Origin of the sequence: Ensifer adhaerens (assembly GCF_013283195.1) — a bacterium.
In the GTDB taxonomy this organism is placed as follows: Bacteria; Pseudomonadota; Alphaproteobacteria; order Rhizobiales; family Rhizobiaceae; genus Ensifer; species Ensifer adhaerens_G.
The window spans coordinates 229,016-270,351 of record NZ_JABEKT010000004.1; the positions used below are offsets into that span (position 1 = coordinate 229,016).

General features: G+C 62.5%; 37 protein-coding genes (1 of these 37 cut by a window edge). 28 read left to right on the top strand and 9 right to left on the bottom strand.

Annotated elements, in window-relative coordinates; all coding sequences use genetic code 11:
• Positions 1-436 carry the 5' portion of a LysR family transcriptional regulator gene (locus tag LPJGGPFB_RS27570; protein WP_173423121.1) on the bottom strand. It extends 464 nt beyond the left edge of the window, so only the first 436 of its 900 coding nucleotides appear in the window; it begins with the start codon at positions 434-436; its stop codon lies off the left edge, out of view.
• A gap of 109 nt (positions 437-545) precedes the next feature.
• On the opposite strand from LPJGGPFB_RS27570, the gene LPJGGPFB_RS27575 reads away from it, so the two are divergent.
• From LPJGGPFB_RS27575 to LPJGGPFB_RS27590, 4 genes are all read left to right on the top strand, one after another.
• Entirely contained in the window at positions 546-1,256 is a 711-nt protein-coding gene (locus LPJGGPFB_RS27575) for an SDR family oxidoreductase (protein ID WP_173423122.1), read from the top strand.
• A gap of 425 nt (positions 1,257-1,681) precedes the next feature.
• Entirely contained in the window at positions 1,682-2,719 is a 1,038-nt protein-coding gene (locus LPJGGPFB_RS27580; RefSeq protein ID WP_173423123.1) for an isopenicillin N synthase family dioxygenase, read from the top strand.
• 48 nt (positions 2,720-2,767) lie between these two features.
• On the top strand, positions 2,768-4,129 hold the full coding sequence (locus LPJGGPFB_RS27585; protein WP_173423124.1) for an O-acetylhomoserine aminocarboxypropyltransferase/cysteine synthase family protein: 1,362 nt from the start codon (positions 2,768-2,770) through the stop codon (positions 4,127-4,129).
• 225 nt (positions 4,130-4,354) lie between these two features.
• Positions 4,355-5,383, top strand: a complete 1,029-nt coding sequence (locus LPJGGPFB_RS27590; protein WP_173423125.1) for an NADP-dependent oxidoreductase — start codon at positions 4,355-4,357, stop codon at positions 5,381-5,383.
• Positions 5,384-5,421: 38 nt separating this feature from the next.
• On the opposite strand, the gene LPJGGPFB_RS27595 is transcribed toward LPJGGPFB_RS27590, so the two are convergent.
• Together LPJGGPFB_RS27595 and LPJGGPFB_RS27600 are read right to left on the bottom strand one after the other, a co-directional pair.
• The gene (locus tag LPJGGPFB_RS27595) at positions 5,422-7,194 is read right to left on the bottom strand and encodes a tetratricopeptide repeat protein (RefSeq protein WP_173423126.1); all 1,773 of its coding nucleotides are present in this window, start codon (positions 7,192-7,194) and stop codon (positions 5,422-5,424) included.
• Positions 7,195-7,413: 219 nt separating this feature from the next.
• A complete protein-coding gene (locus tag LPJGGPFB_RS27600; protein ID WP_173423127.1) occupies positions 7,414-7,689 on the bottom strand; it encodes a hypothetical protein in 276 nt (91 codons plus the stop codon).
• A gap of 592 nt (positions 7,690-8,281) precedes the next feature.
• Here LPJGGPFB_RS27600 and LPJGGPFB_RS27605 point away from each other — a divergent pair.
• Entirely contained in the window at positions 8,282-8,962 is a 681-nt protein-coding gene (locus tag LPJGGPFB_RS27605; protein ID WP_173423128.1) for a PQ-loop repeat-containing protein, read from the top strand.
• Positions 8,963-9,022: 60 nt separating this feature from the next.
• Here the strand turns inward: LPJGGPFB_RS27605 and LPJGGPFB_RS27610 are convergent, their stop codons facing one another.
• Together LPJGGPFB_RS27610 and LPJGGPFB_RS27615 are read right to left on the bottom strand one after the other, a co-directional pair.
• Complete coding sequence (locus LPJGGPFB_RS27610) at positions 9,023-9,985, bottom strand: HAD family hydrolase (RefSeq protein ID WP_234903127.1); 963 nt, start codon at positions 9,983-9,985, stop codon at positions 9,023-9,025.
• A gap of 147 nt (positions 9,986-10,132) precedes the next feature.
• Complete coding sequence (locus tag LPJGGPFB_RS27615) at positions 10,133-11,062, bottom strand: formylglycine-generating enzyme family protein (protein ID WP_210264623.1); 930 nt, start codon at positions 11,060-11,062, stop codon at positions 10,133-10,135.
• Between the two features lie 295 nt (positions 11,063-11,357).
• Here LPJGGPFB_RS27615 and LPJGGPFB_RS27620 point away from each other — a divergent pair, with 295 nt between their 5' ends.
• From LPJGGPFB_RS27620 to LPJGGPFB_RS27665, 10 genes are all read left to right on the top strand, one after another.
• Positions 11,358-12,329, top strand: a complete 972-nt coding sequence (locus tag LPJGGPFB_RS27620; RefSeq protein WP_173423130.1) for an AAA family ATPase — start codon at positions 11,358-11,360, stop codon at positions 12,327-12,329.
• Positions 12,330-12,346: 17 nt separating this feature from the next.
• Positions 12,347-13,342, top strand: coding sequence for a DUF58 domain-containing protein (locus tag LPJGGPFB_RS27625; RefSeq protein WP_173423131.1), 996 nt, complete (start codon positions 12,347-12,349; stop codon positions 13,340-13,342).
• A 2-nt stretch (positions 13,343-13,344) separates the two neighbouring features.
• Positions 13,345-13,872, top strand: coding sequence for a DUF4381 domain-containing protein (locus LPJGGPFB_RS27630; RefSeq protein ID WP_173423132.1), 528 nt, complete (start codon positions 13,345-13,347; stop codon positions 13,870-13,872).
• Positions 13,859-14,863, top strand: coding sequence for a vWA domain-containing protein (locus tag LPJGGPFB_RS27635; RefSeq protein WP_173423133.1), 1,005 nt, complete (start codon positions 13,859-13,861; stop codon positions 14,861-14,863). Before LPJGGPFB_RS27630 ends, LPJGGPFB_RS27635 begins: the two co-directional genes overlap by 14 nt.
• Entirely contained in the window at positions 14,860-16,431 is a 1,572-nt protein-coding gene (locus tag LPJGGPFB_RS27640; protein WP_173423134.1) for a vWA domain-containing protein, read from the top strand. Before LPJGGPFB_RS27635 ends, LPJGGPFB_RS27640 begins: the two co-directional genes overlap by 4 nt.
• The gene (locus tag LPJGGPFB_RS27645; RefSeq protein WP_173423135.1) at positions 16,428-17,789 is read left to right on the top strand and encodes a BatD family protein; all 1,362 of its coding nucleotides are present in this window, start codon (positions 16,428-16,430) and stop codon (positions 17,787-17,789) included. Before LPJGGPFB_RS27640 ends, LPJGGPFB_RS27645 begins: the two co-directional genes overlap by 4 nt.
• A 254-nt stretch (positions 17,790-18,043) precedes the next feature.
• On the top strand, positions 18,044-19,591 hold the full coding sequence (locus LPJGGPFB_RS27650) for an arylsulfatase (RefSeq protein ID WP_234903128.1): 1,548 nt from the start codon (positions 18,044-18,046) through the stop codon (positions 19,589-19,591).
• 138 nt (positions 19,592-19,729) lie between these two features.
• Positions 19,730-22,225, top strand: a complete 2,496-nt coding sequence (locus LPJGGPFB_RS27655; RefSeq protein ID WP_173423137.1) for a spermine/spermidine synthase domain-containing protein — start codon at positions 19,730-19,732, stop codon at positions 22,223-22,225.
• 233 nt (positions 22,226-22,458) lie between these two features.
• Positions 22,459-22,995: an L-2-amino-thiazoline-4-carboxylic acid hydrolase gene (locus tag LPJGGPFB_RS27660; protein ID WP_173423138.1), complete on the top strand. Its 537-nt coding sequence runs from the start codon at positions 22,459-22,461 to the stop codon at positions 22,993-22,995.
• A complete protein-coding gene (locus LPJGGPFB_RS27665) occupies positions 22,992-24,251 on the top strand; it encodes a M20 family metallo-hydrolase (RefSeq protein ID WP_173423139.1) in 1,260 nt (419 codons plus the stop codon). Before LPJGGPFB_RS27660 ends, LPJGGPFB_RS27665 begins: the two co-directional genes overlap by 4 nt.
• Before the next feature lie 229 nt (positions 24,252-24,480).
• Here LPJGGPFB_RS27665 and LPJGGPFB_RS27670 read toward each other — a convergent pair whose 3' ends face one another.
• The 3 genes from LPJGGPFB_RS27670 to LPJGGPFB_RS27680 all read right to left on the bottom strand — a co-directional run bounded on the left by LPJGGPFB_RS27670 (position 24,481) and on the right by LPJGGPFB_RS27680 (position 26,784).
• Complete coding sequence (locus tag LPJGGPFB_RS27670; RefSeq protein ID WP_173423140.1) at positions 24,481-25,161, bottom strand: isochorismatase family protein; 681 nt, start codon at positions 25,159-25,161, stop codon at positions 24,481-24,483.
• Positions 25,162-25,188: 27 nt separating this feature from the next.
• Complete coding sequence (gene ycaC / locus LPJGGPFB_RS27675) at positions 25,189-25,815, bottom strand: isochorismate family cysteine hydrolase YcaC (protein WP_173423141.1); 627 nt, start codon at positions 25,813-25,815, stop codon at positions 25,189-25,191.
• Positions 25,816-25,908: 93 nt separating this feature from the next.
• Positions 25,909-26,784 (bottom strand): pirin family protein, encoded by an 876-nt coding sequence (locus tag LPJGGPFB_RS27680; protein WP_173423142.1) that lies wholly within the window; start codon positions 26,782-26,784, stop codon positions 25,909-25,911.
• Between the two features lie 125 nt (positions 26,785-26,909).
• Here LPJGGPFB_RS27680 and LPJGGPFB_RS27685 point away from each other — a divergent pair, with 125 nt between their 5' ends.
• Positions 26,910-27,830, top strand: coding sequence for a LysR family transcriptional regulator (locus tag LPJGGPFB_RS27685; protein WP_173423143.1), 921 nt, complete (start codon positions 26,910-26,912; stop codon positions 27,828-27,830).
• Positions 27,831-27,848: 18 nt separating this feature from the next.
• Here the strand turns inward: LPJGGPFB_RS27685 and LPJGGPFB_RS27690 are convergent, their stop codons facing one another.
• Positions 27,849-29,078, bottom strand: coding sequence for an ROK family transcriptional regulator (locus tag LPJGGPFB_RS27690; protein WP_173423144.1), 1,230 nt, complete (start codon positions 29,076-29,078; stop codon positions 27,849-27,851).
• 231 nt (positions 29,079-29,309) lie between these two features.
• Here LPJGGPFB_RS27690 and LPJGGPFB_RS27695 point away from each other — a divergent pair, with 231 nt between their 5' ends.
• The 12 genes from LPJGGPFB_RS27695 to LPJGGPFB_RS27750 all read left to right on the top strand — a co-directional run.
• Positions 29,310-30,548 carry an extracellular solute-binding protein gene (locus LPJGGPFB_RS27695; protein WP_173423145.1) on the top strand — a complete coding sequence of 413 codons (1,239 nt, stop codon included), beginning with the start codon at positions 29,310-29,312 and terminating at the stop codon, positions 30,546-30,548.
• Between the two features lie 107 nt (positions 30,549-30,655).
• Entirely contained in the window at positions 30,656-31,537 is an 882-nt protein-coding gene (locus LPJGGPFB_RS27700) for a carbohydrate ABC transporter permease (RefSeq protein ID WP_173423146.1), read from the top strand.
• Positions 31,537-32,382 (top strand): carbohydrate ABC transporter permease, encoded by an 846-nt coding sequence (locus LPJGGPFB_RS27705; protein ID WP_173423147.1) that lies wholly within the window; start codon positions 31,537-31,539, stop codon positions 32,380-32,382. The genes LPJGGPFB_RS27700 and LPJGGPFB_RS27705 overlap by 1 nt, the downstream gene beginning before the upstream one ends.
• Positions 32,379-33,404 (top strand): SIS domain-containing protein, encoded by a 1,026-nt coding sequence (locus tag LPJGGPFB_RS27710; RefSeq protein WP_173423148.1) that lies wholly within the window; start codon positions 32,379-32,381, stop codon positions 33,402-33,404. Before LPJGGPFB_RS27705 ends, LPJGGPFB_RS27710 begins: the two co-directional genes overlap by 4 nt.
• A 3-nt stretch (positions 33,405-33,407) precedes the next feature.
• On the top strand, positions 33,408-34,343 hold the full coding sequence (locus LPJGGPFB_RS27715) for a PfkB family carbohydrate kinase (protein WP_173423149.1): 936 nt from the start codon (positions 33,408-33,410) through the stop codon (positions 34,341-34,343).
• Positions 34,340-35,464: an ABC transporter ATP-binding protein gene (locus LPJGGPFB_RS27720; RefSeq protein WP_173423150.1), complete on the top strand. Its 1,125-nt coding sequence runs from the start codon at positions 34,340-34,342 to the stop codon at positions 35,462-35,464. The genes LPJGGPFB_RS27715 and LPJGGPFB_RS27720 overlap by 4 nt, the downstream gene beginning before the upstream one ends.
• Before the next feature lie 34 nt (positions 35,465-35,498).
• A complete protein-coding gene (locus LPJGGPFB_RS27725; RefSeq protein ID WP_173423151.1) occupies positions 35,499-35,729 on the top strand; it encodes a hypothetical protein in 231 nt (76 codons plus the stop codon).
• 296 nt (positions 35,730-36,025) lie between these two features.
• On the top strand, positions 36,026-37,084 hold the full coding sequence (locus tag LPJGGPFB_RS27730) for a D-TA family PLP-dependent enzyme (protein WP_173423152.1): 1,059 nt from the start codon (positions 36,026-36,028) through the stop codon (positions 37,082-37,084).
• Positions 37,085-37,391: 307 nt separating this feature from the next.
• Positions 37,392-38,429, top strand: coding sequence for a sulfate ABC transporter substrate-binding protein (locus tag LPJGGPFB_RS27735; protein WP_412728350.1), 1,038 nt, complete (start codon positions 37,392-37,394; stop codon positions 38,427-38,429).
• Positions 38,430-38,621: 192 nt separating this feature from the next.
• The gene (cysT, locus tag LPJGGPFB_RS27740) at positions 38,622-39,482 is read left to right on the top strand and encodes a sulfate ABC transporter permease subunit CysT (RefSeq protein ID WP_234903105.1); all 861 of its coding nucleotides are present in this window, start codon (positions 38,622-38,624) and stop codon (positions 39,480-39,482) included.
• Positions 39,472-40,344 carry a sulfate ABC transporter permease subunit CysW gene (gene cysW, locus LPJGGPFB_RS27745; RefSeq protein WP_173423154.1) on the top strand — a complete coding sequence of 291 codons (873 nt, stop codon included), beginning with the start codon at positions 39,472-39,474 and terminating at the stop codon, positions 40,342-40,344. The genes cysT and cysW overlap by 11 nt, the downstream gene beginning before the upstream one ends.
• A 15-nt stretch (positions 40,345-40,359) precedes the next feature.
• A partial coding sequence (locus LPJGGPFB_RS27750) for a sulfate/molybdate ABC transporter ATP-binding protein (RefSeq protein ID WP_173423155.1) occupies positions 40,360-41,336 on the top strand: 977 nt, incomplete at its 3' end.

The window sequence follows — 41,336 nt, forward strand, 5'->3', positions numbered from 1 at the left end:
CGCAGAGGTCGATGTTCTCTTCGACCAGATCAACAAGCCGATTGGTGAAGGCAATATCGAGTTCGAGTTTCGGATGGTCGGCGGCCAAGCCGATCAGGCATGGCCCGGCAATCCGCCTGCCGAGCAATTCCGGCAAACTCACCTTGAGGCGGCCGGCGGGTTCATCCATGCGCGAGGCAAGCGCGGACTCGACCGCGGCCAGTTCCGCCACGGCGCGTTCGCAACCATCGAGGAACACTCTGCCTTCCTCGGTAAGTGCGAGATGGCGTGTGCTGCGCTGAAACAGACGCACGCCCAGCTGGCTCTCAAGCCGGGCAACAGCCTTGCCCACCGTCGATGTGGAAAGGCCAAGCCGCTCGGCAGCTTCGGAAAAACTGGAAGACCGCGAGGCCTGCATGAAGGCTCGGATCGCACTGAGATGATCGCCGGGAAGCATGACACACTCCAGAACTCCATTCGCAGTTACTGCGAAAACTGTTCTCATAAGCGATTTTCATTCGCGGATATAGTGCGCCCATTCATTGACATCCTAGGGATCCGACAGAATGAGAAAGCACAGAGTAGCAATCATCGGCGGCAGCTCCGGCATCGGCCTGCGCGTTGCCGAGCGCGCGATCGACCTTGGCGCGGACGTGGTTATCGGCGGGCGCGACGCGGAAAAGCTGCAGCGTGCGGCAAGCAAGCTCGGTCCGGCCAGCCGCGCGCTGACGGTCGACAATGTCGATCAGGACTCCTTGCGCAGCTTCTTCGAGCAGGCAGGTCCGATTAACCACCTGTTCACGCCAGGCGCATCCTACTCGCGCGGACGGATCGACAAGGCGTCCGACGAGGTCGCCGAAAGCTCCTTCCGATCGAAGTTCTGGGGGCAGTATTATGCGGTAAAGCATGCGCTGCCGTACCTGGATACCAACGGCTCCATTACCCTGATGGCGGGCGCCTACAGCGTCAGGCCGGCGGCAGAAGGTGCCGCCTATGGCGCCTGCAATGCCGCGATCGAAGGCCTGGGGCGAGCGCTCGCCGTCGAACTGGCGCCGATCCGCGTGAACGTCATTTCGCCCGGCACGATCGACAGCGACCTGTGGCGCCGTCAGCCGGACGCCATCCGGGAGGCTTCCTTCTCCAGCTATGGCGAGGCTGCGCTGCTCAAGCGGGTCGGCACCACCGATGAGGTGGCGCACACTGTCATCTACCTCATGGAGAACGGCTTCATGAACGGCTCGACGCTTTACCCCGACGGGGGCTTTGCCTTGCGTTGAGCCCAACCGCGGTGATTGACCGCTCCCATCACGTCAACACCATTCCCGTCGTATCGGGAATGGGCAAGGCCGCGGCGCCGTATCGTTCGATCAAGAGCGGCTGCTTTCCGTTGCTTTTGTGGGTCCGAGACACCTGAAGTCAGCCGCTCAATGTCTGTCGCTTGCAACGCGTTGTTGTCCAGCGCCGGCGGCAAATCTCTCGGCAAAACCCCAAAGGTTGAAAATTCTCGCAGCTCAATCGTTGTCCGGACGGCTCTTGCGCCAACGTCGCTATATTTAGTCTATAATTTCAATAGAGAATATTGAAAGGTCGCAAACAACAGGTAGGCTTCTCATACCATTTGCGGCCAGTCACAACAGCAGTGTGCAGACACACCCAGATGAAGACGGCAGCGCCGCAGCACAGACAGTGAAGGAGCCTTCCATTGACCAACGCCAACTCATCCCTTCCGATTCTCGATTTGCAACGCTTTGCGGCGGGCCATCCCGAGCGGGCGGCGGCGCTTGACGAATTGCGCAGCGTCGCCCGCTCGGTGGGCTTCTTCTATCTGGAGGGGCACGGGATTGCGCAGGAGCAGATCGATGGTGTTCTCGATCTCTCGCGTCGCTTCTTCGCTCTGCCGGAACAGGACAAGCTGGCGATCGAAATGCGCAAGTCGTCGCATTTTCGCGGCTACAATCGCGCCGGCCTCGAATACACCCGGGGCACGCAGGATTGGCGCGAACAGGTCGATTTCGGGCCCGAGCGCGAACGCATCGAGCTTAACGCTGGCGATGCGCCGTGGAAACGGTTGGTCGGTCCCAACCAGTTTCCTGACGCCCTGCCCGACCTGAAGCCGGCGATCCTCGCCTGGATCGAGGCAGTCACCCGCCTTGGCATCCGCCTGATCGAGGTTTTCGCCGAGGCGCTCGGTCAGCGCGCCGACGTATTCGAGCCGATTTACCGCGACGGCCCCAATCAGTTGTTGAAGATCATCCGCTATCCTGGCCGAGACAAGACGGAAAGCGACCAGGGGGTCGGCGCCCACAAGGACGGCGGTTTCGTCACCATCCTGCTTCAGGATGAAGTCGGCGGCCTGCAAGTCGACGACGGCAAGGGCGGCTGGATCGATGCGCCGCCGAAGCGCGGCACCTTCGTCATCAATGTCGGCGAGCTTCTGGAGCTGGCATCGAACGGCTACCTGCTTGCCAATGTTCATCGCGTGGTCACGCCGCCCGCCGGTGGTGATCGCCGCTCGGTCGCCTTCTTCCTCGGCGCCAACCTCGCTTCCACCATTCCAGTTCTCGACCTGCCACCCGAGCTTGGCGCAGAAGTTCGCGGTGTGACGCAGGACCCGCTCAACCCCCTGTTCCATGAAGTCGGGCGCAACGTCCTGAAATCACGCCTGAGATCACACCCCGACGTCGCTGCGGCCCACCACGCCGATCTGGTCGAACAGCTGAAGGTGCCGGTGCCAGCCTGAACAATGCAACTACAACTGCAACCGCTCAACCGCTGAAGGAAGCAATCCATGACGATCCATCAAAAGCCTGAGGAACCTGCAGTCGAAGTCAAGGCGCCGAACGGCCTGCGCGATACGTCGCGGCCGCTTCAGCCCGAAACACTGGCGCTTCATGGCGGCAGCTATCGTTTCGATCCGGTCACCGGCGCGGTCGCCGTGCCGATCTATCAGACGACCTCCTACCAGTTGCCTGGGACAGACGGCGCCGACAAACTGTTTGCCCTCGAGGCCGCCGGCCATCTCTACACGCGCGTCTCCAACCCGACGCAGGATGCATTCGAGCAGCGCCTTGCCGAAATCGAAGGCGGTGCGGCGGCACTGGCGCTCGGGTCCGGCCAAGCGGCGTCGGCCTACGCCGTCCTCAACCTTGCCAGATCAGGAGACAACATCGTTAGCGCCGCCGGCCTCTATGGCGGCACCTGGGCGCTCTTCGCCTCGACGCTACAAAGTTTCGGCATCGAAGTACGCTTCGTCGACGCGTCCGATCCCGAGGCGTTTGCCACGGCGACCGATGACAAGACGCGGGCCTACTACGCGGAATCCCTTCCCAATCCGAGCCTCGAGGTCTTCCCGGTCGGCGAGGTCGCCGAGATCGGCCGCCGGTTCGGTATTCCGCTTGTCATCGATAACACGGCAGCACCGTTGACCATTCGGCCGTTCGATCATGGTGCTGCGATCGTCGTCTATTCCACCACGAAGTATATCGGCGGACACGGCACCTCGATTGGCGGCGCCATCATCGATAGCGGCACCTTTCCCTGGCACGACCATGCCGCGCGCCATCCCAATCTGCACGAACCGGACGCGAGCTATCAGGGAAAGACCTGGCTGGAGAAGGCCGCCACGATCGACTTTCATCCCTATATCCTGCGCGCCCGTGCCGTGCTGCTGCGCGACCTTGGTGCTGCCATCAGCCCGCAGAATGTCTTCCAGTTCATCCAGGGGCTGGAAACCTTGCCGCTACGCATCCGCCAGCACAGCGAAAACGCCATCAAGGTCGCCGACTTCCTGCGCTCGCATCCCAAGGTGGCGCGGGTCATTTTTCCGAAGTTTCAGGAAGGCGTCGCCAAGGCGCGGGGCGAAAGATACCTGCGCAATGGCCACTTCGGCGCGTTGGTCGGTTTCGAGCTGAAAGACGGACGCGAGGCTGGTCGTTGCTTTATCGACGGGCTGCAGCTGCTCTACCATGTCGCCAATATCGGTGACGCGCGGTCGCTCGCGATCCATCCGGCAACGACGACCCACTCGCAGCTCTCCGAGGCAGACCAACTGAGAACCGGCGTCACGCCTGGCTATGTCAGGCTATCGATCGGCATCGAGCATCCCGATGACATCATCGCCGACCTGAAACAGGCCATTGACGCCGCCTGAGCCGGCGACGTCCACAATCTGCTCTTTGGCCCAACCGTCAGCAACGGTTGGGCTTTTGGCATACTCGCTGACCGGCTCAGGACTTGCGCAGATCGAGGATGCGCCCGAGGGTCAGAAGTCGCGGCTTGCCGTCTTGCACAGCGCCCGCGAAGGTAGGCCCGAACAGAAACATCATACCTGCTGCGCTGCCACGGTCGGGCTGCGCCAGTGGTGGAAGGAAACGCCATGACGTTCGAAAATACCCAGGTCCTTCTTGCTTCCCGCCCAGACGGCAAGCCAAAACCGGATGATTTCGAGATCGGCCATTCCGCGATACCGGAACCTGCCGCAGGCCAGATCCTGCTGAAGATCCTCTATCTATCGCTTGACCCCTATATGCGCGGGCGTATGAATGCCGGGAAATCCTACGCAAAGCCCGTCGAGATCGGCAGCGTCATGGAAGGCGGAACGGTGGCCCGCGTCGTACGGTCACGCCATCCGGATTTCGCCGAGGGCGATTTCGTGCTGTCGCATTCCGGTTGGCAAAGCTACGCGCTCTCCGATGGTGTGGGCCTGCGCAAACTCGACCCGCAGGCAGCACCCCTTACAACCGCGCTCGGCGTCTTGGGCATGCCGGGCTTTACCGCCTATTCCGGCCTTTTGACGATCGGCAAGCCGAAGGCGGGCGAAACGGTGGTGGTTGCCGCAGCAAGCGGCGCCGTGGGATCGGCCGTTGGCCAGATTGCCCGCATCAAGGGCGCGCGTGCCGTCGGGATTGCCGGAGGTGCTTCGAAGTGTGCGTTCGTTCGCGACGAACTCGGCTTTGACGCGGTCATCGATCACCGCGCAGCCGATTTCGCCGAGCAACTGGCAACAGCCTGCCCCGGCGGCATCGACGTCTATTTCGAGAATGTCGGCGGGCATGTCTGGGATGCGGTGTTTCCGCTGCTGAATGATTTCGCCCGCGTTCCCGTCTGCGGCTTGATCGCGCAGTACAACAGCCGCCCTGGCGAACAGACGGGTGGCGACCGCCTTCCCACCGTCATGCGCGACGTTCTGAGCAAGAGCCTGTCGATACGCGGCTTCATCCAAAGGGAGTTCGTCGACCAGCGCCCCGACTTCTATCGCGAAATGGCCGCATGGATTTCCGCGGGCAAGGTTCGCTATCAGGAAGATATCGTCGACGGTCTCGAAAACGCGCCGACCGCTTTCATCGGCCTGCTGGAAGGCCGCAACTTCGGCAAGCTCGTCATCCGCGTTGCCGACGAGGCGTGAAAGCCGGAGCGGCGGCACGCGGTGCCGCCGCTCGACGCCTAAGGATTTCCGACAATTCCAAGGCTGGCCTTGCCGAGGCCGTCTTCAATAGACGCGGCCAGTTCCGGTGCATAACTCCTCATAGCCGGCTCAGTCGTCAGCGAGATTTGCTGCGGACCTTCCGCCGAACGCATTTCGTCAAGAGCGCTGGTCGCCTCCTGCGTCAACCCGAGCTGACCGGCGACAGCCAGTCGCAGCAGATTGACGGCCCGGTCCGACGAGTTTGCAAGCTGGCGCACGCGAAGCAGGGCCTCTTCGTAACGGCGCCCTCGATAGGCATCGAGGGCCAGCGTCAAAGCCGCGTCGTGATGCGTATACTCTCCATTTTCCTCTGCCAGTCGCGCCAGCCTCAGGCCTTCGGACCAATGGCCGGAGATGTACTGCAACAGACCCATTCTGGCTGGGATAGCCTCATCCAGCGGATTGAGTGCGCTGGCGCGCTGTCCCGACAGAAAGGCAGCTTCCCGGTCACCGGCAGCAAAACGCGCCATCATCTGCGCAACGTAGCTCTGGCTCGCCTGGGGAGCAAGCGCGACAGCTCTGTCGGCAAGCTTCAGTGCTCTGTTGCCAACGGTCGGCGAGGCGCCTGCCTCGCCCGTCGCCACCAGGACCATGGCCAGGCTGGCCGATACATCGGGATCATTTGCCTTGTAGGCGAGCGAGCGCTCCAGGCAAGCGAGCGCATTCGCGAAATTTTCAGCATCAGCCCGCGCCAGCGCCAGATCGGCCTGCAACACGCAACCATATCCCAGCGACGGCGCTGCTATCTGGCGTGCGGTCTCCAGACTGGTGACCACACCGTCTTCACCCGCAAGCGCGCGCGCAAGTCGCACCAGAAGGGCTTGCTGGACTTCCTCGACGTTCCCGCCATCTTCGAGCGTCAGTTTCGAGGCGCCGGAGCGCAAGGCCTCGTTGCTCTGCGGGTCTACCACCTGCCAGGCAAGCTCGTGAGCATCGTTTGCCATGTTGTAGCTGATCGACAGTTTATACTCCTTGCTGCCGGCAAGGCGGACAGCGGATCTGGGCGCAACCCAGCCGGTCACCGATGCGACGTCGATGCCCTCAGGCGGCTCCTGCGCCAGCGTCCGCACCGACGAGAACTGCGACAGCGCGTGGACCAGATAGCCCCCGACCCTGCGCCGCTCTTCGCTGCCTTTCAATTTTTGCGGTTCAACATCGACGATGATGGTCGGTTTTTCCGACAGGATCGGCTTCCAGGGAAATTGATCGGCCGTCGAAACATAAAAGGCAAAAGCAAGCGCCAAAACCCCTGCGCCGGCAAGGGCAACGTTCGCCATGGATAGGCGACGACCGACAACAGCCGTCAAAGACAATTGCTCGGGCGGCTCCGGCACATAAGAGGACATCGGCGGCGGAGCGAGCAGAACCTGCGGCGGTTTGCCGTCAGACCGGACAAAGAGCGGCACGTAGTTGCCCTTAGGCAGCTCGATACGCAGCGTGGCTTCATCGCCAAGCGCTTCATAGTATTGTGCCAATGCAGCGCGAAGTCGCGACGCCTCGACCCGAACGATGGGGTCCGTTGCCGGATCGAACGAACTCGGCCGGGCAAAGACGTCGATCGCGATCGTATAGGCCTTCACCGACGCTGACCGCCCGGCGAAGAACTCTTCAACCAGGTATCGCAACAGTTTGCGGTGGCGCTCGGTGCCGTGAAAGCGCGGATCGCTTAGCATGCGATCGAGTTCGGCTCTGGCCGAGCGTTCGGCAACAGGGCAATAAGCCGCTCGGTCCGCGTCTTCTCCTGTTTTCATACCGCGCCCCCATCTACCTACAACCCGAAAGAGAGTGCCAATGCGAGGTGAACTCTAGATCACACACCGGGCAGCGGGAAGTGAAATATTGACCCGTCACAAAACATTTTCAAAGAAACGCCGCAGGTTCAAAATGAAACAGTGTCCGGACTTGAAAACCACTGAGTTCTCAGGGGAAAACCGATAGAACAGGGCGATGCCATACGAATGAATAACTAATCACATTGGATTAGATTTGTTATCTGCATTGGCAAGACAGATGGAAATCACTTCCTCTTCGATCTCTAGGCAGATCAGTTCGTACTCCGACACCATCGAAGTATCCTGCGGATCACGCCGGCGCTGGCGATCAAGCATGGCATCCGCCTCGTCATAGGCCTCGCAAAGACTGGCGAGCGGCATGTTCTTGGCAGTCAGAAGCTGCAACTGGCCGCGCAGCGCCGGAAGCTTGAGCATCAGCTTCAAAAGTCCCCGTTGTTTGGCTTCGTTGGGCATTGTGCTCTACCCGATTGAACGATGATCGATGCTTCATGCCACACCTACGCGCGAAGACCTCCTTCACGCGCATCTTGCACAGATCGAGCGGTGTCACCGCCACTCTGATTGCCAGCGTCTCGTTGAGATTTGCCTATCTGACGGATACAGTCTCGGGACAGGCAGATGACCAACTTCCGCCTGCACCTCTCCTGCGCTGCAGATTTGCAGGAACCTGGTCCGTGCGGAAGTACGTAACAGTTACATTGGTGCCGACCGCTTGACGCAGGCTGCATAAAGGCGCGGAACCACGCCGCTGGCACGCATCGGATCATGCATCGCTGACCGGGCCAGAGGATTTTCGCCGCGGCCGCTTTTTCATGAACCGCCAACGCGCGACAGACCGCAGCCGGTGCTGCTTGCCCGGCTTGGGCGATGCGCTACAGTTGGCGTTGCCAGGCGTTACGCTTGGGCTGCTGCGATCTTCGGCCTTCAATCGCTGCCGATTGTAACTGTTACGTACTTCAACGCGGAATGCTGCTTCGCTTAGAATACCTGCGGCGACATCCGGCGACGGACCCTATCGCGTGTTGAGCACAACGGAGAGAATTCCATGCGATCCTTGGACAAGATTTCTCGTGAACGACGTATTGTGACGTCCCTTTCCGCCGGGATTGCCGCGACCGTTATGACGCTGTTGAGCACAGAGCTTGCGGCAAGCGACGACAAACTGAGCGGCCTGCCGTCGCTTGTCCTTGGCGGACAGACGGCGACAGCGCAGACGTTCCAATTCGAGACCCCGTTCAACAATCTCGTCAATGCGGGGCCACTCTCAATTGTGCTCGAAAAGACAACTCTCGACGAGGTCAAGACCGCGTTCGGAGGCAACATTCGCAGCCGCTCTGTGGAGGGCCTGTCGATCGGCTGGCTGTGCTACGAGCTTGCGACCGGTAACCTGCCTCGGCGCATCTGGTTCGTCGCAAACGGCCGAGACGCCGCAACGCCCGCCGAAAAGCCGGTGACGTTCATCTCCACCGAAGAAGTGGCCGGCGACACCGATAAATGCGACACCCCAACCGTGGAGCTCGCCCCCCTGCTTCTACCGGTTCCGACCTTGAAGGACGGCACCGAAGCCTTGGAAAAACGCTTCGGCGCAGCGCCGCAGCAAGGGATGGCGCGCTACGCCCACGAACACCAGGATGAACAGAACACCACGGTTATGCAGTCGCTCGTTTACAGACTGAAAGACGGCCATATCGATGGCATCGCCTTCACACAGGTTACATCGAAATAGCAGCCATATCGGCATCACTCGCCACTATGCCGGCGGCGAGTGATGTGGCCGCGACGTTGTCTATTTCTCGAAAGCGTAAATCCTGTTCCAGTCGTCCTTCATGTCGACGAGCAGCCACTTTCGCTGCTCGGCCTCGGTCATCGCCTTGTCGAGCTTGCCGATATGCGACTGGCGATCATAGGCCCATTCGCGCTCGCCGTCGGTGTGATGCACGATCATCCCGAAGCTCGGCCCGGAACCAGATGTAACCCACCGCAGCATTTCGTAGTCGCCGTCGGAATTGCCGGCTGCAAAGATCGGCCGCTTGCCAATGAACTTGTTGATTCCCACCGGCTTGCCGGGACCGTCATCAACGAAGTCCACCTTCGGCTCGCGCATCAGCACGGGTGTGTCGCCCTGCAGTTCGTACTTGGTGGTTATGGTGCTGCCGACGACCTGCTCCGGAGGAATCCCATACATCTGCTCGGTCATCGTGCGCATGAACTCGACGCCGCCGCCGGAGACGATATAGGTCTTGAAATCGTTTGCCCTGAGATACTCCAGCAGCTCATTCATCGGCAGGAAGGTAATCTCGTTGTAGGGCCGGTCGAAGCGCGGATGCTTCGCGCTCGCAAACCAATCCTTGACGATCTTCGCGAACTCGTCGGAGGTCATGCCCGCATGCGTCGCCATCGCGAGTTCGACAATGCCCTTCTCGCCCGACGCAACGACACCAGCCATATCGCCCTTGAGCAGCGATGCGAACGGCTCCTTGTCCTTCCATTCCGGATGGTCCGGGGCCATGGCCTTGACACGGTCATTGATGAACATGCCCTGGAAGTACATCGGCTGCTCGCTCCAGAGCGTGCCGTCATTGTCGAAGACTGCGATGCGGTCCGCCTTGGCGACAAAATCCGGACCACCTTCGCTCGTCACCCGCGTCACGAAGTCAATGATGGCCGATTTCGCCTCGCCGTCTTTCCAGGAGGGAAGGTCGGCCGGAGGCGCATCGGCGGCCAGGGCAAGCGCAGGCGCCGCCAGCATCAGGGCGAGCGAAGCGGCCGCAGCCATAAAGGTCCGCCGCCGCCAGCCTTTCGCTCGTGAATTCCCTGCAATCGGCGCGCGCCGTCCTGCTATCATGGTCATCGGGTACCCTCCTCAGCTGAAACAAGACTGCCTTGGCAAAGACGCTCAGACCCGCCGGATGCAGCGGAAGCCGATATGGGTCGTTGCTGCATTCTCTTCGTGTGCATGGCGAGCTGCCGGGCGGTAGCGACGGCAATAGTTTGGAGCGCAGAGGTGGGACCCGCCCTTTACCACCCGCCGCGCGATCAGGATTTCCGGCTGCCTCGGATCGAAGCTCGCCTCGAGTCCGCCACCGCGCGGATTGGAGGGGATGCAACAGCTTTTTTGCGCAGGTGCCGGATGATTGGTCGACCAGTAGTCGCTCGTCCATTCCCAGACATTGCCGATCATGTCGTAGAGGCCATAGCCGTTAGGAGGAAAGCTGGCGACCGGAGAGGTACGCTCGAAACCATCAGGACGCAAATTCTCCGTCGGGAACGTGCCGTGCCAGGTGTTGGCCATGAAGCGGCCATCCGGCACGAGTTCATCGCCCCAGGCAAATTCCGCCCCCTCCAGGCCTCCCTTGGCGGCAAATTCCCACTCGGCCTCCGTCGGCAGATCCTTGCCTGCCCACGTGGCATAGGCCATGGCGTCGACATAGGAGATGTGCACGACGGGATGGTCGAGCTTGCCGCGGATATTGCTTTGCCGGCCGTAGGGCCGTCGCCAATCGGCGCCGAACTTGAAGTCCCACCATTGCGAGGAATCCCGGCTGACGACCCGTTTGGGTGGATCGAAAATGACCGAACCCGCCCGCATCATTTCCGGTTTGGCACCTGGATAGTCCTTGGGATCGGGCGCCTTCTCGGCAACCGTGACATAGCCGGTTGCGTCCACGAAGGCCGCGAATTGCCGGTTGGTGACCGGCGTTACATCGATCCAGAAACCGTCGACCTTGACCGGATGGGCCGGCGCCTCTTCGGGGTAATGATTGTCAGATCCCATGATGAAGGTGCCACCCTCGATCCAGATGGGCTCGCGCGCGCTGATCGCCATCGGCGTTTCGTCAGGGACCTGCCTTGCCGATAAGACTTGCATAGGACCAAATACTCCCTTCGAGGATGTCCCGATTATCCTAGTCGCCTCAAGCCTAAACGCAAATCTTGCGCATCCAAAGTACGTAACAGTTACGACGAAACAGAAAATGTGGGCCGAAGCGTTTCTCCTCGGCCACGCAGGGCGCAACGCCGCAATCGTCTCCTTCGTTACTGTTACATTCTTTCCATTGGGCCACATGTAACCTTAATCTGCGTTGGCAGTTCACAGGGGCCGGCGGGAAGGGCTAGATCTCATGGGTACACGTGACGACATCGAACTTCTCGGCAAGCGCATCGGCCAAGCCATTGTCGGCCAGGAGGGCATGATCGAGCGCCTGCTGCTCGGTCTCCTGAGCAATGGCCATCTGCTCGTCGAGGGCCTGCCGGGGCTTGCCAAGACGCGGGCGATCAAGAGCATGGCGAAAAACCTCGACGCGCAACTGTCCCGCATCCAGTTCACGCCGGATCTTCTCCCCTCCGACATCACCGGCTCGGAAGTCTATTTCACCGAAGGCGGCAAGGGCGAATTCCGCTTTCAGCAGGGGCCGGTCTTTGCCAACCTCATCCTGGCCGACGAGGTAAACCGCGCGCCGGCGAAAGTGCAGTCCGCCCTGTTGGAGGCGATGGAGGAGCGGCAAGTCACGGTCGGCGGTGCCAGCCACGAACTGCCCGGCCTCTTCATGGTCATGGCGACACAGAACCCGATCGAGCAGGAAGGCACGTATCCCCTGCCTGAGGCGCAGCTCGATCGTTTCCTGATGCACATCCAGGTCGATTATCCCGACGCCAAGTCGGAGGCCGAGATCATGCGGCTGGTGCGATCGGAAGAAACGGCCGTCACCTCGAAAGCGAGGTCGGACGAAAAGCTGGCTCAGGATGCGGTGTTTTCGGCGCGCAAGGAGATCTCAGCGATAACCGTTTCGAGTGCGATCGAGGATTACATCGTCGCTCTCGTCATGGCGACGCGCTACCCGGACAAGCTCGACAAGGATCTCTCCAAATGGATCCAGGTGGGCATCAGCCCGCGTGGCGTCATCGGCCTCGACAAGGTCTCGCGCGCCCATGCATGGCTGAAGGGCCGAGATTTCGTCACGCCGGATGACGTGCAGGCAACCGTGCACGATGTTTTTCGCCATCGCCTTGTCCTTTCCTATGAAGCCCACGCCGGCGGCACGACAGCCAACCAGGTCATCGACCGGATAGTGCAGCAGGTTGCTGTCGCCTGAGAGATGGAGAAGGTTCGATGGCAATATCCCTTTCCGCATTCGCAAGGTCGAAGGGCATCTCCCGTCCCGGGAAGGCGGAGGCATCAGGCGCCTACACCTCCGTCGACGAACTGGTCGCGCTTGAGGCAATCGCCTGCGACCTGACCTTCCTTCGCAAGGCGCCGGTGCGACGATTGATGGCCGGACGTCATGAATCGCGCATGCGTGGCCGTGGGCTATCCTTCGAGGAACTTCGGGAATACTTGCCCGGCGACGACGTTCGCACCATCGACTGGCGGGTGACGGCACGGACAGGAAAGCCGGTCGTGCGGGTCTATGACGAGGAGAAGGATCGACCGGCACTGGTGATCGTCGACCAGCGCATGAACATGTTCTTCGGCAGCCGGCGTGCGATGAAGTCGGTGGCGGCAGCGGAAGTGGCGGCACTCTGCGCCTGGCGCATCACGGCGCTCGGCGACCGGGTCGGCGGCTTCGTGTTCGGTGACGAGAGCGTCGATGAGGTCCGCCCCCACCGCAGCCGCGAAGCCGTCATCCGTTTTGCCGACGTCATCGTGCGCCACAACACCGCACTTACCGCCGCCTCCCAGGTTGCAAGGGGCGACGAGCAATTGGATCTGGTGCTTTCAACCGTCGCCAATATTGCCAAACACGATCATCTGATCATCGTCATCAGCGATTTCGACGGGCACGGCCTGGAAACGCGCGACATGCTGCTGAAGCTGTCTGCTCATAACGACGTGATCGCCATCCTGATCTACGATCCCTTCATGCTCGAGCTGCCGCGCAAGGGCGACATCGTCGTCAGCGGCGGTGCTCAGCAGGCCGAACTTCAGTTCGGCCGTGGAAACGTCCGCGAAGCGATCGACAGCTTTGCCCGCAAGCGCGGACGGGCGCTGAAGGCATGGCAGGAGGATTTGGGCCTGCCGATGCTGCCCATCTCCTCGGCGGAAGAGATTGCACCGCAATTGCGCACGATGCTCGGCCAGCTCGCCTGGCGTCAGCGGAGGCGGTAGCGATGGAAGGCACCACGCCAGCGGTCGATCCCGGGCTTGCTGCCGCGCTCCGCGGCCTCGCCGACATCGCCTTGCCGCCTGATGTCTCGATGCTGCCGCAGACCTGGGCGTGGGCCGTACTAGCCGTTCTCGCTCTCTTGGCGATCGCCTTTGCGCTCTGGCGCTGGTACCGCTACCGTCAGCTCAATCGTTACCGTCGCGAGGCGCTTGGCGCGCTGCGCGAGATCGAAGGGCGTATCGGCGCTGCTCAAACACGGGGACATGCGCTCGCTGCACTGCCCGCCCTTCTCAAGCGCACGGCGCTCGCCGTCTGGCCGCGTGAGACGGTTGCCAATCTGAGCGGCAGCGGCTGGATCGGCTTCCTCGACGCCCATTCCGGTGGCCCGGTCTTTCCGGCAGCGGCAGCGCATTTCTTCGAAGAGGCGGAGTACCGCGGGCCGGCAGCGTTGGCATCTGTCCCGGAAGCCGAAGCGAAGGCCCACATCGCGGCGGCACGCCATTGGATCGAGGCGCATCATGTACGTCCTTGATCATCCGTGGCTGCTCGTGCTGCTGCCGCTTCCCGTCGTCATCTGGTGGCTGCTGCCTGCCTATCGCGAACAATCGTCGGCGATCCGCTTTCCCTTCTTCAAGGACATCACCGCGGCAGCCGGCATCGGGGCGACCGAGGGCTCGGTGGTGCCGAAGACCAATCTCGGGCAAAAGCTGATTGCGCCGACCTGCTGGATCCTGGTCGTCCTGGCGCTGGCCCGGCCGCAATACATCGAGCCGCCGATCGAAAAGACCGAACCGCAGCGCGACCTGATGCTGGCGATCGACCTCTCGCAATCGATGGACACCCGCGACTTTCACGATCCAGCCGGCAATCTCCAGGCCCGCGTCGACGCCGTACACAAGGTCGTTGCCGATTTCATCGACAAGCGCCCGGAGGACCGCCTCGGCCTCATCGCCTTTGGCGATGCGCCCTACCCCCTCGTGCCGTTTACACTCGACCACAAGACGGTCCAGGCGATGCTTGCCGATAGCCTGCCGGGCATGGCCGGCCCGCGCACTGCGATCGGCGATGCGATCGGCCTCGCCATCAAGATGTTCGACCAGAGCACGGCGCCGGATAAGGTCATGATCCTTCTGACCGACGGCAACGACACGGCAAGCAAGATGCCGCCTGACAAGGCCGCCGGCATCGCTGCCGATAAGCATATCGTCATCCACACGGTGGGTATCGGCGATCCCAATGCACAAGGAGAGCAGAAACTCGACACGTCGGTGCTGCAGCAGATCGCAACAGCGACGAACGGTCGATATTTCTTCGGCCGGGATCAGGCGTCGCTCGAGAAGATCTACGTGCTTCTCGACCAGCTGACGCCGGCCAACCAGAAGACCCTGTCCTGGCGTCCGCGTATCGAACTTTTCCACTATCCACTCGGTGCGGCGCTGATTGTCCTCCTCCTCTATCACTCCGCGATGTGGCTCCTCTCGGCGCGGACGGCCCGGCAGCGCGAGCGGGAGGCGGACGCATGATCGCCGATTTCCATTTCCTGCGCCCCCTCTGGTTGCTCGCACTGCTGGCTGCGCCCCTGCTTGTGGTCCTGATCGGCCGGCGCACCGACGTGCGCTCGCAATGGAAGGGCATGATCGCGCCGCATCTTCTCGACCATCTGCTGATCGAGAAGGGTGGGAAGCACCGGTTCCACCCCGTCCACTTGACTGCAGCCCTGATCGCGATTGCAGCGATCGCTGCCGCCGGACCGACATGGCAGCGTGAGAAACCGCCCTTTGTCGAAGACACTGCACCGCTGGCGATCGCCATCGATCTCACCGAAACGATGAACGCCACCGATATCTCGCCAACCCGGCTTGAGCGCGCCAAGCTCAAGGTGCAGGACATCCTTTCAATGCGAAAGGGCGCACACACCGCGCTCTTTGCCTATGCCGGCACGGCCCACATGGTCTTGCCGCTCACCGACGATGCCAATCTGATCCGGACCTATCTCGCCGCCCTGTCGCCCGGCATCATGCCGGTTTCCGGCCGGGACACCGGCAAGGCGCTGCAAGTGGTGGAAGCCGCGCTTTCCAGCGAGGCCGTTCCAGGCACGATCCTGTTCATGACGGATGGCGTCGAGCGCACGGCGTTCGACGCCTTTGCGCAGTACAAAGGGCGCAATGACCTGATGGTGCTCGGCATCGGCACCGCCGACGGCGGCCCGGTGAAGACGGCCGGCGGCCAGTTTCTGACGGATGCGACGGGCGCGCGGGTTCGCGCCAAACTCGACGTCGATGCGCTGAAAGCCTTGCAATCGGCTTCGAAGACGCAGGTGGCAACCGTCACGCCCGACGATAGCGACGTACGCTGGATCGTCAGGCGGATCCAGACCAGCTTTGCACAGAAGACGGCGGAGGGTCTGACACGCTGGTACGATGCCGGCTGGTGGCTGACCATTCCAATCACGTTCCTGGCCGCGCTCTGGTTCCGTCGCGGTTGGACGGTACGCTGGGCGGTCTATCTGGTTGCCATCGGCACGGTGCTTTCGGGAGCAAAAGCCGAAGCGGCCGATCGCAGCTTTGCCGATCTCTGGTTCACCCCGGATCAGCAGGGACAACGCGCCATCGCGCGCGGCGATTTCCAGGGTGCAGCCGGCGATTTTGCCGATCCGGCCTGGCAGGGCGTGGCGCTCTACCGCACCGGTCGTTACCAGGACGCCATCGATGCCTTCGCGCAAGCCGATACGGCCGAAAGCTACTACAATCAGGGCAACGCCCTGATGCACCTCGACAAGGCCGAAGAGGCGATTGCCGCCTACCAGCAGGCGCTGAAACGCCGCCCGGACTGGGCCGAAGCCAAACAGAATCTGACGGTCGCCGAAAAACGCAAGGCCGACAAGGACAAGCAGGATCAGGACGCCCAACAGGAGGCCGCCGGCCTCGACCCGGACCAGGTCCAGTTCGACGACAAGGGCAAGAAGGGCAAGGAAGGAACCGTCGCGGGCGCGCCACAGACCGCCGAGATGTGGATGCGCAACATCCAGGTTTCGCCAGCCGACCTGCTCGCGCGGAAATTCGCGATCGAAGCGAAGGATGCGCAACCATGACCCTTTGCATCTGGCGCCCGCTTCTCTGGCTCGTCGCCCTCTGGCTATCACTCGCCAACGTCGCCTTGGCCGCCGACCCCTTCGCGCGTGCCACGCTCGCCACCAAGGGAACGATTTATACCGGCCAGCAAATCGAAGTCGACGTCGACGTCTTCGCTCCCAATTACTTTCTGTCGCCGCCGCAGTTTCCGCTGTTCGACCTGCCCGGCACTGTTGTCACGATGCCCGACGATCGAGGCCTGAACCTCAACGAGACCATCAACGGCGTTGCCTTTTCCGGGATCCGCAAAACCTACATCATTACCCCGCAGGCAGCCGGCGACTACGTATTGCCGCCGGTCGATATCCCATTCGGCTACGCCGCCGTTCCGGGCGAAACAGCACAAGGCCAGGTGAAAATGCCGATGCTGCGGTTCACCGTCACGGTCGTACCGGGAGGTGCTGACGGTCGGTTGACTGTCACCTCCGCCAAGGTGACCATGACCCAGACCTTCGATCGCGACCCGGCAAGCCTCAACGCCGGTGATGCCCTGGTCCGCACCATCATCGTCAACGCGCAAGGGCTCGCAGCGATGATGATCCCGGAGCCGTCCTTCGATGCGCCTGAAGGCGCGCAGGTCTATGTCCACAATCCCGTTCTTTCCGAGGACAGATCCGACCGGGGCGAGTTCCGCGGCGGCATTCGCAAGGATACGGCCACCTATGTTTTTGCGAAAGCCGGTGAGTACACGATCCCTGCCATCCCCTTGCAGTGGTTTGATCCGGCAGTCGGCAAAGCCCAATCGGTCGACGCGCCTGCGGCCAAGGTGTCGGTTGCGGCAGCGCCCGCCAACGCGACAGGTCTTGCCCCACCATCTCCATCGCCGGAGGAAGCGCCCTTCGACTGGTTGTGGTGGATTGCCGCTGGCCTTGCCGTGGCGACATTTGCGCTCGTGATCCAAATTGCCGCCGTTTTGGCCGGTCGCGTCCAGGCATGGTTAGACGAAGTCCAGGCGGACCGAGCGCAGTCCGAACCCACGGCCTTCCGCCGCGTCGACGAGGGATGCCGTAGCGGCGACGCCCAACGTTTTGAAGCGGCGATCGACGCATGGTCGCGCAAGACGGGGAATGTGCCGTTGACGGAGTGGCTCGAACGCTTCGCCGACCCCGGGACGAACGCAGCCTTCGCCGACCACCAGCAGTCGCTTTATCGCTCCACGCAAGCGGCTCAGAAGCCCGATCTCCTGCCACTCAGAGCCGGTCTCACCAAGGCGAGGCGTCGCTGGCTCGAGCAAACCTCCGACATCGAGCCGGCGTCAGACAATGGCCTGCCCGATCTCAATCCGGTGTTCGAAACAGACGTGCTGAACACGCGCTAACGCTTGGCCACCGGGACGTTACGGCCCGATGCAGGCTTTCGTAACCGTTACGTACTTGCCGGTTGCACGCCGTTCAACCCACAGTTCAGCGGTACGATCCAAGACTTTGCCTGCCAGACCCAACGCAATCCGTCGTGGCCTCAGGGAGACATGAGATGCCCATTGATTTGAAGAGTGCCTTCGGCCTGCTGGCTGCTTCGGCGGTCCACAGGTCCATCAAGCCGAAAGCGCTTGCGCTTGCCGGCACCGTGCTGATGACGACGATCTCGGCGTCGTCCCTGCCGGCCTTCGCCCAGGATACAGCCAAGCCCAATATTCTCGTTATTTTCGGGGACGACATCGGCCAGACCAACATCAGCGCCTATTCCTTCGGCGTGATGGGCTACAAGACCCCGAACATCGACCGCCTCGCTAGCGAAGGCGTGCTGTTCACCGACTATTACGCCGAGAACAGCTGCACGGCGGGCCGCTCCACCTTCATCACCGGCCAGTCGGTACTGCGCACCGGCATGTCAAAGGTCGGTGTTCCCGGCGCGCCCGTCGGAATTCAGGATCGCGATGTCACGATTGCCCAGGCGTTGAAGCCGCTTGGCTACGCGACCGGACAGTTCGGCAAGAACCACCTTGGCGACAAGGACGAGTACCTGCCGACCGCCCACGGCTTCGACGAATTCTTCGGTAATCTTTACCATCTGAACGCGGAGGAAGAGCCGGAGCGGCCCTATTGGCCGAAGGATCCGAACGATCCCTTCGTCAAGGCGGCCACTCCGCGCGGTGTGCTGCATTCATTTGCCGATGGTAAGATCGAAGACACCGGTGCGCTCAACACGAAGCGCATGGAAACGATCGACGACGAAACCACGGCGGCGGCCATTGGCTTCATGGAAAAGCAGGTCAAGGAAGGCAAACCCTTCTTCACCTGGATGAACACGACACGCATGCACCTGTTTACGCACATACGGCCTGAATACCAGGGTCAGAGCGGCATGCCCGGCAACGACTATGCGGACGGCATGGTCGAACATGACAACGACGTCGGCAAACTCCTGAAAGCCATCGACGACCTGAAGATCGCCGACAACACCATCGTCGTCTACGCCACGGACAACGGCCCCAATCAGTTCTCGTGGCCGGACGCGGCAACCACGCCGTTCCGCAGTGAGAAAGATACCAACTGGGAAGGCGCTTTCCGCGTTCCCGCCATGATCCGCTGGCCGGGCAAGATCAAGCCTGGCGTCTCCAATGAGATGGTCTCCGGCCTCGACTGGTTCCCGACGCTGCTCGCAGCTGCCGGCGACAAAGACATCAAGGACCGGTTGCTGAAAGGCACGAAGCTCGGCGACAAGGACTTCAAGGTCCATCTCGACGGCTACAACCAGCTTCCCTACCTCACCGGCGAGCAACCGAAGGGATCCCGCAACGAGTTCTACTACTTCAATGACGACGCCAAGCTTGTTGCGATGCGCTTTGACAACTGGAAAGCCGTCTTCTGCGAAATGCGCAAGCCTGGCGGCTTCGATGTCTGGCAAGATCCGTTCACCTGCCTGCGCGTGCCGAAGATATTCAACCTGCGCATGGATCCCTACGAGCGCGCAGACATCGTCTCCGATCAATACAACGACTGGAGGACAAAGAACGTTTATCTTGCCGGGATTGCGACCATGAAGGCAGCTACTTTCCTGGAGACCTTCATCGAGTATCCGCCGAGCCAGAAGCCGGCAAGCTTCTCGGTCGATCAGGTCGAGGAGGGCGTGCATGCCAAAATCGACGAGATCATGAAAAAGGTCCCGGCGGCCCAGTAAGCTGATAAGGGCGGCGCGTCTCGGACGCGCCGCCTATTCCTTTTCCGCATTCAGCATCTATGGTGAGCCGGATTGACCGTAAAGAGTTCCGCACCCGTGTGCCCGGTCGATGTCGACGGGTCCAACGAGAGACAGAGTATGCAGCACCGGGCCTATGCCTTCAGCCCCGCCATGGCCGGCTTCATGCTCTTTTTGTCCGGTGCGGCCGCGCTGATCTTTCAGGTTCTCTGGATCAAGCAGCTCTCGCTCGTCACCGGTGTCGACATCCATGCGGTGAGCGCCGGCGTCAGCGCCTTCTTTCTCGGCCTTGCCCTTGGCAGCTTTATTCTCGGACGTTTCGGTGATCGCGCCACCCGTCCCTTGCGCGTCTATGCCCTGCTTGAAATCGGCGTCGCCCTGCTCGGCGTTGGGGTTACTTTTGGGCTTTCGCGGATCGCCCCACTCTTCGTCTCGATCGAGACGAACCTGCCCGTTGTCGCGTGGACAATGCTGATCCTGATTGTTGCCGCACCGGCTTTTCTGATGGGCGGAACGCTTCCCGTCCTCCTTCGCGCCCTCGAAACAGCGCCCGGCGGGGTTGGAGCCAAGGGTGGGCGTCTCTACGCGGCCAACACACTTGGCGCCATCACCGGCTGCCTTGCGGTCTCCTTCGTTATCGTTCCAGCGCTCGGGGTGCAGGCAACCGGCCTTGCCGCGGCCGCTCTCGGGCTTTCCGCCGCAGCGCTCGCGCTCTCTCGCAGCGCGGTGTCCGCGATCGCTGCACCGGCGGCATTGCCGGCATCCTCCACTGGCGAGGGCGGCTCGCGCCTCGCCCTTGCTCTCTACGCGCTCGCCGGCGGCGTGGCGCTCGGCTACGAGGTCGCCTGGTCGCAGGCAATCGTGCAATTCATCTCGACCCGCTCCTTCGCCTTCTCGGTCGTGCTTGCCACCTATCTGGCCGGCCTCGCGCTCGGTGCAGCGCTGTTTGCACGCCGAACCGATCGGCTTGCCGATCCCTGGACCACATTCGGCCTGCTCATTACCGCGGCGGGCCTCGTCGCACTTTTTGAGTTGGCCGTGCTCGGCACGTGGCTCACGGTTTGGCAGACAAACGCCGAAGCGGCGGTTGCAGCCGTCACAGGCAGCATATTTGCCGGCATGAGCGTCCGCTTCGTCGTGGCCGCACTTGCCATCGTTTTCGTGCCGACACTGATCCTCGGCGCCGCTTTTCCGGTGGCGTTGCGCCTTTCCGTCAACCCTGCCCATATCGGGCGCGATACCGGCCGTGTGCTCGCCTTCAATACGCTCGGCGGTATCGCCGGAACGCTTGCCACCGGTTTTCTGCTGATCCCGACGCTCGGTATCATCCGCAGCTTTGCCATCCTGGCGGTCATTGCCGCGGCGATCGGCCTTGTTGCGATTAGCAGAGGTAAGAGCAGCCTGCGTGCCGGCCCTCGACTTGCCGTGCCGGTGCTCGGTGCCCTCACTCTCTTGCTCGCCATCTTCGTGCCGCCGGACAGGCTCGCCGCTCTGCTGACGAAATCACGCGGCGACGGCACGATCGTTTCCTACGAAGAAGGCCTCGGCGCCACCGTCGCGGTCATCGAGCAGGGGCAAGCCGACCGCCGCTTCCGGCGGCTCTATATCCAGGGTGTCTCCAATACCGGCGATGCCATGCCGTCGCTGCGCTACATGCGGCTACAGGCCTTGTTGCCGCTCCTCATCCACAAGGGCGAACCGAAGTCAGCGCTGGTAATCGGTCTTGGAACCGGCATCACCGCCGGATCGCTGCTGGCCTATCCCGGTCTGGAACGCCGCGTGGCAGCCGAACTCTTGCCTTCGGTCGCCCGCGCGTCTGCTCTGTTTGCGGGCAACCTTGGCGCTGCCGGAGATACGCGGCTGGAGATCCGCCTGCGCGACGGACGGCGCGAACTGCTGCGTAGCGAGGAGCGCTACGACCTCATCACTTTGGAGCCACCGCCGCCGTCCGCAGCCGGCGTCGTCAATCTCTATTCGTCCGACTTCTACCGTCTGGCGCGCGCGCGTCTGGCCGAGAACGGCATGGTGGCGCAATGGCTACCTATCGCCACCCAGAATGACGAGGACACCCGCTCCCTCGTCAGAAGCTTCCTCGACACTTTCCCTGAAGTCACGCTCTGGTCGACCGAGCTGCACGAGATGCTGCTGGTCGGGTCGCTCCAGCCGCAGGAACTCGATGCCACGCGAATTGCCGACCGGATGAAGGAGCGCCCAATTGCCTCAGCACTTGGCGAGGTCGGCATTTCCAGCCCGGCCGATCTGCTGGCGACCTGGATGATGGATCGCTCGGGACTTGAACGCTACGCAGGCAGCGCCCTTCCGGTGACGGACGATCAGCCGCGCATCGAATATGCGGGATGGGTGCGGCCCGACGAGTTGCAGCGCACGCTTCCGTCGCTGATCGCTCTCAGAACCGAGCTTCCGCTCCTTGCGGCCGACCCCGCAACGAAAACGGCGATTGCCGAAGCGCACAACAGGCTTCTGCTTTTCTATCAGGCCTCTCTCAATGCCTATGCCGGCTATCGCGCGGAATGGGCGCGCGACATGGAGGTGCTGATGCGGGTCGAACCGGCCAACCCGTATTACAGGTGGTTCGTTCCAAGCAGTCCGCGGTAACGGAGTTGATTGCTGTCGTTGACGTCCCGCTCTGTCTTCCGAGCGACCCGCTCAAGCCGCGCGGACAACCGCAGCCGACCAAGAATAATTCCGCCGTAAAGGCAGCCTGGCGCGAAATATTTGCGCAACGGCCCTTATGAATGGCACCTGATTGCAACCCGGCATCTACGATCACGGTGTATCCTGTCGCCATTCAATCCAACCATCTGTTGGGCAGGGAGGCAGGAAATCTCATGACGGACCAGGACAATTCAGCAGCCGCCGCGACATCGCGGGCGGCGATGGAAGGTGAGCTGGGCATTCTGGCGCGGCGGCGCATAGAGGCCGGCATCATTGCACCGATCTATGAGGCGATGCGCGAAGAGATCGGCGAGGAACGCGCCCAGTCGATCCTCGACAAGGCTGTCAGCCGCGCCGCCATCGAGGCCGGCAAGGCGTTTGCGGCCAAGACCCCCGGCGGCACCAATCTACGGACGTTCCAGGAGCTGCAGGATCTCTGGACGCAGGACGATGCGTTGACGATCGAGGTGACGAAGGCGACCGACGACGAGTTCCACTACAACGTCAAGCGCTGTCGATACGCGGAGACCTATCGCGAGATGGGGCTCGGCCATATCGGACACCTGCTTTCCTGCAACCGTGACGGCGTTTTTTGCACCGGCTACGATCCGCGCATCACGCTGGAGCGCACGCAGACAGTGATGCAAGGCGCGTCCCATTGCGACTTCCGCTACCGCCTGAATGCTGAAGCGGCGGGAGAAGAGAAATGACCGCCACGGGGCAAGCGCGCAAACCCCTGGCTACCGGCACCAACATGCCTGCGATCAACGGCGACCGGCTATGGGCCGATATCGTTGCCACGGCGGGCTTCGGCGGCACCGACAAGGGCGGCGTGACCCGGCTGACACTGACGGAGGAAGACCGGCAAGTCCGCAACTGGTTTATCGCCGAATGCCGCTCCCTTGGCTGCACGATCGAAGTCGACCGGATCGGCAATATCTTCGCCACCTATCCCGGCGAAGACCCGTCACTGCCGCCGATCGCCGTTGGAAGTCACCTCGATACCCAGCCGCAGGGCGGCAGGTTCGACGGGATCCTCGGCGTGCTCGCAGGGGTGGAGCTGATCCGCACGCTGAAGGAGACAGCGACCGTGCCGCGGCACGACCTGACCGTCGTCAACTGGACGAACGAGGAAGGCTCGCGCTTCTCGCCGGCGATGATGGGTTCCGGCGTCTTTTCCGGCGCATCGCGCCTGGAAGCAATCGAGGCTGTGATCGACCGCGATGGAAAGACGGTTTTGGCGGCGCTCGAAACCATCGGCTATCGCGGTGAAACCGCTGTCGGTCATGTCGGCTTTGCCGCCTATGTAGAGCTCCACATCGAGCAAGGCCCGCTCCTGGAAGCGGCAGCGACCGAGATCGGTATCGTCACCGGCGTCCAAGGCGTGCGCTGGTTCGATGTGACGATCAGCGGGACGGAAGCCCATGCCGGCAGCACACCGATGGCGCAACGTGACGACGCGCTGGTCGCAGCCTCCGAGATCGTGCTGGCCGTGCGCGATATCGCGCGCCGTCACGCACCCGGCGTCGGCACCACAGGGTTTGCCGCAGTCGGCCCCAATTCGCGCAATGTCGTGCCGGGCTCGGTGCAGTTGCAGATCGACATGCGCCACCCCTCCAAAGCAGGGCTAGACCAGATGCAGGCCGCGCTTGAGCAGGCGATCGGGGCGATCAACGCCAGGATCGCCCTCAGTCACATCTGGTCGAAGCAACCGGTCGTGTTCGATCCCGGCATTGTCGATGCCGTGCGTGCCAGCGCAGCCGCACTCGGTTACTCCGCAACCGAGGTCGTCTCCGGCGCCGGTCACGATGCCGCCCATATCGCCGGCAGGTGCCCGACCGCCATGATCTTCGTGCCCTCGAAGGACGGGCTGTCGCACAACGAAGCGGAGTATTCCTCGCCAGAGGAATGCGCCCGCGGTGCCGACGTGCTGCTGCAGACGGTGCTACAGATCGATCTGAAATAACGAAAAGCGTCGCCGGCGGTATGTTCCGCCGGCGACGTTGGTTTCAATGCTCGTTTCCGCGCTCTCAGCGCTTGGTGTTACGCAGGCCGCTAGAGCGTTTCCGATTTAGACGGAAACACAGAAACGCTCTATGTCTCTGTTCTTACGCATTTCCTGACGGAAAACCGCTCCGCACTTTTCCTGGAAATGCTTTATCCCATAGCCACCACGCCTTGCGCCACATGCCGGCTCAGCCGCGGGCCGAGTCCAGTTGCTCGTTATCCTTCTCGACTTGCTGCGCCTTCAGATAGCTTTCGATCAGCAGCTGATATTCCGGGAAGATCTTGGTGTAGATCTCGGCCCATTGCTGCGCGTCGTCGCGGTGCCAGGTGCGCTGCAGTTCGGAGGCGACAGCAGCCGTGTCCATCGGGATAACACCCGCCTGGACGACGCGGGCAAGGGTGATCTCCTGTGCCATCTTCGAATAGGTGCCGGACGCATCGACGACGGCGAAAACCTTGTAGCCCTCGTGCGCGGCGCTGATCGCCGGGAACGCCATGCAGACGCTAGTGATCGTGCCGGCAATGATCAGCGTCTTGCGGGCGGTCGCCTTGACGGCCGCAACGAAGTCCGGGTTGTCCCAGGCGTTGATCTCGCCGCGACGGGCGACATATCTCGCATGCGGCGCATTGGCGTGGATTTCCGGGATCAGCGGGCCGTTCGGGCCTTGCGGCACCGACGCCGTGGTGATCACAGGCATTTTCGCCAGCGTCGCCATGCTGGCGAGCGCTGCCGCATGAGCGCGAAGCTTCGGCATCGGCATGTCGTTGACGGTCTGGAACAGGCCGCTCTGATGGTCGATCAGAAGCATGACCGCATCGTCCGGGTCGATGACCGGGCGGGCGCCGTTGAAGTTTGCGACATTCGTCATGGGCTTTTCTCCTAGGGTGGCCCGCGGTTAGCGGGAAGCCTTGGTGGTGGTGTAGCTGTTGATCAGGTTGCGGTAGTCGGGGATATGGTTCGAGAACAGCGTTCCAAGCCCCTCGACGTCGTTGCGCCAATCGCGGTGCAGTTCGCAGGCGACACCGAACCAGGTCATCAGCTGGGCGCCGGCCTGCGACATGCGATCCCAGGCAGAATGGCGGGTGATGTCGTTGAACGTGCCGGAGGCATCGGTCACGACGAAAACATCGAAGCCTTCCTCGATAGCGGACAGCGCCGGGAATGCGACGCAAACCTCGGTGACGACGCCGGCAATGATCAGTTGCTTCTTGCCAGTGGCCCTGATCGCCTTGACGAAGTCTTCATTGTCCCAGGCATTGATTTGGCCGGGGCGCGGAATGAAGGGAGCATCGGGAAACATTTCCTTCAGCTCCGGCACGATCGGACCGTTCGGCCCGTCCTCGAAACTGGTCGTCAGAATCGTCGGCAGCTTGAAGTATTTCGCGAGATCGGCGAGCGCCAGAACATTGTTCTTGAACTTGTCCGGGTCGATATCCCTGACCAGCGAGAGCAGGCCCGCCTGGTGGTCAACAAGCAGGACCGCAGCCTGATCCTTGTCGAGACGCTTGTATGTTTTTGCCATGGTGAAGGCTCCTTCATCTTCCGTCATGTCCGCGTGCTCGGGCCGTCGATCGGCCGTCATGCGCTCGGCGCGGGGTTCCGAGCACCCGAGAGCTCAAAGTGCCGGTTCGGGGACGGCGCCGAAGCGGCCGTTCTGGAAGTCGGCGAAGGCCTGGCGGATTTCGTCGGCGGTGTTCATCACGAACGGCCCATGCATGACCACCGGCTCGTCGATCGGCTCAGCACTCAGGACAAGCACCGTCGCATCGGAGCTCGCGTCGAGTGTGATGGCGCCGCCTTCACGGCTCATGAGGCCGAACTGGGCTTCGCCGATCAGGTCGCTGCAATTGACGAGCACGGTTCCGCGCAACACCGCCAGCCCGACCGAATGGCCTTGAGGCAGCTCAAGGGCCAGCGAACCGCCCTGATTGAGGCGAAGATCCCAGAGATTGATCGGCGTAAACGTCTGCGCCGGTCCGTTGCGACCGTCGAACGTACCGGCGATCACCCTGAGCGTGCCGGCACCTTCCGGCAGCGTCACTGCGGGAATGTCAGCGTTGAGCAGGGTTTGGTATCGCGGCCTTGCGGACTTGGCCCGCGCCGGGATGTTGACCCAGAGCTGAACCATTTCCAGAGTGCCGCCCTGCCTGGTGAAAGCGTCGGAGTGGTATTCTTCATGCATGATACCGCCAGCTGCTGTCATCCATTGCACGTCGCCCGGGCCGATATGGCCACCATTGCCGGCAGAGTCGCGGTGATCCACTTCGCCACGGTAGACGACGGTCACCGTTTCGAAGCCTCGATGCGGGTGCACGCCGACGCCGCGACGGTGCGTTGCCGGCGCAAACTCCGCCGGGCCTGCATAGTCAAGCAGCAGGAACGGGCTTGCATGCTCGCCGACGCTGTCATGGGACAAAAGCGAGCGCACAGGAAAGCCATCGCCGACCCAGTGCGATCGGGCGTTTCCGAAGATGCCGAGTATCTTGCGCATGTCTGTTTCTCCTTGTGCACCGCGTGACAAGCGATGGCGTTGGGAGGAACATATTCTTGTGACAAATCTGGCGGTAGGCAGCTAAAACGGGCTACAGTGTCCTAAAGACAGGACAATAATTCACCATGCAGGACTTGAACGATCTTAAACTTTTCGTCGATGTCGTCGAGCAGAACGGCTTTGCGGCGGCAGCCCGCAAGCTCGATATGCCGCGCTCGCGGCTCAGCCGTCGCATCGGACTGCTGGAAGAGCGGCTCGGCGTCCGTCTCGTCCAGCGCTCGACGCGCCACTTCGTCGTTACGGATATCGGCAAGGAATACTACCGCCACTGCGTCGCCATGCTGGTGGAAGCCGAAGCGGCGCAAGAGGTGATCGACCGCACGCGTTCCGAGCCACAGGGCGTCGTTCATGTCAGTTGCCCCTCCTCAGTGCTCTATTTCCAGGTCGGCGAGATGATCGCCCGCTTCATGGCCGGCTGCCCGAAGGTCGAGGTGGTGCTGGAGAGCACCAACAGGCAGGTGGATGTGCTGCGGGAAGGCATAGACATTGCCATCCGCGTCCGCTTCCCGCCGCTGGAAGAGAGCGATCTGGTGATCAAGCGACTGGCCGAGAGCGCGCAGCGCCTGGTCGCCAGCCCCCGGCTGCTCCGTCCCGACGCACGGCCCTTGACGCCCGCCGATCTCGCCACCCTTCCGAGCCTGGCATGGAATTCAAACCGGCAGGAGCATGAGTGGTGCCTGGACGGACCCGATGGCGCCAGCGCCATCGTGCGCCACAACCCGCGGCTTGTCACCGAAGACATGGTGGCCCTGCGCCTCGCCGCACTGAAAGGCGTCGGTGTCACACAATTGCCGACCATGGTCGTCAGGCAGGATCTGAAGGATGGAACGCTGGTCGACGTGCTGCCGCAGTGGGCGCCCCGGGCCGGCATCATTCATGCCGCCTTTCCGTCCCGGCGTGGGCTGCTCCCCTCGGTCAGGGCCCTGCTCGACTTTCTTGCCGTCGAATATGCCGAGCTTGCGCGTCTGGACGAACCCAGAACGTGATGCCGCAGCAGTCCTGTATCAGGAAGCGTCGACCGTGCGCGTCTTCAGGATCGCCGAAAAGCGCGGATCGAAGGTACGGCTGATCGGCTCGGCGGCAGCGCCGATGGCGACTGCCCAGGGATCGGTGAATCCGACTTGCAGCCGCGGCAGTCGGCGGTCGCGACGATCGGCGAGCGATGGAAGAAGTGGTTGCATCGCATTGGTGATCAACTGCGCCAAGCCCGGCGGCAGCCCGCCGCACAGGATCACGGTCTGTGGATCGAAGATGGTTTCCAGCGCCTGCACCGCCGCGCGCAATTCGTAGACGGCCGCATCCAGCCAACCTGGCAACCGGATATCCCCGCCTGCGACGGCCGCATCGATGCGGGCATAGAGCTCCGGGTCGGCGGGATCGAACTCGAGCAGCTTGCAGAGAGACGCAATCGAGGCGCGGTATTCGAGCGGTGTGCGCTCATGCTCGGCAGCCCCCCGCGGCCGGCTGAGGATCATGCCGATCTCGCCGCCGTTGCCGTTGGCGCCCCGATAAAGCTCGCCGTTGAGGATCAGCCCGGCGCCAAGACCGTAGCCGAGATAGATACAGATGGCGTGATCGACACCGTGCGCTGCGCCGACCAGACGCTCGGCCGTGGCGGCCGCCGCCGAATCGTTCTGCAAGGCAACATCGAGGCAGGTGCCGGCGGCAAGCGTTTCAAGCAGCGGGTAATTCTGCCAGGCCGCCATCATCCAGGGATCGTCGCCGTCCGCCTCAACCCCGAACGGACCCGGCATCGCCGCACCAAGTCCGACAAGGCGTTGCTCCGATTGCGGCGCGACCGACGCCAGATCACGCCGGGTCTTTTCGATGAGATCGAGAATGGTCTTGACACCGGTCGCCGGCCCGCCCGCCGGAAGGTTGGCCTCTGCGCGCGCCAGAACGGTACCCTCGAGATCCACCGCGATGGTGCGCGTGACGTGCCGGTCGATCTGCAGGCCGATGGCAAAGGCGCCCTCGGCAACCAGGCGATAGGGCGTCGACGGCTGTCCCCGGCCATTGCGGACCGCTGTCAGCGACTGGACCAGCCCGTCGCATTCCAGATCCTCGATGATGTTGGAAACCGTCTGCTTCGTCAGCGCGGTCGCACGGGCAAGGTCGGCGCGGGATAGTTGCCCGTTCAGCCGCAATGCGTCGATCATGACGCGCCGGTTGTGGGCGCTCGTCCCTTCCTGGTTGGTGCCGCTCTTTGCCCGGATCGGTCGCAAATCATTCATCCCGAAAACCCCACTTGACACCGTTAGAATATTGAACAAGAAATAAGTCAAGACAATTGACTTAATTGGGAGCCGCAAAGAGCTCCGGGGGAACGAAGGCTACGACCAGAGGTCGTCACCAGCGCTCCGATAGATATGTCGACGGCCGCCCGCAAGCGGGCGGATTTCTCATATCCGGCTCACCGGGGAGGTGTGCCGGCAAACTGAAACGCTCAGTTATTGGAGGCAGGAATGTTGAAATCCATTAAAACCACGTTGCTCAGCGCAACCTTGCTCGGCTTGTCCTTTGCCGGCCACGCCTATGCCGAAACCACGCTCAATGCGCTGTTCATGGCGCAGGCGGCCTATAGCGAAGCCGACGTGCGCGCCATGACCGAGGCCTTCACCAAGGCCAATCCGGATGTGAAGGTCAATCTTGAATTCGCCCCCTACGAGGGCCTGCACGACAAGACCGTGCTGGCGCAGGGCTCTGGCGGCGGCTATGACGTCGTGCTCTTCGACGTAATCTGGCCGGCCGAATACGCCTCCAACAAGGTGCTGGTCGATGTCTCCGACCGCATCACCGACGAGATGAAATCCGGCGTCCTGCCGGGCGCCTGGACGACGGTCGAATATGACGCCAAGCGCTACGGCATGCCGTGGATCCTCGACACCAAATACCTGTTCTACAACAAGGAAATCCTTGAGAAGGCCGGCATCAAGGCGCCGCCGAGGACCTGGGACGAACTGACCGAACAGGCCAAGATCATCAAGGACAAGGGACTGGCCGCAACGCCGATCGCCTGGAGCTGGTCGCAGGCCGAGGCCGCGATCTGCGACTACACCACGCTCGTCAGCGCCTATGGCGGCAAGTTCATCGACGGCGGCAAACCTGCCTTCACGTCGGGTGGCGGTCTCGACGCGCTCAACTACATGGTGACGAGCTATTCTTCGGGGCTCACCAATCCGAACTCGAAGGAGTTCCTGGAAGAAGACGTTCGCAAGGTCTTCCAGAACGGTGAAGCCGCCTTCGCGCTCAACTGGACCTACATGTATAACCTCGCCAACGACCCCAAGGAAAGCAAGGTCGCCGGCAAGGTCGGCGTCGTGCCGGCACCGGGTGTCGCGGGCAAGAGCGAGGTTTCGGCCGTCAACGGCTCGATGGGCCTTGGCATCACCTCGACCAGCAAGCATCCGGACGAAGCGTGGAAGTACATCGTCCATATGACCTCGCAGCCGACGCAGAATGCCTATGCGAAGCTGAGCCTGCCGATCTGGGCGTCCTCCTATGAAGACGCCAACGTCACCAAGGGCCAGGAAGAGCTGATCGCCGCTGCGAAGCTCGGCCTTGCCGCCATGTATCCGCGCCCGACGACGCCGAAGTACCAGGAGCTTTCGACAGCCCTGCAACAGGCGATCCAGGAAGCGCTGCTTGGCCAGGCCTCCGCCGAGGATGCGCTGAAGACCGCCGCCGAAAACAGCGGCCTCTGACCCCTTCGGTCTTCGACTTCCCGGGTGGCTCTGCCGCCCGGGACTTGCCGGGACGATTTGTTCGGCAATAGCATCATGGCCAAGATGGCCGAAAAGGTTTCCAACCCATGTCCGGTACCTGGATAACGACGCGCGCGTGGCTTTTGATGCTGCCGCTGCTCATAGTCATGATCGCCGTCATCGGCTGGCCGCTGCTCGACACTGTCAGGCTTTCATTCACCGACGCGAAGCTCGTCGGCACCGAAGGCACATTCGTCGGCATCGACAACTATGCCAAGGTGCTCGGCGGCTCAAATTTCCAGCGCGCCCTGGTCACCACCACCTGGTTCGCGGTGATCTCGGTAACGGCCGAAATGGTGATCGGCGTGCTGGCGGCTCTGTTGCTCAATCAGCAATTTCGCGGCCGCACGGCGCTGCGCGCCTTGATGATCCTGCCCTGGGCGCTGCCGACCGTCGTCAATGCCACTCTATGGCGGCTGATCTACAACCCGGAATATGGTGCATTGAACGCCGCCCTGACCCAGATCGGACTGATCGACAGCTATCGTTCCTGGCTCGGGGAGCCCGGGTCGGCGCTGACCGCGCTCATCGTCGCCGATTGCTGGAAGAACTTTCCGCTTGTCGCCCTGATCGCGCTTGCCGCCCTTCAGGGCGTGCCGCGCGACATCACGGCCGCCTCGCTCGTCGATGGCGCCGGGCCGATAAACCGCTTCCGCTATGTCATCATGCCCTATCTCGCAGGTCCGCTGCTGGTGGCACTGGTGCTGCGCACGATCGAGGCCTTCAAGGTGTTCGACCTTGTCTGGGTGATGACGCGCGGCGGTCCGGCCAATAGCACGCGCACGCTGTCGATCCTCGTCTATCAGGAAGCCTTCTCGTTTCAGCGCGCGGGATCCGGCGCCTCCCTCGCACTGATCGTCACCCTCCTGGTCACGGTGCTCGCGGTCGCTTATGCCGCCCTCGTGCGCAAAGCTGCAGGAGCCACCTGATGGAACGCCAGGCCCCGCTCTTTACCGCCTTCATCTACGCCTCGGCCCTTTTGCTGGCGGCCGTCATCCTTGCGCCCGTCCTATGGCTCTTCATCATGAGCATCTCGTCTGCCGCCGACCTCTCAGCAAAGCCGCTCAACTGGTGGCCCGATGAGATCGACCTGTCGCGCTACGGCGTGCTGCTGAGCACGCTCGAAAACAGCGCGGGTGCGGCCTTCGTCGCCTCGCTCCTCAACAGCCTGAAGGTTGCCGGCATGGCGACGCTTGCCGCCATTGCCGTTGCCATTCCCTCGGCCTGGGCCGTGTCGCGGACGCCTGCGGTCTCCTGGTCGCTCTACGCGGTGATTGCCACCTACATGCTGCCGCCGGTGGCGCTGGCCGTGCCGCTCTATATGGGGCTTGCCACTCTCGGCCTTTTGAACTCGGTCTTCGGTCTGGCGCTCGTCTATCTCACCATCCTTGCACCGTTTACCACCTGGCTGCTGAAATCCGGCTTCGATGCCATCCCGAAGGAAATCGAGAGCGCTGCGATGATCGACGGCGCACGGCTCGACCAGATCCTGAGGATCATCACCCTGCCGCTCGCAGCCCCCGTCATGGCAACATCGGCGCTCTTTGCCTTCCTGCTTGCCTGGGACGAATTCTTCTACGCGCTGCTGTTCACATCGGACCTGCGCGCCAAGACGCTCACGGTCGCCATCGCCGATCTCGCCGGCGGCCGTGTTTCCGACTACGGACTGATCGCAACAGCCGGCGTGCTTGCCGCCCTGCCCCCGGTGCTGATCGGTCTCGTCATGCAGAAAGCCTTGATCTCAGGGCTCACCAGCGGCGGCGTCAAGGGATGACCATGAGCGATACAACCAACCGCCCAGCCGGGCTCATTGCAATCGATCTTGAAATGGCACGCCAGGCCGCTGACGCGGTCGCATCGTTCCATGCCGCCGAGGCGCTTGCCGGCAGGATCGCCGCATCGCTCAAATCGACCGGCAAGCTGTTGTTGCTCGGCATGGGCGGCTCGCATGCCGTCGGCCGCGCGCTCGAACCGCTCTACCGTGCGCACGGCATTGATGCGATCGCACTGCCGTTGTCCGAGCAATTGGGACAGCCGCTGGCGATTGAGGGCAAGACGATCCTCGTCACCTCGCAGTCGGGGGAAAGTGCGGAGGTATTGCGCTGGTTTGCGGAAACGAACGGAGCCACGAGCGACACCTTCGGCCTGACCCTTGAAGGCAGCTCGTTCCTGGCCCGCAGCGCGCCCTCCCTGGTCGGCGTCGGCGGCACGGAAAAGGCATTCGCTGCGACACGCAGTCTGACGATCAGCTTTGCTTTGCACCTTTCAGTCCTGGCCGCCCTCGGCGACGACGCTGCCGCAGCCTTGCAGGCAATCGAAGCGCCGCAAGCGCCCGACGCGGCAGCGGCGCTCGCAGCCCTTGCCGGCGTCCGCGCCGTCGTGACGTCAGGCCGCCAACTTCAGGGATTGGCCGAAGCAATCGGCCTCGGCCTGACCGAGTTGTCGCGACTGCCCTGCTTCTCGCTCGAAGGCGGGCAACTGCGGCACGGGCCGATGGAGATGCTCGGCCCGTCAGTCGGCGTCGTCCTGTTTCGCGCCGCGGATGCAACTGCCGGCCTCGTCAGCGCCATGGCGGTTTCGGCAGCAGAAGCCGGCGCGCCGGTCATCGTCTTCGATGCCTCCGGCGAGACACCGATCCCCGGCGTGACCACGCTTTCCTTCGAAAAGGCCGCCGGCATGGCAGCGATCTTTGCGATGCTGCCGGTGGCGCAATCCTTCATGATCGCCTTTGCGCAGGCACGCGTCACTGACGCCGGAACGCCGGTGCGGTCGACCAAGATTACCCGGAGTGAATGAAGCATGCGTCCTCTTGTCGTCATCGGCAACGTCAACGTCGATCTCATCCTCGGGCCGGCCGCTCCCTGGCCGAAGGCGGGTACAGAAATCATCGTCGACCATGACGAACTGCGCGTCGGCGGCTGTGCCGGCAACAGCGCGCTTGCTTGGGATTCGCTCGGCGTCGACTATGCGATTGCCGCAAACATCGGCAACGACCAGTTCGGCACCTGGCTAAAGGACGCCTTTGCCGAGCGCGCCAGCGGCTGGCCGGTCGAAAACGTCGGTACGACCCTGTCGGTCGGCATCACCCATCCGGACGGCGAACGCACCTTTTTCACCACCCGCGGGCACCTGCCGCTCTTCAGTTTCGACGAAGTCCGCGCCATGCTCGATGGCGAGCGCCTGCGTGGCGGCCTTGCGCTGCTTGCCGGTTCGTTCCTGACCGATGCGCTGACCGCTGCCTATGACGATGTCTTCGACTGGGCCGAGGCGCACGATATCGCCGTCGCGCTCGACACCGGCTGGCCGCTCGACGGCTGGACGGACACAAACTGTGCCGCGACGATCGGCTGGCTGAAACGCTGCCGGCTTGCGCTCTTCAACGAGGTCGAGACGACGACGCTGACCGGCATTGCCGATCCAGCGGACGCCGCCCGCGCACTGAAGACACATATGCCCGAAGACGCGATCGTCGTCGTCAAGCGCGGGCCAAACGGGGCATTGGCGCTTGGCTCGACCGGAGACATCGTCTCGGTCGCCGCGCCCTCGGTCAAAGTGATCGACACGATCGGCGCAGGCGACGTGTTCAACGCCGGCTTTCTTGCAGCCCTTGCCGCCGGTATGCCGCTCAAGGACTGCCTTCGCACCGGCGTCACCATAGCTTCCGAGGCGATCTCGACGCTGCCGCGCGCTTATGGAAACCCCTTATCCGCCTTTCTTCAGGAGACGACCGCATGAGCGCGCTTGAGATCCGCAACATTCACAAGCGCTACGGCGAAGTCGAGACGCTGAAAGGCATCGACATTGCGCTGGAAAGCGGCGAATTCCTAGTGCTGCTCGGCTCGTCGGGCTGCGGCAAGTCGACCCTGCTCAACATCATCGCCGGCCTTGCCGAGCCGACCGGTGGCGACATCCGTATCGGCACCCGCTCGATCGTCGGGGTACACCCCAAGGATCGCGACATCGCCATGGTGTTCCAATCCTACGCGCTCTACCCGAACATGAGCGTCGCCCGCAACATCGGCTTCGGCCTCGAAATGCGCAAAGTTCCGGCGGCCGATCGGGAAAAGGCCGTCACTGAGACCGCAAAACTGCTGCAGATCGAAAACCTGCTTCAGCGCAAGCCAAGCCAGCTCTCCGGCGGTCAACGCCAACGCGTCGCCATCGGTCGGGCGCTGGTGCGCAATCCGCAGGTGTTCCTTTTCGACGAACCGCTGTCTAACCTCGACGCCAAGCTGCGCATGGAGATGCGCACGGAGCTGAAGCGACTGCACCAGTTGCTGAAGACGACCGTGGTCTATGTCACCCACGACCAGATCGAGGCGATGACACTGGCCACCCGCATCGCCGTCATGCGCGACGGCCGCATCGAACAGCTCGGTACGCCGGAAGAGATCTATGACCGCCCGGCCACCCTCTATGTCGCCGGCTTCGTCGGCTCGCCGCCGATGAACATTTTCGAGGCCGCGGTCTCTGACGGCGGCTTGCGGGTGCAGGGCGGCGACGAGCCGATCGCCCTGCCGGCACGCTTCCACGGCAGAGTGCATACTGGCCAACGGGTCAAGGTCGGCATCCGCCCGGAGGCTCTGCGGCTGGCAACCGACGAGGCAAATGCACTGCGGCTGACCGCCCGCGTGGACGTGGTCGAACTGACCGGCCCGGAACTGGTGGCCACGGCGCGCATCGGCGGCGAGCGGATCACCGCTTGCCTGCCGCCGCGCACGCAGCTTGCAATCGACACCGAGCGGTCCTTTGCCTTCGACGAAGGCGCCTTGCATCTGTTCGACCCGGAAACCGGTCGATCGCTGCTCGCCTGTGACGCCGGGAGCAACCTGCGTGAAACAGCGGCCTGTGCATAGTCCGGGGCCCTGGCGTTACGATGTGAGGACTGCGATGAAGCCACTCAGCCATTTCTTTTCTGTTATCGACTACACCGCGTCCAGCGTGGACGACCAACCCGAGATCGCGGCCGAATTCGCCCGCATTTCCGAGACCACGGGCCGGATTGCAGCATTGGAGGCTGCATTTGAACGCCTGTCGACGAAAGGCGCGCGTCGAACCTTCCGGGCGATCGGCGAAGTCGGGCCGACATCGGCGGCCTCCCCTGCCAGGACCGGCGCTTAGCAAAAGGCGGTGGATGCTCTTCGCCGACACGCCCACCGGTTCATGAAGATCAGCCGGGACGAAATCTCTTAGCGTAAACTATCTCGTGCGTGGCAAGCAGCACGCTCTCGCCGTCCTCCGCCAGCCCCCTGATCACCTGCATCTCGCCATTTTTTGCCCTCCACTTATATTCCATTATAATAGATTTAAATCCTGAATAATGGATTGACGCCTGGAATGCCGACGGTCATAACTTGTCAAGGGCGAATGATGTAGCTTCGTCTTATGTAGCGCCCGACAGAAGGATTTGATGAGCGATGCCCGTGCCGATCGAAACCCCCGCCGTGCTGGTGGATATCGAGATTGCCAAGCGGAACATCCGCACGTTCCAGGCCTATGCGGATGCGCACGGCATCCGCGTCCGCCCGCATATCAAGACGCACAAGTTGCCACAGATGGCCGAGCTGCAGCTGGACGCCGGCGCGGTTGGCATCACCTGCCAGAAGGTGACCGAAGCCGAGGCGATGGTGGACGGCAGTGAGCGGATCACCGACGTGCTTATTACCTACAACATCCTGGGCGAGCCCAAGCTCAATCGCCTCGAAGGCCTCAACAATCGCATTGCGCTTGCCGTCGTCGCCGACAACGAAACCGTCATCGATGGTCTGTCCTCGCATTTCTCGGCCAAGGACAAGCCGCTCCGGGTGTTTGTCGAATGCAACACCGGCGCTGACCGGTGCGGGGTGCCATCACCGGCCGAAGCCGCGCGTCTGGCAAAGCGGATCAATGACGCCGCAGGTATAGAATTCGCGGGCTTGATGACCTATCCGCCGATTGCCGGCGAGGTGAAAGTCCAGGCCTACATGAGCGAGGCCAAGCGCCTGATCGAGGCCGAAGGCATCGCCGTGCCCTCAATCACATCAGGCGGCACACCCAGCATGATGCATGCCGCCGGCGCGCCGGTCGCGACCGAATACCGGCCCGGCACCTACATCTACAACGACCGCTCCCTCGTTTCGCGCGGGGTCGCCACCTGGGACGACTGTGCCCTCACCGTGCTCGCAACTGTCGTCTCGGTGCCCTCGGAACACCGCGCGATCATCGATGCCGGCAGCAAGGTGCTGACCGCCGACCTCCTGGGCCTGACGGGCTATGGCCATGTGCTTGGCCGCGACGACATCCGTATCGACCAGCTTTCTGAAGAACACGGCCGGCTGGTAAGCGACGGTCCGATCCGGCTCACGGTCGGAGAGCAGTTGCGGATCGTCCCGAACCATGCCTGCGTCGTCACCAACATGGTCGACGCCGTGCATATTGTCGAAGGCGACGAGCCCAAGGCCGTCTGGCCGATCGTCGCGCGCGGCCACGTACTCTAACCGCCTCGCATCAACCGGCGCGCAAAGACCGCCCGAATGACATCGGCAACGCTCAAGTCGCGACTTCCGGACCATGTTCGAGCCAGTCGCGTCTTCGAAGCCGCAATTTTGATGCACGCCTGAGAAAGCGCCATGCTATCCTCCCGCCGGCTCTCCAAACAGGGAAGATTGGCGGGCCGGATGGGCGTTGGGCAAACTGTTCCTAAAAAATGCTAAATAACGATAGGACATTTCCCGATGGCCACTTCCAGCATCATCAGTTTGCGTTGTTGCAGTCGATTAAATTGATAGTTTTATCTGGTAACCGATGGAGGTCGAGATGGGCTTTGGACGAATTACCGGAATTGTGGGACTGGCAATTGTAGTCGGAGGCCTGCAGCTTGGTGCTGCAAGTGTGGCTTTTGCCGACACGACGATCCTGAACGTGTCCTATGACCCGACACGTGAACTTTATAAGGACTTCAACGTCGCTTTCGCTGAAAAGTGGAAGGCGGACACCGGTGAAACGGTGACGATCCAGACGTCGCATGGCGGTTCGGGCAAACAGGCTCGCTCCGTGATCGACGGTCTGCAGGCCGATGTCGTGACCCTCGCACTTGAGGCCGATATCGACGCGATCGCCAAGGAAACCGGAAAGATCCCGGCGGACTGGAAGACCAAGTTCGAAAACAACAGCGCACCCTATACGTCGACGATCGTCTTCCTGGTGCGCAAGGGCAACCCGAAAGGCATCAAGGACTGGGGCGATCTGGTCAAGCCTGACATCCAGGTGATCACGCCGAACCCGAAGACCTCGGGCGGCGCCCGCTGGAACTTCCTGGCGGCCTGGGCCTATGCCCGCGCTGCAAATGGCGGCGACGATGGCAAGGCACAGGAATTCGTCACCGAGCTGTTCAAGCATGTGCCGGTGCTCGACACCGGTGCGCGTGGCTCGACCACGACATTCGTGCAGCGTGGCCTTGGCGACGTTCTGCTCGCCTGGGAAAACGAAGCCTATCTTTCGCTGGAGGAGCTGGGCCCCGATAATTTCGATATCGTCACGCCGTCGATCTCGATCAAGGCCGAGCCGCCGGTGGCACTTGTCGACGGTAACGTCGATGCCAAGGGCACGCGCAAGGTCGCCGAGGCCTATCTCGGTTACCTCTACAGCGATGCCGGCCAGAAGATCGCAGCCAAGCACTACTACCGTCCGTTCAAGCCGGCTGCTGCCGACCCCAAGGACGTCGCGCGGTTCGGTGATCTCAAGCTCGTGACGATCGAGGACTTTGGTGGCTGGAAGGAAGCGCAACCGAAGTACTTCGGCGACGGTGGCGTGTTCGACCAGATCTACAAGCCGGGCCAATAATCGACCCTGTTGAAGCAATGATGCAATCGGCCGGACCATCCGATCCGGCCGATTGTTTTGTCAGGCCCGCATGGGGATTGCGGGTATAATGGGAGCGCCTGGGTTTTCCTGAGGCGCATGGAAGAGGTGAGCTGGATTTGATAATGGGAGCGCCTGGGTTTTCCTGAGGCGCATGGAAGAGGTGAGCTGGATTTGAGAGAGCATGGCCACAAGAGCCGCCGGCGGTTTCGCCAACCGAGTGTGCTTCCCGGGTTCGGTCTGGCGCTCGGCGTCACGCTTTTCTGGCTGGTGCTGATCATTCTCATCCCGCTGTCGGGATTGATCTGGCGTTCGAGCAGCCTTGGCTGGTCGCAGTTCATGACGCTGGCGCTCGATACCCGGACGTTGAACGCGCTGAAGATCAGCTTCGGCACGGCCTTTGTCGCAGCCATCGTCAATCTGGTGTTCGGCGTCATCCTCGCCTGGGTGCTGGTGCGCTATCGTTTCCCCGGCAAAAGGGTGATCGACGCCATGGTCGACCTGCCGTTCGCGCTGCCGACGGCGGTCGCCGGCATTGCGCTGGCCACACTTTACGCTCCCAATGGCTGGATCGGCTCGCTCTTGGCCCCGCTCGGCATCAAGATCGCCTTTACCCCGGCCGGCATCGTCGTCGCCTTGATCTTCGTCGGCCTGCCCTTCGTCGTCCGCACCGTGCAGCCGATCATGGAAGAGATCGACAAGGAAGTGGAGGAGGCAGCCGCCACCCTTGGCGCCAGCCGCTTCCAGACAATCAGCCGGGTGCTGTTGCCGGGCTTGCTGCCGGCAGGCCTCACCGGCTTTGCGCTCGCCTTTGCCCGCGGCGTCGGCGAATACGGCTCGGTGATCTTCATCGCCGGCAACCTGCCCTATGTCTCCGAGATCGCGCCGCTCCTGATCGTCATCCGGCTGGAAGAGTTCAACTATCCCGCCGCCACCGCCATTGCCGCGGTGATGCTGATCATCTCCTTTGCCATGCTGCTTATCATCAACTCGATCCAGGCCTGGAGCCGGCGGAGATATGTCTATGTCGCCTGATGCCGCCATCGCCTCCCAGCACGTGCGTGCCGCCACCTCGGAAAGCCGCTTTGCGCGCCTCAGCCTGATCGTTGCAGCGCTCGCCTTCGTCGGCCTGTTCCTGCTTCTGCCGCTCGCCGCCGTCTTTACCGAGGCGCTGCGCAAGGGGCCGGCCGAGTTCTTCTCGGCGCTCGGCGATGCCGAGACCTTTTCCGCCATCCGGCTGACGCTGATCGTTGCTGCCATCGCCGTGCCGCTCAATCTCGTCTTCGGGGTTGCCGCCGCCTGGGCGATCGCCAAGTTCGAGTTCAAGGGCAAGGCCTTTTTGACGACGCTGATCGACCTGCCGTTCTCGGTCTCGCCGGTTATCTCCGGCCTGGTCTTCGTGCTGCTGTTCGGCTCGCACAGTCTCATCGGCCCCTGGCTGCAGAGCCACGGCATCCAGATCCTGTTTGCAGTGCCGGGGCTGGTGCTGGCGACCGTCTTCGTCACCTTCCCCTTCGTCGCCCGCGAACTGATCCCCTTGATGCAGGAACAGGGCACCAGCGACGAGGAGGCGGCCCTGTCTCTGGGCGCATCGGGCTGGCAGACCTTCTGGCATGTGACGCTGCCCAACATCAAATGGGGTCTGCTTTACGGCGTGCTTTTATGCAACGCCCGTGCCATGGGCGAGTTCGGCGCGGTGTCGGTGGTGTCGGGCCATATTCGCGGCCAGACCAACACCATGCCGTTGCAGGTGGAAATCCTCTATAATGAATATAACTTCGTCGCCGCCTTTGCGGTTGCGACGTTGCTGGCGCTGCTGGCGCTGGTCACCCTCGTCTTGAAAACGGCGCTCGAGCTTCGCTACAGCGCCGAGATCGCCGCCAGCCGCAGGCATTGAAAGGTCCGGATCGTCATGGAAGTCCGCGTTCAGAACATACGCAAGGAATTCGGCCGCTTTCCGGCGCTCGACAACGTCTCGCTCGACATCCGCTCGGGCGAGCTGATCGCGCTGCTCGGCCCCTCCGGCTCGGGCAAGACGACGCTGCTCAGGCTGGTGGCCGGTCTTGAAAGCCCGACCGACGGCACGATCTTCTTCGGCGACGACGATGCCTCGCAAAAGACCGTGCAGCAGCGCAACATCGGCTTCGTCTTCCAGCACTATGCCCTGTTCCGGCATATGACGGTGCTCGACAATGTCTCCTTCGGCCTCAAGGTGCGGCCATCCAATCGCCGGCCGCCGGCGGCCGAGATCCGCAGCCGAGCCCTCGACCTGCTCGATCTCGTCCAGCTCTCCGGCCTTGAGAAGCGCTATCCGGCGCAGCTGTCGGGCGGCCAGCGCCAGCGCGTAGCGCTCGCCCGCGCCATGGCGGTCGAACCCAATGTGCTTCTGCTCGACGAACCGTTTGGCGCGCTCGATGCGCAGGTCAGAAAAGAACTCCGGCGCTGGCTGCGCGAGATCCACGACCGCACCGGCCACACCACCATCTTCGTCACCCATGACCAGGAAGAGGCACTGGAACTCGCCGACCGGGTCGTGGTGATGAGCAAGGGCGCGATCGAACAGGTCGGCACCCCCGACGAGATCTACGACCATCCGGTCTCGCCGTTCGTCTTCGGCTTCATCGGCCAGTCGAATGCCTTGTCCGTCACGCTTCAAAACGGCGAGATCTGGTTTGAGGACCGGCCGATCGGCCTCAGAGCCCCGACCGAGCCCGATGGTCCGGCCACGCTCTACTTCCGCCCGCATGACATCGAGCTGATCGATGGCTGCGGCGGCTGTCTGGCCGGGCTCGTCACCGCCAGCCGCCGTGTTGCCGGCACTCGCCATCTCGAACTCGACCTCGGCCGTAACCACCCGCATGCCGAAATCGAACTGCCGCCAGAACGCAC

Excerpts from the sequence above, each read along its gene's own strand:
- LPJGGPFB_RS27620 (WP_173423130.1), top strand. The coding sequence starts at position 11,358 with ATGGGTACACGTGACGACATCGAACTTCTCGGCAAGCGCATCGGCCAA.
- LPJGGPFB_RS27585 (WP_173423124.1), top strand. The coding sequence starts at position 2,768 with ATGACGATCCATCAAAAGCCTGAGGAACCTGCAGTCGAAGTCAAGGCG.
- cysW (WP_173423154.1), top strand. The coding sequence starts at position 39,472 with ATGTCGCCTGATGCCGCCATCGCCTCCCAGCACGTGCGTGCCGCCACC.
- LPJGGPFB_RS27695 (WP_173423145.1), top strand. The coding sequence starts at position 29,310 with ATGTTGAAATCCATTAAAACCACGTTGCTCAGCGCAACCTTGCTCGGC.
- LPJGGPFB_RS27700 (WP_173423146.1), top strand. The coding sequence starts at position 30,656 with ATGTCCGGTACCTGGATAACGACGCGCGCGTGGCTTTTGATGCTGCCG.
- LPJGGPFB_RS27685 (WP_173423143.1), top strand. The coding sequence starts at position 26,910 with ATGCAGGACTTGAACGATCTTAAACTTTTCGTCGATGTCGTCGAGCAG.
- LPJGGPFB_RS27725 (WP_173423151.1), top strand. The coding sequence starts at position 35,499 with ATGAAGCCACTCAGCCATTTCTTTTCTGTTATCGACTACACCGCGTCC.
- LPJGGPFB_RS27575 (WP_173423122.1), top strand. The coding sequence starts at position 546 with ATGAGAAAGCACAGAGTAGCAATCATCGGCGGCAGCTCCGGCATCGGC.
- LPJGGPFB_RS27650 (WP_234903128.1), top strand. The coding sequence starts at position 18,044 with ATGACGACGATCTCGGCGTCGTCCCTGCCGGCCTTCGCCCAGGATACA.
- LPJGGPFB_RS27635 (WP_173423133.1), top strand. The coding sequence starts at position 13,859 with ATGTACGTCCTTGATCATCCGTGGCTGCTCGTGCTGCTGCCGCTTCCC.
- LPJGGPFB_RS27615 (WP_210264623.1), bottom strand. The coding sequence starts at position 11,062 with ATGGCGATCAGCGCGCGCGAGCCCATCTGGATCGAGGGTGGCACCTTC.
- LPJGGPFB_RS27610 (WP_234903127.1), bottom strand. The coding sequence starts at position 9,985 with ATGCTGGCGGCGCCTGCGCTTGCCCTGGCCGCCGATGCGCCTCCGGCC.
- LPJGGPFB_RS27660 (WP_173423138.1), top strand. The coding sequence starts at position 22,459 with ATGACGGACCAGGACAATTCAGCAGCCGCCGCGACATCGCGGGCGGCG.
- LPJGGPFB_RS27690 (WP_173423144.1), bottom strand. The coding sequence starts at position 29,078 with ATGAATGATTTGCGACCGATCCGGGCAAAGAGCGGCACCAACCAGGAA.
- LPJGGPFB_RS27705 (WP_173423147.1), top strand. The coding sequence starts at position 31,537 with ATGGAACGCCAGGCCCCGCTCTTTACCGCCTTCATCTACGCCTCGGCC.
- LPJGGPFB_RS27595 (WP_173423126.1), bottom strand. The coding sequence starts at position 7,194 with ATGAAAACAGGAGAAGACGCGGACCGAGCGGCTTATTGCCCTGTTGCC.
- LPJGGPFB_RS27715 (WP_173423149.1), top strand. The coding sequence starts at position 33,408 with ATGCGTCCTCTTGTCGTCATCGGCAACGTCAACGTCGATCTCATCCTC.
- LPJGGPFB_RS27735 (WP_412728350.1), top strand. The coding sequence starts at position 37,392 with ATGGAGGTCGAGATGGGCTTTGGACGAATTACCGGAATTGTGGGACTG.
- LPJGGPFB_RS27680 (WP_173423142.1), bottom strand. The coding sequence starts at position 26,784 with ATGCGCAAGATACTCGGCATCTTCGGAAACGCCCGATCGCACTGGGTC.
- ycaC (WP_173423141.1), bottom strand. The coding sequence starts at position 25,815 with ATGGCAAAAACATACAAGCGTCTCGACAAGGATCAGGCTGCGGTCCTG.
- LPJGGPFB_RS27730 (WP_173423152.1), top strand. The coding sequence starts at position 36,026 with ATGCCCGTGCCGATCGAAACCCCCGCCGTGCTGGTGGATATCGAGATT.
- LPJGGPFB_RS27655 (WP_173423137.1), top strand. The coding sequence starts at position 19,730 with ATGCAGCACCGGGCCTATGCCTTCAGCCCCGCCATGGCCGGCTTCATG.
- LPJGGPFB_RS27665 (WP_173423139.1), top strand. The coding sequence starts at position 22,992 with ATGACCGCCACGGGGCAAGCGCGCAAACCCCTGGCTACCGGCACCAAC.
- LPJGGPFB_RS27710 (WP_173423148.1), top strand. The coding sequence starts at position 32,379 with ATGACCATGAGCGATACAACCAACCGCCCAGCCGGGCTCATTGCAATC.
- LPJGGPFB_RS27600 (WP_173423127.1), bottom strand. The coding sequence starts at position 7,689 with ATGCCCAACGAAGCCAAACAACGGGGACTTTTGAAGCTGATGCTCAAG.
- LPJGGPFB_RS27645 (WP_173423135.1), top strand. The coding sequence starts at position 16,428 with ATGACCCTTTGCATCTGGCGCCCGCTTCTCTGGCTCGTCGCCCTCTGG.
- LPJGGPFB_RS27625 (WP_173423131.1), top strand. The coding sequence starts at position 12,347 with ATGGCAATATCCCTTTCCGCATTCGCAAGGTCGAAGGGCATCTCCCGT.
- LPJGGPFB_RS27605 (WP_173423128.1), top strand. The coding sequence starts at position 8,282 with ATGCGATCCTTGGACAAGATTTCTCGTGAACGACGTATTGTGACGTCC.
- LPJGGPFB_RS27670 (WP_173423140.1), bottom strand. The coding sequence starts at position 25,161 with ATGACGAATGTCGCAAACTTCAACGGCGCCCGCCCGGTCATCGACCCG.
- LPJGGPFB_RS27590 (WP_173423125.1), top strand. The coding sequence starts at position 4,355 with ATGACGTTCGAAAATACCCAGGTCCTTCTTGCTTCCCGCCCAGACGGC.
- LPJGGPFB_RS27630 (WP_173423132.1), top strand. The coding sequence starts at position 13,345 with ATGGAAGGCACCACGCCAGCGGTCGATCCCGGGCTTGCTGCCGCGCTC.
- LPJGGPFB_RS27640 (WP_173423134.1), top strand. The coding sequence starts at position 14,860 with ATGATCGCCGATTTCCATTTCCTGCGCCCCCTCTGGTTGCTCGCACTG.
- LPJGGPFB_RS27720 (WP_173423150.1), top strand. The coding sequence starts at position 34,340 with ATGAGCGCGCTTGAGATCCGCAACATTCACAAGCGCTACGGCGAAGTC.